The organism is Azoarcus taiwanensis, from assembly GCF_012910885.1.
In the GTDB taxonomy this organism is placed as follows: domain Bacteria; phylum Pseudomonadota; class Gammaproteobacteria; order Burkholderiales; family Rhodocyclaceae; genus Azoarcus_F; species Azoarcus_F taiwanensis.
Genome location: NZ_WTVM01000015.1, coordinates 1 through 45,805, shown reverse-complemented (window position 1 = coordinate 45,805; position 45,805 = coordinate 1). Strand labels below are relative to the sequence as shown.

The window sequence follows — 45,805 nt, the reverse complement described above, 5'->3', positions numbered from 1 at the left end:
AGACATCGATGCTTGCCGAAACGCTCGACCAGCCAGTCTCGGCCACCCCAACGTGCTGCACGAAACATGATGAAGGAGCCGATCAGGCTTCCGATCAATGCAAGCACGAGGCCCAACCAGAATCCGAACGCCACGCCGCCCAGCACATAAAACACGAGCCGTGGCATGCCGATGGTCATCAAGCCCGCGGTGATGAGCACGAACCATGCCGCGGCCTTGCCGCCGCCACCAGCGAGCAGTGTCCGGTCCATATCGGTGAGGGCGTCGAGCGCCTCACCGATCGGCGTGTAGTGGATGATCAGGAATACGACAAGCGCGACGCCGACGATGGCGATGAGCTTTCTCGAGCTTGCCGCAGCGACCGCAGGCAGCGCTCGCTCGAGCGACTCCTCGTCCGGCCCGTCGTCCTCTGCTTGGCGCTCGAGCTCTTGGCTCATCAGCGGTTTCCGGCCATCCGGTCTCCCGGCACGGCGCGCTTCAGATACCAGCGCACCCCGAAACAATCCCGGATGCCTCGCCAAAGGCGATTACCAACGCCGTACTTGGACACACCACGCAAGCGCTCGCGATGGTTCACCGGCTGCTCGACAACCTTGTAGCCTTGGCCACGCAGCAAGGTCGGCAGAAAGCGGTGCATGCCGTTGAATACTGGCACTTCGGCAAGCGCCGTACGCCGCACCACCCGAATACCGCAACCGCTGTCGGAGACCTTGTCGCCGGTCACCCAGTCACGAAAACCGTTGGCGACGCGGGAGGAAACCTTGCGCACGAAGTTGTCCCGACGCTTCGCCCGCACACCGGTCACGCAATCCACGCGCTCGCGCATCGCGCGCGCCAGCATTGCAGGGAGGTCAGCCGGATCGTTCTGGCCGTCGCCGTCCAGCGTGGCGACCCACTCGCCGCGCGCGACCTTGAAGCCGCTCGCCACCGCTGCACTCTGGCCGCAATTCCGCCGGTGAAAGACCGGACAGGAGACTGCGGATGCCGTCTGGCGCAAGACGTCAGCAGTGCCATCGGTGCTGGCGTCATCCACCAGGATGAGCTCGCAGTCGCCATCGATGCGCTCGAATGCCAGCAGGATCTCCTCGGCCAGCGGACGAACGTTGTCCTCTTCATTGAAGACCGGTACCACGACCGATAGGAGGATGTCGGCGCCGCAGTCCGGCATGCGGCTGGTCACGGGAGTTCCGGAATCTGATCGAGTCATGGCGAGAACGAATGGCGGCGCCGAGTCGGCCACACGCACAAAGCAGGCAAACGCGTATTATAGGGCGTGGCGATGGCGCTCGGGGCGCAACGGCCGCCCATTCTGCGCCGACGTCCCTATCCGCACCCCCTCCACCCCTCGGCTCATGCTCGTTTCGCCCATGTCCCTATTCGAAGAACATCCGCTGCGCAGAACGCTCAACGACGAAGTCCATGCGCGGCCGCCGGTAGCCCTGCAACCGCCGGAGCGAGTGGCCTACCTGGCCTTTCTGCACGAGAACGGCAGCGCGGACGGTGAGATCGCGCACCTCCGCCTCCTGGCTCAACAGCTTGGACTGGCCGAACCCTTCGACGAGGCGGTCCATCTGATGATCGAGGCGCCGGAATTCCGCCTCAAGTGGGAGCGCCACAGTGAGTTCTCGAGTTATGCCTTCTTTCGGCGAGACGAAGCCACCTCACTTTCGGAGAACGACGCACTTCTGTCCGTGCCGACGACCTGGCGCAAGGCGATTCCCGGCCGCCTGATCGTTGCGAGCCAGGTCGAAGCCCGCAAGGCAGACGATGAGGCGGCGCAGGCGATGCTGGCGCATCTCTCCACCGATGCCGCCAGCCAGATCGTGTCCCGCATCAGCGACGGTGCGGGATGGGTTCTTACCGATTTTCATCTGCATGATGGTTTCTCCCGCTTCACACTACTCGACGTGTCACTCACACCTCGACAGGCCGGACGCACGGTGCAACGCCTGCTGGAGATCGAAACCTACCGCACGATGGCGTTGCTCGCGTTTCCGGTTGCCAAGGAAGTCGGTCGCCTGGTGTCGCAGGCCGAGACTGAACTCGCCGATCTCATGGACAGCATCGGCGAAGCCCGCAGTTCCGAGGATGAACGAAAGGTGCTGGGTCGCCTGACCCGGCTTGCGGCAGACGTCGAGCGCTCGGTGGCACGCACGACGTATCGCTTCGGCGCCGCAGCCGCCTACTACCGTCTGGTGCGCCAGCGCATCGACGAATTGCGTGAGTTGCGGGTGGCCGGCTTCTCGCCGATCCGCGAGTTCATGGAGCGCAGGCTCGCACCGGCCATGTCCACCTGCGAAACCATGTCCCGCCGGCAGGAGGAGCTCTCGGGGCGGATCGCCCGCAATTCGCAGCTTCTGAGAACCCGGGTGGATATCGAGCTCGAGCGACAGAATCAGGCGTTGCTGGAACAGATGAACCGGCGCGCCAAGCTCCAGCTCCGCCTGCAGGAGACGGTGGAGGGCCTCTCCATCGTCGCGATCACCTACTACGGCTCGCAACTGGTAAATTACCTCGCCAAGGGCGCGAAGGACTGGATAACCCCGCTCACCCCGGAGCTGGTCACGGCTGCATCCATCCCTGTCATAGCGGGCCTGGTATTCATCGGCCTGCGCCGCATGCGCCGCGCGGTCGCGGCGGAGGCTCAGGGGATCGAGCACTGAGTTTGGTCAAGCCCTCACCATTGGCACGGCACGGCGCAGCGAGGCGGTGCCGGTTGACGGCCGTGAGGCGACTTTGCCTGAGCGCATGCCGCTGTTGGCGAGCGTAGCGGCCGCGATTCCCGCTGTCTGAGCGCGCAGCGCGAGTTCGGGAATCGCAGCGAAGAGAGGCTTACAGCGGCAGCGCGAATGGCATCGGAGCCGAACGACCGACAGCCGGCACCGGCTCGCGTGTTTGGCGAGAAGCGATCAATCCGGACCCCGTCTCCAACGTATAATCCGGTTTAGTTCAATTTCCTCCGGATCCGCGCCCGTGACCCAGCCCCTCTTCGAATCATCGATCACCAGCCTGCAACTGCTCGGTCGCGGAAAGGTCCGCGACATCTACGCCATCGATGACGACAAGCTTCTCATCGTCACAAGCGACCGTCTTTCTGCCTTCGACGTGATCCTGCCGGATCCGATTCCCGACAAGGGCCGCGTACTGACCGCGCTCGCCAACTTCTGGTTCGCTCGCCTCGGCCATGTCGTGCCCAACCAACTCACCGGCATCGACCCCGAGTCCGTGGTCGCCCCCAATGAGCGCGAACAGGTTCGCGGCCGCGCCCTGGTAGTCAAGCGTCTCAAACCACTACCGATCGAGGCGGTGGTGAGGGGTTACGTGATCGGCTCAGGCTGGAAGGACTACCTGGAAACCGGCGCGATCTGCGGCATCGCCCTGCCCGCCGGCCTCGCGCAGGCGGCACGCCTCCCGGCGCCGATCTTCACCCCGGCAAGCAAGGCCGAGGTCGGCGATCACGACGAAAACATCTCCTTCGAGCAGGCACAGGCGCGATGCGCCGCGGTGCTGAACGACGCCCTGGCCGGCACCGGCACCGATGGCGCGACCCTGGCCTCGCAGGCTCGCGACGTCGCGATCGCGCTTTACACCGAAGCCGCCGACTACGCCCGCGGACGAGGCATCATCATCGCCGACACCAAGTTCGAGTTCGGGGTCGACGACAAGGGCACGCTACACCTCATCGACGAGGCGCTCACCCCGGATTCCTCACGCTTCTGGCCGGCGGACAGCTACCGCGAGGGGATCAGCCCTCCGAGCTTCGACAAGCAGTACGTTCGCGACTACCTGGAAACCCTGGACTGGAACAAGAAAGCCCCCGGTCCGAAACTGCCGTCGGAAGTCATCGCACACACCGCAAGCAAGTACCGCGAGGCCTATGAGAAACTGACCGGCCTCGCGCTCGACTGAAATCGATCCCGCAGCACCGCCGACCGCGATGCGGTCGGCGTCCGCGTCCGGAACTTGAGGCGCACACAAACAGACGAGGTGGCGACAACGAGCGCCCCCGGGAGGAGAAGAGCATGAGCAAGGCCTCGGACGGCCGAATGATCGCACTCGCGGTCGTAATCGCGGCATACGTCCTGTCGTTTTTCCATCGTTTCGCACCGGCTGGCATCGCGGGCGATCTCGCGTCAACCTTCCAGACCAGCGCAGCCTCGCTCGGCGTGCTGGCCGCGACTTACTTCTATGTCTACACCATCATGCAGGTACCCACCGGCGTGCTGGTCGACACCCTGGGACCCAGACGCATTCTGGTCGGCGGCAGCCTGATCGCTGCAGTCGGCAGTCTGCTCTTCGGCCTTGCCCCCGACCTGACCATCGCGATGATCGGCCGCACGCTGATCGGCCTCGGCGTGTCGGTGGTCTTCATCGCGATGCTCAAGCTCATCGCACTGTGGTTCGACGAACGCCGCTTCGCCACCCTGGTCGGCTTGTCGATGCTCATCGGCAATGCGGGCTCTGTACTCGCCGGCACCCCGCTCGCAGCCGCTGCGTCGGCAGTGTCCTGGCGCTCAGTCTTCGTCGCGGTCGCGGTGGTGTCGCTGCTGATCGCACTGGCCAGCTGGCTGCTCATCCGCGACGAAAAGCAGGGCCCCGCGGGCACTCGCGGCTTCGACCGGACAGCCGTGATGGGGGCGCTGCTAGGGGTCTTGCGTAATCGCGCAACCTGGCCTCCGGTGGTGGTCAACTTCGGTCTTACCGGCAGCTTCTTCACTTTCGGCGGCCTGTGGCTGACACCGTACCTGACGACCATCCATGGCATGAGTTCGGTCACTGCAGCAGGCCATCTGTCGCTCTATTTCGCAGGCTTCGCGATAGGCTGTCTGGCTGTGGGTTCGCTGTCCGACCGCATCGGCCGACGCAAGCCCGTACTCTTCGGCAGTGGTCTCGTGGTGTGCGGATTCTGGGTGCTGTTGTTGTCGGCAATCAGCCTGCCGCCGGCGCTCAGTCATGCGCTGTTCGCACTCATGGGTGTGGCGACCGCCGGCTTTGTGTTGACCTGGGCCTGCGCCAAGGAGGTGAATCCTGCCCACTTGTCAGGCATGAGCACCAGCGTGACCAACATGGGCGGCTTCCTCGCCGGCGCGCTCATCCAGCCGGCCGTTGGAATGGTGATGGACCTCGGCTGGGATGGCACCGTGATCGATGGGGTACGCCAGTACAGCGAGCAAACCTTTCTGCTCGGCATCAGTCTGATCGCGGCGCTTGCACTACTCGGCACGATTGCGAGCCTGTTCGTTCGTGAGACCGGCTGCCGCAACATCTGGCAAGCTGAGGAGAAATGATCTATTGATACAAATGAGAACCATCAGCGGCTAAGCCACTCAAAATGGATGTGAGCAAGCTCTCGTAGCCACTCAGAACAGACTGCCAAGCCCCAGGCGGCGCTTCCTGGCCGCAAGTTGCAAAGGAGACCATCATGGATCATTCAATGCACAAGCTTGACCGCCACTTCAATCTTCCCCGGGTGCGCGAAGTCGACCATGCCCGACCGTTTCATTGGCTGCAGATGGGCTGGAACGATCTGCGCGAGCACGGTTTCGCCAGCATCGCATACGGGGTCTTCTTCGCCGCGATTGGATACCTCATTCTCGCCTTCGCAGCACCAAGACCCTACTTGGTGACCGCGTCGATCTCGGGCTTCTTCCTCGTCGGCCCGATCCTCGCCGCCGGCCTCTACGAAATCTCGCGTCGATCGGCAGCAGGCCAACCAGCCGGGCTGCGCGACTCATTGCGTGGCATCGCTGGCAACTATGAATCGCTGCTGTCCATCGGCATCTTCCTCGCCATCGTGATGCTCGGCTGGGAGCGTGTTTCGGCGGTGCTGTTCGCGCTGCTGTTCACCGGTGAAATAGCCGAGCTTGGCGGCTTCATGCGCACCGTGCTGTTTTCTGGCGAACACTTGGGCTTCGCCGCCATATACCTGCTCGCCGGCTTCCTGTTCGCGGGTCTGGTGTTTTGCGCAACCGTGATTTCGGTGCCGATGCTGATGGACCGGGACACCGACATGGTCACTGCGATGATGACAAGCCTGCGGGCAGTGAGCCTCAACCTCCGAGCCATGGCCCTGTGGGCGGCGCTGATCGTCTTGCTCATCGGTATCGGCTTCGCAACGATGATGGTGGGGCTGGTATTGTTGCTCCCCCTGCTCGGCCATGCGACCTGGCATGCTTACCGGGATCTGGTCGAGTGAGTGCGAATAGCTGCTGACATCGGGAACGATAGCCCGAACGCATCGCAAACGAGAATACAATAATCTGAGTCGGACTGCCGGCCTGAGGCCGGCAGTCCGCGTTTATGCCTGGAGACATCGCCTGATGAACAACCCGCTTCTCGAATTCGACGCCCTCCCCGACTTCGATACCATCCGTCCTGAGCATGTCGAGCCTGCAATCAGCCAGCTCATCGACGAAAACCGGACGCTGATCAACAGCCTGCTGGCCGACCCCGCGGCACCGACCTGGGACGACTTCGTGGTGCCGATGACCGTGGCGGGCGAACGCCTTGGCCGCGCTTGGGGCATAGTGGGCCACATGCACAGTGTCATGGACGTCCCCGAATGGCGCGACGCCTACAACCAGATGCTGCCCGCTATCTCCAGCTTCTACGCCGAGGTGGGGCAAAACCTCGCCCTGTACAAGAAGTACAAGGCCTTGCACGACGGTCCCGAGTTCGCCACGCTCAACCCGGTACGCCAGCGCATTCTCGAGCACGAACTTCGCGACTTCCGGCTTGCTGGTGCAGAACTGCCCGATGAGCTCAAGCCCCGCTTCAAGGCCATCCAGGAGGAATTCTCCTCGCTCGCCGCGAAGTTCTCCGAGAACCTGCTGGACGCCACGAACGCGCATGCCGAATGGATCGAGGACGAGGCAATGCTCACCGGCATACCGGATGACGTGCTTGACGCGGCTCGGACCGCTGCCGAGAAGGCTGGTCGCAGCGGCTGGAAGTTCACCCTGCAGATGCCGAGTTACCTTCCCGTGATGCAGTATGCTGAAGACCGCGCGTTGCGGGCCCGCATGTACCGTGCCTACGCGACCCGGGCTTCCGAGTTCGGCCCGGACGAACTGGACAACGGACCGCTGATCGGCCGCATTCTCGCTCTGCGCGAGGAAGAGGCAAGAATGCTCGGCTACGGGAATTTCGCCGAAGTCTCGCTAGTGGCGAAAATGGCCGAGTCGCCTCAGGAGGTGCTCACCTTTCTGCGTGACCTTGCCGCACGGGCCAAGCCTTTTGCGGAGCGCGATCTTGACGAATTGCAGCGCTTCGCACGCGAGTCCCTTGGTCTGGCCGAGTTGGAGCCTTGGGACGTGGCCTATGCCTCGGAGAAGCTGCGCCAGGCGCGTTACGCGTTCTCGGAACAGGAGGTCAAACAGTACTTCCCCGAACCCAAGGTCATCGACGGCTTGTTCGGCGTGATCCGCAGGCTCTACGGCGTCGACATCCTCCCCGAGGACGCCCCACGCTGGGACCCGAGCGCCCGTTTCTTCCGCATAGAACGCAACGGCGATCTGGTCGGTCATTTCTACATCGATCTTCATGCCCGCGAAACCAAGCGCGGCGGCGCCTGGATGGACTCCGCACGCAGCCGGCAACTCACCGCCCGCGGGGTGCAGACGCCGATTGCCTATCTGGTGTGCAACTTCTCCGGCCCTTCGGGCAACAAGCCGGCCACCTTCACCCATGACGACGTCCAGACCCTGTTCCACGAGTGCGGCCACGGACTGCACCACCTGCTGACCCAGGTCGACGAGCTGGCGCTGTCGGGTATCCATGGCGTCGAGTGGGACGCGGTCGAGCTGCCGAGCCAGTTCATGGAGAATTTCTGCTGGGAGTGGGACGTGCTCCAGGGCATGACCGCCCATGTCGACTCCGGCGAACCCTTGCCGCGTGAGCTGTTCGACAAGATGATCGCGGCGCGCAACTTCCAGAGCGGCATGCAGACGGTGCGCCAGCTCGAGTTCGCCATGTTCGACCTGCGCCTGCACAGTGAGATCGATGCCAGCGCCGGGCCTGTGTCTGTGGATCGCGTGCTCGCCCTGATCGATGAAGTGCGTCGGGAAATCGCAGTAATCACCCCGCCGGCCTGGCATCGCTTCCCGCACAGCTTCTCGCACATTTTCGCCGGGGGCTATGCTGCCGGCTACTACAGCTACAAGTGGGCCGAGGTGTTGTCGGCTGACGCTTTCGAGGCCTTCGAGGAGGCAGGCGCCGGCAAAGGATCGCTACTCGACCCGGTCACCGGTGAGCGTTTCTGGCGTGAAATTCTGGCGGTCGGCGGCAGCCGTCCGGCCATCGAGTCATTCAAGGCATTCAGGGGGCGCGAACCCAGGGTCGACGCACTCCTGCGTCACAGTGGTATGATCGAAGCATGATTCTGCCTCGGTTCGCGATTGCCTGTTGCCTGCTTGTCGCCTGTGCTCACGTGGCAGCACAGGGCGTTTATCGTTGGACCGACGAGCGCGGGCAGACAGTCTTCTCTGATCGCCCGCCCCCCGCCATCGAGGATGCCGAACGGGTGCGGGTGTTTGCGGGTCGGCCCGAGCCGGTGCCCACCTACAGCGTCCGGATCGCCGCTGAACGATACCCGGTGGTGCTTTATACCGGTCTTGACTGTGGCGCCCCCTGCGATTCTGCGATGCAACTGCTGCGGGGTCGCGGCGTTCCATTCGAGGAACGAATGGTCAGCACTGAAACCGAGTTTTCGGTTTTCCGGGAGCGCTTTGAAGGTTCGGACGTCGTGCCCGCTGCAACCGTGGGCAATCGCACGCTGATAGGGTTCGAACCCGGCGCATGGAACCGGCTACTGGACAACGCCGGCTACCCGAGGACGCCGCTACCACCACGGTAGAGATCCAGGCGCCCATCCCATCAAGGGACGATCACTCGCCGAACCTCATGACCCTCCGCCCTGGCGGCGCTTTGCCAGCCCGCCCTCGATCGTGGTCAAGCGGGCGCCTGACAGTGCGCTCTCTCGCTGCAGGAGAAGGTCGAAATCATCCGCAGGCACGGGCCGGGAAAAGAGATAGCCCTGTGCGTAGTCGCAACCGATCTGACACAGAATGTCGCGTTGCGCCTCACTTTCGACGCCCTCTGCAATGACCTTGAAGCCAAGCTTGTGGGCCATGACAATGATGGCCTCGGCAAGCACAAGATCACTCGCGTCGGCTTCGAGGTTGCGAATAAAGGACTTGTCAATCTTGAGATAGTCGATATCGAAACGCTTGAGGTAAGCCAAGGAAGAGTACCCGGTCCCGAAGTCATCGATCGCAACCTGGACGCCGGCGTCCCGAAGGCGCAGCAGTGTGTCGTTGATGTTGCTGGCAGGGTCGACCAACACACCTTCTGTAATCTCGATCGCGACACCTTCCCCCGCAAGGCCGCTCAAGGCGAGTTGCTCGACCACGTCCATGCCCTCCCGCGTAGCCGCGAGCAGTTCGAGCGGAGACTTGTTGATGCTGACCTGGAAGCGGTGATCGTAACGCGCACGCCAGATTCTCAGCCGTTCGGTCGCCTCACGAAACACCCAGGCTCCGATTTCATGGATAAGTCCGCTTTCTTCGGCCAGCGGCACGAACTGTGCCGGGTCCACCATGTCACCGCACGGGCGCTGCCATCGGAGCAACGCTTCGGCCTTTCGGATCCGACCATCGGCCAGATCGACGATTGGTTGATAATGAAGACTGAACTGATTGTGCGAGACCGCGTGGCGCAGATCCTTCAGCATTCGGGCGCGGTGCAGCGCTGCTTCCTGCATCCCCCGTGTGAAGAAGCTGAATCGATTGCGCCCCCCCTGCTTGGCGGCATACATCGCCTGCTCCGCGTGGCCGAGTAAGGCCTCAGCGTCTGTCGCATCGTCGGGGAAGACCGAGATTCCGATGCTGGCCGACACGAAGACCTCTTCATCACCGAGCTTGAAGGGGCGATTGAACGACGAGATGATCTCCTCGCAGATCCGGCCAATGACCGTGACCGAGGGAAGTTCTCCCATGGCGATCGCAAACTCGTCCGCGGCGAGTCTCGCTACGGTATCCGAGTCCCGCAGGCATGCCCGGAGCCGCCGCGCCGCCTCGACCAGCAGAATGTCACCATGGCGATGACCAAGGGTTTCGTTCACGGCCTTGAAGCGATCGAGATCGACCACGAAGACCGCCACCTGATGCCTGTCACGCCGGGCAGACTTGATCGCGTGCAGCAACCGATCGACAAACAGACGGCGGTTCGGCATGCCCGTGAGCGAATCGTAGTTGGCCTGTGACCATATGAGCGCATCAGCCTCTTTCTTCTCGGTCATGTCGGAAAGCAGAATGACTCTTCGGGAGACCCTGCCGTCATCACCTCCGATGCTGTCTATGGTCACCCATGCGGGGAAAGCCCCACCATCCAGTCTTCTGCATTCCAGTTCTCCTTGCCAACGTCCGTTGGCAAGCACAGCCGATCGAAGCGCTTTAGCGGCCTGATCGTTACCGACGTCGAACACGAGCGCTTCCGCAAGGCTGCCGATGATCGCCTCGCTTGTCCAACCCGTGTGCTCCGAGAAAGCCGCATTGACCGCAAGGACCCGGCCTCTTGCGTCGGTCACGATCATTGCTTCGCTCGAATTCTGATAGACCAGGGCCGCAAGACGGGTGGTCTCGCTTGCCCGACCTCGCTCGATCGCAATCGAAGCCAGTCTCGACATGTTCTCCACCCACTCGAGCTCTTCTTCGTCCGGTTTGTGCGGTTGAGCATGAAAGACAGCCAGTACGCCCAGCACCGAACCGTCGGTGGCCACCACTGGCTCGGACCAGCAAGCGGCCAGGCCAAAGTGCATGACGGCCTGACGCCCCGAAACCCAATCGGGATGACCCGATAGATCCTCAGCGATGAACCTCCGTTTCTCAAAGGCGGCGACACCGCAGGGCCCCATGTCCGCCCCCGGGCGCAAGTCGTCAAGCGCCTGCCGATACTCCTCGGGCAGACTGGGTGCCGCGCCGACACGCAAGCACCGGCCGCCGTCGTCAAGCAGCAGAATGCCGACTCGGCTGGCTGGTCGCTCCTCCTCGGCCTCGCGTACGACCCGCTCCAGCACCTGCTTCAAGGGCGCGCCGCTCGCAACGAGCTCGAGTACGGCGCTTCGAGCTGTCTCCCGGCGCTGCAAGCACTGTCTGACGTAACGTTCTCTCAGCATATCGTTCAGATTGCCGTAGAAGCGGGCCGAAGTAGGCAACAACATCAGAATGAACAGGGCAAGCATGACCGTCATCGGTGTCGCGAGCTCTTGCGCAGAGCCCGCGAAACGATACAGCAGAGGCAAGGTTGCCAGCACGATGAAACCGGCGACCGAAAGGATATGTGCCGACATCGTCGCCACAGCTCCAGCGCACAAACCGGCGATCACAAAGGCAAGCATCGCTTGGTGCGCAACGCTCTGTTCAACGAACAACAGATAAGCACCAGCTCCCCATGCCACCCCGGCGAGCAACGCACCGAAGAGCGACAGCCGTTCCCAAGGCAGGGAGTGCTCCGGCTGTGGCATGATCTTCCGATAGGCGAGCGCAAGGACGATGCGCGCAAGATTGACCAGACTCACGACGCCAAGCCAGAAGAGCAACACTCGGGATTCGACAACGCCCCAATGGGTCGAAGCAAGAAACCCCGCCAGCACGAGCGATACGAGCATCGTGAAGGGGAGCGCGCTCAGCACCACCCCAGCACGATGCGCGCGAATCAAAACCTCGGCTGGCGCGTCACTGCGTCCGACATTGTGCATACCACCCTCTCCCTGCTCCGCAACAAGAGTCATCACCCTTTGATCCCGAGAGCATAAACCGCCCCTCCGGAGTTTAGGCAATGCTTTTCTCATAACATAGCGACATAATTCACGCTTGAAGTAATTCAGATCAGTTCGCCATCCGCCATGTGAAACATCGAGCTCGAGAGACAGGGAATGCGGTTCCGCGAAAGTGCCGGCGAAATTTCGTATCATGTCCAGTACCAACAACGCGCAGCACTCGCACTCACGTCACTCGGTGCCACTCTGGCGCCTGAGATCAAACGCATTCGCAGATCATGAAAATCGCCACCTGGAACGTTAATTCCCTGAAGGTCCGCCTGCCTCATGTCACAGAGTGGCTCGCAACGAATCGTCCGGATGCGCTGTGTCTGCAGGAACTGAAGCTGGAGGACAAGGCATTTCCTGAGGCAGAACTAGAGGCCGTCGGCTATCGATCGGTCTTCAACGGCCAGAAAACCTACAACGGCGTCGCGATCTTGAGCCCGCATGCAATGACGGACATCGTCCGCGACATTCCTGGCTTCGACGACGTACAAAGACGCATCATCGCCGCCACAATCGGTGACGTCCGGATCGTGTGCGGTTACTTCCCGAATGGTCAGGCGGTCGGCTCGGAAAAATTCGCCTACAAGATGCGCTGGCTTGAAGCGCTGACAGTCTGGCTAAGGGAAGAGATGAAGTCCCACCCGCGCCTCGTCCTGACCGGTGACTTCAACGTCGCGCCGCAGCCGCGTGACGCCCATCCTGACTGGAAGGATGAGATTCATGTCTCCGAACCGGAACGGGAAGCTTTCCGCGCACTCGAGCAACTCGGACTCGAAGACGTCTTCCGACGTTTCGACCAGGACGACGCCAGCTATTCCTGGTGGGACTACCGTATGGGCGCGTTCAGGCGCAACTTTGGACTACGCATCGATCACGTCCTTGCCACTAAGGCCCTGGCCGAACGTTGCAGTGCCTGCATCATCGACAAGGCACCGCGTCGACTCGAACGCCCCTCTGATCATGCCCCGGTCGTAGCCCAATTCGATCTCTAGAGCACCCCCGCTTGTCATGGATGCCCTACCAACACTGACCACCCTGTACCCGAGCCTCGACAATCTGCCACCGGCCGCACGGGACAGACTGAAGCTGTCCGGCATGGAAGTGAGACTGGCTGAGGGCGACATGGTGTTCGACGAACTGCAGTCGTGCAAGGGTTTCCCCTTCGTGCTCGAAGGCTGCATTCGCGTCGTAAAGCCGGCCCCCAATGGCCGAGAGTTGCCGCTCTACCGCGTCGCTTCAGGAGAGACCTGCATTCTGTCGACCGCATGCCTGCTCGGCGCCCATCCATACAATGCACGCGGGGTGGCCGAGAGCGACTGCCGCATACTGCTGCTCCCGACGACAGTGTTCGAATCCATGCTGGCAGAACCTGTTTTTCGTGGTTTCGTCTTTCACCTTTTCGCCGAACGCATTGCGGATCTCATCGAACTGATCGACGAGGTGGCGTTCAAACGTTTGGACCAGCGTCTGGCCGGCGTGCTGCTCGGCAAGGGAAGCTGCCTTCGAGTCACGCACCAGCAGCTCGCGGACGAACTCGGCAGCGGCCGCGAAATCGTAAGCCGATTGCTCAAGGGATTCTCGGAACAGAGGCTGGTGCGGCTGGGCCGTGAACAGATCGATATTCTGGACCCTGCCGGTCTACGCACTCTGGCTAGCGCAATCCGAAGCTGAACGCGGCCATCTCCTTCCACGGCCGCGGATTGCAATCGATACGCGGCATGGCGCCTGTGTATCCAAGGTCACAGACTGACTGACACCGGTCTGGTGGAATGTGTACGCACGATTGCCCCATTCCGCAAAGGAGAACACCATGACCAAGAACGTCGGTTCCATCGACAAGATCATTCGCATCGTCGCAGGCCTCGTCCTGATCGCACTCGCCATTCTCGGCATCGGCGCGCCGTGGACCTGGATCGGCATCGTGCCGCTCGCGACCGGCCTGATGGGCTGGTGCCCGGCCTACACGCTGATCGGCGCAAACACCTGCCCGACCAAGAAGGGTTGAGGCGCTAAAGCGCTCCGCGGGCACTGACGTGGTTGGCGATTCGTACGAAATCGCCGACCGTCAGTCGCTCGCCGCGCAAGCCGGAGTCGATGCCGAGTGCCAGGAAATCGGCCTCGGCCATGAACTCGCGCAAGGTGTTCCGCAGGGTTTTTCTGCGTTGTCCGAAAGCTGCGGCAACCACGCGCTCCAGCAGGGCTTCGTCGGTCGCATTCAGCGCCTCGGGCGGCAGCGGCACCAAACGGACGATGCTCGACATGACCTTGGGTGCCGGCGTGAAAGCGCCAGGCGACACGTCGAACAGCCTGCCGACCCTGAAACGGTACTGCAGCATGACCGACAAGCGCCCGTAGTCCGCGGTTGCCGGCTCGGCCACGATTCGCATCACGACTTCCTTCTGCAACATGAAGGTCATGTCGCGGATCCGGTCGGCGAATGCGGCCAGGTGGAACAACAGCGGCGTCGAGATGTTGTAGGGCAGATTGCCGACGACACGCAGCGGCGCGGCCAAGGTGGCGAAATCAAACTTGAGTGCGTCGCCCTCGTGGATGGTCAACTGTTCCGACCCGAAGCGCATGGCAAGCCGCGCGATGAGATCCCTGTCGATCTCGACCACATGCAGGTGTTCGAGCCGCGCGAGCAGGGGTTCGGTCATCGCACCCAGCCCAGGGCCGATCTCGACCATGTTGTCGTCCGACGCCGGGCGAATCGCATCGACGATGCGGCGAACGGTGTTCGGATCGGTCAGGAAATTCTGGCCGAAACGCTTTCGCGCACGATGCTCCATCAACGCCTGATCTCCCGAGCCTTGCCCGCCATGGCGATCGCCAGCTCCAGCGCAGCATGCAGGCTACCCGGATCTGCCTTACCCGTTCCGGCCAGGTCCAGCGCAGTACCATGATCAACAGATGTGCGGATGATCGGCAGGCCGAGAGTCACGTTCACCCCACCGCCAAAACTCGCATGTTTGAGTACCGGCAGCCCCTGATCGTGATACATCGCCAACACCGCGTCGGCACCGGCCAGTTTGTCAGGAACGAACAGGGTGTCGGCAGGTAGCGGCCCGACGAGGTCGAGACCCTCCGCCCGCAAGGCTTCGAGAACCGGCACAATGACATCGATCTCTTCACGCCCCATGTATCCACCTTCGCCGGCATGCGGATTGAGACCGGCGACGAGAATACGCGGTGAAGCGATGCCGAAGCGCTGCACAAGATCCCGGTGGAGTATCTCGATCGTCTCTCGCAGCAGTTCGCTTGTGAGCGCGGCAGGCACTGCGGACAGCGGCAAGTGAGTGGTTGCGAGCGCGACCCGCATGCCCCCACCCACGAGCATCATCACCACGCGCCGGGTCGCAGTCCGTTCGGCAAGATACTCGGTATGGCCGCTGAACACGATCCCGGCATCGTTGATGACACCCTTGTGTACCGGCGCGGTCACCATCGCCGCGAACCTGCCCGAAACACAACCGCCAATCGCTTCGTCCAGCGTGGCGAGCACATAGCCCGCGTTCGTCACATCGAGCCGGGAAGGATAAGACCTTGAAGCCAGCGGCACATGGTGAACTTCGAGCACGCCCTCGATGGGCGACGACTGCGGCTGGAACTCGACTACCGACACCTGCTCACCGATCGCTCCTGCTCGCTCACGAATCAAGGCCAGATCGCCGATCACTATCGGCCGCACCGGCCACCGGCGTCGAGCAAGCAGGACGCAGAGTTCAGGCCCGACACCCGCGGGCTCCCCGCTGGTGATCGCGATCAGCGGGCTAGGATGCGTCATTCAGAAATCCGTTTCGAGACGGTATTCCACAAAGGTCGAATCCCGTAGTTCGCGCAACCAGGCATCGTAGGCCTCTTCCGCCTTGCGCTCGCGCAACGCATTACGAGTCGCGGCCCGCATGCGCTCGTCCGACACATCCTGCACTCTGCGCTCCACGACTTCGATCAGGTGCCAACCGAAGGGCGAGCGCACGGGCTGCGAGATCTCGCCGGGCGCAAGCGCATCCATCGCTCGCTCGAACTCGGGCACCGTATCACCCGGGTAGATCCAGCCGAGATCGCCCCCGCGCGCAGCCGACAAGTCGTCCGAGTGAATCCGGGCCAGTTCTTCGAAACGCTCACTGCCCTGAACCATGCGCTCGCGCAAGCCGAGCAACCGTGCCTCGGCCTCGGCATCGGACAAAACTTCGGTGGTACGAATCAGGATGTGACGCGCCCGGGTCTGTTCCATTTCGTCCACGCCACCAGCGAGTTCGCCGCCACGCATCGCGACGAACTTGACAATATGCAACCCGGCGGGACTGCGCAGCACCGGCGATACTTCACCCGGCCGCAATGTGCGCACGGCATCGGCAAACAAGCCGGGCAACCTGTCGCGGCTGCGCCAGCCAAGGGCGCCGCCCTGCGTGGAATCGGGTGCATCGGAATAGGCAGCGGCGAGCTGGGCGAAGTCTTCGCCAGCGGCGTGACGTGAGAGCACCTCCTCCGCCCGCGCCATGTAACGGGCCAGATCAGCCTGCGACGGCGCCTCGGGCATGCGGATCAGCACATGAGCGACGAACAGTTCCTCACCGGAAAAAGCGTCCGGGTTGTTCGCGATGAAGTTGTCGATCTCCGCCTCGGTGACGACGATCTCGCTTTCAACCTCGCGCTCTCGCAGCCGGGTGATCGTCAGCTCGGTACGAATCTCCTGCCGGAAGCGCTCCCACGAGATGCCGTCCTCGATCAGCACCGACCGCAACTCCTCCTCGCTCAGGTTATTGTTGCGCGCAATCGAAGCGATGGCACGATCGACGGTGGCCTCGTCCATCCGCAGACCGGTTTCGGCAGCCAGCTGGAGCTGAGCGCGCTCGATGATCATGCGTTCGAGCACCTGTTCCTCGAGTACCTCGAGCGGCGGCGCTTCGATCCCGCGCTGCTGCAACTGACGGATCGCTGCCTGAACACGCTCGCGCAATTCCAGCGCAGTCACGACTTCGTTGTTGACCACCGCGACCACGCGATCGACCGGCACGGCGCGCTGCGCCATTACCTGAGCGGGGATGAGCAGGCATGCAGCGGCGAGGACGGCGGTGAGCTTGATGTAGGACAGAATGCGCATGTTTAGAATTGCCTGGATATCCGGTGGGCGGGGTCAGTCAGTACCGAAGTAGCGGTCCGACATGGGTTCGTTGATCTTGCCATAGCCCGGCACGCTGCGTGTCAACAGATTCACCGGGCTTGGTCCGATGCCGCCCAACCCGGTCAGCTCAAGCTGGAAGAACAAGGCGTTGGTCACGCGGTCCGGGTTGGTGGCGAAACGGTGAGCCGCGGTGCGGAAGGTCCAGCAACCACAGGTACTCAGGTACTCCACCCCAGCGACGGCCTCGGTTACCCGGTTCTCCTTGATTGAACGGGTAATGCGGCCGACGCCGTACCAGCGGTTACCGAGCGGCCATTGGGCCGAAAAGTCCACGTCCTTCAAGCCTTCTCGGCCATCAAGCAACTCTCTTGCGTACCGGTAGCCGACGTTCAACACCCGCCCGACCTCCGGGTTATAGCGCAAGGCAAAGTTGAAACGCTGGGTTTCGCCGTCAAAGGGATCGTAGCGCCACAGGCTGTCGACCGAAACTGCCTGAGTCACCCGACCGCTCACAGCCGCCAGCACATCGGTGCGGCGGCGAACGCGTGCATCCTCGACGGCTGGTTTGCCAAGTTCGTTCAACGTGACGCGTTGCTCGTCGAAGTAATACTTCTGCGCCAGTGTCGCGCGCAGGCGCTCAGCACCTGAACTCTGCTCGATGAAGCGTGTCGTTACCGCCACGGTGAGCTCATTCGCGTCACCGATGCGGTCCACACCCACATATCGATTCTCGGAGAACAGCTGGGCAAAACCAAAATCGAAACGCCCGGAGTCGAATATTGGAAGGTCCCGCTGCTCTCGATAAGGTACCCGCACGTAGAAAAGCCTCGGCTCGAGCGTCTGGCGATAGGACTGTCCCAAAAAGGCGGAGTCACGTTCAAAGAACATGCCGCTGTCGATCGAGAATACTGGAACTGTCCGGGTAATCGAGTCACGCCCGCCCACAAGCGAACGCCCGAGATCATAGCGAGTGTGATTAAGGCTCACACGCGGTGTGAGGAAATAACCGGCGGTTCGGATCGGAAGCGACAGCTGCGGTCGTAGATGCGTTCGCCGGCCTTCCGCGAACGCCGAATCCTTGTGTTTGAAATCAACGTATTCGCCACTGAAACCGAACGCCAACCCGGCAGGAAGATCAGCCCTGTAGGCTGACAGCAACAATTGGGGCAACCTGCGATAGGGGCCGAATCCGTCGAGGGTCTGATACCCTTCCAGAAGGCCTTGGACCGACCACCAGTCCCCCTGATAACTCATCCGCCCCTGACGGAGCAGATTGACCCGGGAGGCTACCGCGATTCTTGAACTGAGATCCTCGAAATAATCATCGTCAGACACCCAGTTGTAGTCCAGGCTGGCCCGCAACCGCCTTGTAATGCGGTGGTCGTGCTGAATTGCTCCCAAGGATCGCGACTCACCTGTCACCCGATCCTTGGGCAGCCACTCGCCTCGAATCTCGCCACTGTAGTTCTGCGACAGATAGCGGTACTCGCCACCGAGTTGCAGCCCGCGCCGCCCCATCAGGCGCGGCGTGATGGTTGCGTCGTAGTTCGGGGCGATGTTCCAGTAGTAGGGCACCGCGAGGTCGAAGCCAGTCTTGTTCGACACCCCGATCGTCGGCACCAAAAAGCCCGACTGCCGCTGCTCCGCCAGAGGGAACGACATGCGCGGCCACCACAGGATGGGAGTGTCCTTGAACACCAGCGTGGCACCACGGGCGACCCCGACCTCGCGATCATAGTCGAGCTCAAGATCTGCGGCGCGGATGAACCAATCGGGGTCCTCCGGCTCGCAGGTAGTCCAGGTGGCGTTGACCATCCGGTACCGGTTCTCGCCCTCAAAATACACGACGTCCGCACCACCGGTGCCGACGATGGTTCGCGGCGCAACGCCTGGCCGCGCCTGCGACTGCCGCGAGAACACATATCGCGGCCGATCGAGCTCCCCCACCCACTCGTGAACGATGAGGCGGGCCCAATCCCCAATCAGCCAGTCATCCTCCTGACTGAGTCGAACATTACCGTCGGCAGTCGCTTCATCGGTGAGTTCGTTGTAGATCACCCGGTCTGCGGTCAGCACCCGTGAATCCCGCACCAGTTCGGCTTCACCCTCGGCGACCAGCTCCACTGCTCGCACACCGACGATGCGCAAGGCGCTGACCTGGGTAGCCCCTCGCTCCAAGGGGGAAGCAGCTACCGGTGATCGGGGGGCAGGCGCCGTCTCACTCATGGTTACGGGGTCATCCCCGACACCGGCTGCTTCCGCGCTTTGCGAGCGCGGCGCGGCCACTTGGCCGGCGGTGTCCGTCACGGTTGCACCGCCGACAGGTGAAGCAGTCGCTGCGCCTTGCCGCGGTTCAACGGCTGGGAGGACAGAGCTTGGGCGAACCTCAACCGGAACATCAACCACGCGCTCGACCGACGGTTCGACTGCAGGTGTCTGCGGCACCAATCTGGGGGCCGGGCTGCGAATCAGGTCGGGAGACACCGAAAGTGGCGCCAATCCGCCGGCGAGGGAAACCCCGCTCAACATGAGCAACCACGGCATCAATGCCAACCGTGTGTTCAATCGCTTTGCACGCAAGCCCCGTCCCTCGCTCGGTTCGAAAACAGTCTCGCCCCGACACATGGCGGCGGAGGCGGATTTGGTAAACTGCTGAATTTTACACCAAGGGTCGCCAGCTGTTGGAGGCGTCGCGGCGAGGCGCGAAGCAATCGATCGACCGGCGTTCGAGGCTATGGCGTGCTTCGCCTGCAGCTCAACTGCAAACTCTGACTGGCGAACACGGAAACCCACCAATCGATAGATCGCAGGACGCATCCTGCGGGGTTCGGGTGCGCCGGATACGCCAACTCGATCACCGCACAGGTCACCCACGTATGCAACAAGGAAACACCCGGGAGCCAGAATTGGACAGAAACGCACAGCTACGCAAGTGGCTCGACCAAGCCCTGAAAGGCGCGGCCTTCGAATTGAGCCCTGCATCATCGGATGCCAGCTTCAGGCGCTACTTCCGCGTCGCCCCCGAAGGCTCGGGCGATACGTTCATCGTCATGGACGCGCCCCCGTCGCACGAGGACTGTCGGCCATGGCTGAAGGTCGCAGAGCTGTTCGGCGCGGCCGGCGTGCATGTACCCGAAATAGTGGAAGCCGACTTGGACAAAGGCTTCATCCTGATGTCCGACCTCGGCAGCAAGACGTATCTGGACGCACTCGATGCGGACAACGCCCACAACCTTTATGCCGAAGCACTCGGCAGCCTGATCGCCATCCAGCGGGCGAGCCACGCCAACGCACTGCCTGAATATTCGCGAGAACTGCTGTTGCGCGAAATGCGATTGTTCGACGAGTGGTTCGTTGCCCGGCACAAGGGGATCGCGCTCGACGAATCGCAGAAACAGACCCTCGAGACCGCATATGAGCGGATCCTCGCGGTCAATCTCGCTGAACCCAGGGTCTTCGTCCATCGCGACTACCACTCACGCAATCTGATGGTCTGCGAGGCAGGCCGCAACCCGGGCATCGTGGACTTCCAGGACGCGGTGTTCGGCCCGATCAGCTACGACCTGGTTTCGCTGCTCAAGGATGCCTACATCCACTGGGACGAGGAGTTCACCCTCGACCTGCTGGTGCGCTACTGGGATATCGCACGCCGGTTCGGACTTCCGGTGCGCGCCGACTTCGCTGACTTTCAGCGCGACTTCGACTGGATGGGCGTCCAGCGTCACCTCAAGGTGCTCGGCATCTTCGCCCGCCTCCATCATCGCGACGGCAAGGACGGCTATCTCAAGGACATGCCCCTGGTCATGGACTACCTGCGTCGCAGTTGCGCACGCTACGGCGAACTCAAGCCGCTGCTGCGCCTGCTCGACGTCATCGAGCCCGGTACCATCGGCGTCGGCTATACGTTCTGATGAGAACGATGATTCTCGCGGCCGGGCGGGGCGAGCGCATGCGCCCGCTCACCGACACCTGCCCAAAGCCGCTGCTCGTCGCAGGCGGCAAGCCGCTCATCGGCCATCATCTCGAGCGGCTCGCAGAAGCCGGACTGCGTGATGTCGTCATCAACCACGCCCACCTGGGCCGGATGCTCGAAGACGCGCTGGGTGACGGCAGCCGTTTCGGCGTGAGCATCCGCTACTCGGCCGAGGAAGCGGCACTGGAAACCGCTGGCGGCATTCGTCAAGCACAAGAGCTGCTCGGCGACGATGTCTTTCTCGTCATCAACGGCGACGTGTTCTGTGACTTCGATATCGGCGCTTTCGCCAATCAGGCCCGGCACCTGACGTCCGGAGACTCCCTCGCGCACCTCATGCTGGTCACCAACCCGCCCCACCATTCCGCTGGAGATTTCACGCTCAAAGGCGGGCGCGTCAGCGAGGCTCCGGAGAACCGTCTGACCTATGCCGGCATCGGACTCTTCCACCCCGACCTTTTTTCCGGCCTCGTCATCGGCGAACGCGCAGCACTCGGCCCGCTGCTGCGCATGGCGATGGCGCGAGGCAGGGTCTCCGGCGAGCGCCATGATGGCTACTGGATTGACGTCGGCACCCCGGAACGACTCGCCGAACTCGACAGCCACCTCAAGAAGAGCCAGAACCCTGGCGCGCAGCGCGAGTCGAAAGCCGACACCCGGTTTCACGGATAATATGCCCCCATGAACGCCTCCATCGACCGCCTGATTCCCGATATCGCTCCCTATCTTGCCCGCCGCCAGCGTCTCATCGCCAGGATGAACGCCGCCGGCGGCGGCATTGCGGTGCTGCCGACCGCAGTCGAACAACATCGCAACCGCGACACGCACTACCCCTACCGCTTCGACAGTTACTTCCACTACCTGACCGGCTTCGGCGAACCCGAGGCCGTCGTGGTCATCATTGCAGGCGAAACACCGCGCTCGATTCTCTTCTGCCGAGAGAAGAACGAGGAGCGCGAGATCTGGGACGGCTTTCGCTTCGGTCCCGACGCGGCGCGCGAAACCTTCGGCTTCGACGAAGCCTGGACGATTGGCGACCTGGACCTGCGTCTGCCCGAACTCCTCGCCGAGCAGCCGGTGCTGTGGTGCAGCGTCGGCTACGATCGGGATTGGGACGAGCGGGTCACCCGCGCGCTCAACGCAGTGCGCGCCAATGCCCGAGCCGGTGCGGTGCCGCCGCACAGCATCCGTGACGTGCGCGCAGAGCTCGACGAGATGCGACTCGTCAAGGATCAGGTCGAAATCAGCATCATGCGTCACGCCGCAAGAATTTCGGCCGAGGCGCACATCCGCGCGATGCAACGTACCCGGCCCGGCATGTTCGAATATGAGATTGAAGCCGAACTGCTCCACACCTTCCGCCGCCGCGGATCGGAAGCGCCGGCCTACTCCTCCATCGTCGCCAGCGGCCCGAATGCCTGCGTACTGCACTACGTCAGCAACGATCGACGCATGAACGACGGCGACCTGCTGCTCATCGACGCCGGCTGCGAACTCAACGGCTACGCCTCCGACATCACCCGAACCTTCCCGGTGAACGGGCGCTTTTCCACCGCCCAGCGTCAGATCTATGAGGTCGTTCTCGCCGCACAGGTCGCAGCACGCGCAGCGATTCGCCCCGGCGAGCACTGGAACACCCCACACGAGGCCGCGGTCGAGGTCATCACCCAGGGGCTCATCGACCTCAAGCTCATTCGCGGCCCGCTCGACACCGCAATCGAAGAAGGCCGCTACCGGCGTTTCTACATGCACCGTACCGGCCACTGGCTGGGCCGCGACGTCCATGACGCCGGCGAGTACAAGAAAGCGGGCGAGTGGCGCCTGTTCGAACCGGGCATGATGCTCACCGTCGAGCCGGGTTGCTACATCCGTCCGGCGCCGGACATCCCGGAAGCCTACTGGAACATCGGCATCCGCATCGAGGACGACGCACTCGTTTCCGCAGAAGGCTGCGATTTCATCACCGACGACGTACCCCGCGGCGCCGACGAGATCGAGCGCTTGATGCGGGATGGTGAGCATGCACACGCATGATCTGCTCATCGTCGGTGCAGGGCCGGTTGGGCTGGCGCTGGCCTGCGCACTGCGAGACAGCGGACTGGACATCGTACTGGTCGATGCACGCAGCGCGCAGGCCAGTGCCGCCGACCCGCGCGTGCTCGCGCTCGCCCACGGCACTCGGCTGACCCTGCAGAATCTCGGCGCCTGGCAAGGCCTTGAGACCACCCCGATACGCAGTATTCACGTATCACAGCAAGGCGGCTTCGGGCGCACGCTGATCCGGGCATCCGACCACGGACTGGACGCGCTGGGGCATGTCGGTTCGGCCGGCGCGCTGGCAAGTCGACTCGGCGAGATCGCCGCGCGCTCCCGGCTGGAAGTACGCGAATTCACGCGGGTCAAGTCCCTTGCGGCACACGAAGACCATGTCGAAGCCAGCCTCGAACATGCTTCGGACGGTCCATCGAGCCTTCGCGCCCGACTCGTGGCCTGCGCCGAAGGCGGGCTCGCCAACCCGGATGCCGACATCGTCGAACGTGACTACCGGCAACAGGCGGTCATCGCCCATGTCGACTGCCCGAACGGGCATGAGTATCGCGCCTACGAACGTTTTACGCGCGAAGGGCCTGTCGCCCTTTTGCCGCACGGCAGGGGTTTCGCGCTGGTGCATGTGCTCTCACCGGAAAGCGCCGAAGCCATGCTGCAGCTGGACGACGATGAATACCGCCACCGCCTGCAGCCGCTCATCGGCGGGCGGGTGGCGCTCGGCAAGGTTTCCGACCGCCTGTGTTATCCGCTTGGTCTGCGCTACCGGAAGGAAACCACTGGGCAGCGCACCGTCTGGCTTGGCAACGCGGCACAGACGCTACATCCGGTCGCCGGGCAGGGCTTCAATCTCGCGCTGCGCGATGTGCATGCCCTCGCCAGCGTCCTGCAAGCCCATCCGGGAGATCCCGGCGACCAGAACACGTTGCTGACCTTCGCCAACCAGCGCAAGCTTGATCGCCAGAGCACGATCTTCTTCACCGACTCACTGGTACGCCTGTTCAGCAACGACAACCCGCTGCTCAGGCACGCACGCGGTGCGGGTCTGTTTGCGCTCGACGTCTGTCCGCCACTGCGGGATTTCGTCGCCCGGCGCATGATGTTCGGCGCTCGCGCCTGGCCCTGAGCCATTGGCGAAACGCACCGTTCGCACCGCGTCCGGTGACCGCAAGGCCGGAACACCGCCGGTTTATGGGTTAGAATTGCGGTTTACCCTGAAACCGCCTCCGAATCATGCAGTTTGCCGGCTTTACCCTGCGTAATAATCTTTTCGTCGCCCCGATGGCCGGGGTGACCGATCGCCCCTTTCGCCAACTGTGCAAGAAGATGGGCGCCGGCGTCGCGGTCTCGGAGATGGTGACTTCCAATTCGCTGCTCTATGGCAGCGCCAAGACCCAGCGCAGAGCCAATCACGACGGTGAGGTCGATCCGATATCGGTGCAGATTGCCGGCGCCGACCCGGCGATGATGGCCGAGGCAGCGCGATACAACGCCGATCGTGGTGCCCAGATCATCGACATCAATATGGGCTGTCCGGCCAAGAAAGTCTGCAACGTCATGGCGGGCTCCGCGTTGATGCAGGACGAACCGCTGGTCACCCGCATCCTCGAGGCGGTGGTTACCGCAGTGCCGAACACCCCGGTCACGCTCAAATTCCGCACCGGCTGGAACCGCGAGAACCGCAACGCGCCGACGATCGCACGCATTGCCGAAGAAAGCGGCATCCGCGCGATCGCGATCCACGGCCGCACCCGTGCAGACCAATACACCGGCGACGCCGAGTACGACACCATTGCTCATGTAAAAACGCTGGTGCGTATCCCGGTCATCGCCAACGGTGATATCACCACCCCGCAGAAAGCCAAACAGGTGCTTGATTACACGGGCGCCGACGGCGTCATGATCGGTCGCGCCGCACAGGGGCGCCCCTGGATTTTTCGCGAGATCGAGCATTACCTCGCCACCGGCGAGCTGCTCGCACCGCCACTGGTCACCGAGATCCACCGTGTCTGTCGTGAGCACCTCGCCGACCTCTATGATTTCTACGGCGAGGAAACGGGCGTCAAGATCGCCCGCAAGCACATCTCCTGGTACACGAAAGGGCTGGTCGGTTCGGCGGCATTCCGACGCATGATGAACCAGCTCGGCGACATCCGCGACCAGCTTGACGCGGTGGATGGCTTCTTCGGTGCACTCGCCGAGCACGACAGCCACCTGCGCTACGAGGACGATTTCCCCCAGGAGCTTGCAGCATGAGTTGCGCGAACGACATTGCCGACTGCGTCACCCGCACGCTCGACCAGTACTTTCGCGACCTCGACGGCGAAAAGCCCGCCGCGGTGTACGACATGATGATGCGTACCGTCGAGCGCCCAATGCTCGAGTTCGTGCTGCGCCAGGCCAACGGTAACCAGACGGTGGCCGCCCAGATCCTGGGCATCAACCGCAACACCTTGCGACGCAAGCTCAGCGACCATCAGTTGCTCTGAAACGGCATTCACCGCTGGCACGCTTCGCCGGCCGCCGTCTCAACCACCCGCTCTCAAAACCATCCCCAGCACGACAAACATGAAAGTCACCCAGGCCCTGATCAGTGTTTCCGACAAACGCGGCGTGCTCGAATTCGCACAAGCCCTCCAGGAGTTGGGCGTCAAGCTCCTGTCCACCGGAGGCACCGCTGCGCTGCTGCGCAAGGCGGGCATGGACGTCACCGACGTATCCGACCACACCGGCTTTCCGGAGATGCTCGACGGCCGCGTGAAGACCCTGCACCCGAAGGTGCACGGCGGCATTCTTGCGCGGCGCGATCTGCCCGAGCACATGGACACCATCGCAGCCCACGACATCTCGCGCATCGACCTGGTGGTGGTCAACCTCTACCCCTTTGCCCAAACCATCGCCAGGCACGACTGTACGCTGGAAGAAGCAATCGAAAACATCGACATCGGCGGCCCCACGATGGTCCGCGCGGCCGCCAAGAACCATGGCGACGAAGCGGGCGGTGTCGGCATCGTCACCGACCCGGACGACTACGAGGGCATCCTCGGTGAGTTGCGTGACAACGAAGGCGCGCTGTCGGCGAAGACCCGGTTCTCGCTGGCGGTCAAGGCCTTCACCCACACCGCTCGATACGACAGCGCAATCTCCAACTATCTGACGGCCCTGACCGACGACGGCGGCCGGCAGGCTTTCCCGGAGCGATTTCATATCGCCCTCGACAAGGTCCAGGACCTGCGCTACGGCGAAAACCCTCACCAGAGCGCAGCCTTCTACCGCGAACCGGGCGCTGCCGAGGGAGGAATCGCGGGCTACCGCCAGCTCCAGGGCAAGGAACTGTCATACAACAACATCGCCGACTCGGATGCCGCGTGGGAATGCGTCAAAGCGTTCGACACCACCGCCTGTGTCATCGTCAAACACGCCAATCCCTGTGGCGTGGCCCTCGGCGACAGCCCGGCGGCTGCCTATCGCAAGGCTTTTGCCACCGACCCGACGTCGGCCTTCGGCGGCATCATCGCTTTCAACTGCGAGGTCGATCGCGAAGCCGCCGAGGCGGTGTCGGCACAATTCCTCGAAGTGCTCATCGCGCCTGCCTATTCCGACGAAGCACTTGCCCTGCTCGCCGCCAAGCAGAACGTGCGCGTGCTGACCTGCTCGCCGGGTCGCTCCGGCGGCGCGCTGGACTTCAAGCGGGTCGCAGGTGGTCTGCTGGTGCAAAGTGCCGATGATGCAACAGTCGCCGTAGCCGATCTCAAGATCGTCACCCGTCGCCAGCCGACCCCGACCGAACTCGCGGATCTGATGTTCGCCTGGCGGGTCGCCAAATACGTCAAGTCGAACGCCATCGTTTATTGCCGCGACGGCATGACCGTCGGCGTCGGAGCCGGCCAGATGAGCCGGGTCGACTCCGCCCGCATCGCGGCAATCAAGGCAGGCAATGCCGGTCTCGAGATCAAGGGTACGGTCGTCGCATCGGACGCCTTCTTCCCGTTCCGTGACGGTCTCGACGTGCTCGCCCAGGCCGGCGCGACTGCGGTCATCCAGCCGGGCGGCTCGATGCGCGACGCGGAGGTGATCGCCGCTGCGGACGAGCAGGATATCGCCATGGTGTTCACCGGCTTCCGCCACTTCCGCCACTGAAGCCGCACGCTTCCCGACTGCCTACCCACGCAAGACAATCGACATGAAAGTACTCGTTATCGGATCCGGAGGCCGCGAACACGCGCTGGCCTGGAAGCTTGCCCAGTCGCCAAAGGTTACCCGGGTATTGGTCGCCCCGGGTAATGCCGGCACCGCACGCGAACCACTGCTCGAAAACGTACCGGTCACGGACATCGCCGAGTTGGTCGAGCTCGCCCGCCGCGAGGGCGTGCAATATACCGTCGTCGGCCCGGAAGCGCCGCTCGCCGCCGGTGTGGTCGACGCCTTCCGCGAGGCGGACCTGCCAATCTTCGGTCCGACCCGCGCAGCGGCGCAGCTCGAGAGTTCCAAGGATTTCGCCAAGCAGTTCCTGGTCCGGCACAAGATTCCGACGGCACGCTATCAGACCTTCTCCGACGCCGCTGCAGCGCATGCCTACATCGATGCGGAAGGCGCACCCATCGTCATCAAGGCCGACGGCCTGGCTGCAGGCAAAGGGGTCGTCGTGGCGATGACCGTCGATGAAGCGCACGCGGCAATCGACATGATGCTGCTCGACAACAGGATGGGCGACGCCGGCGCCCGTGTCGTCATCGAAGAATTCATGCGCGGCGAAGAGGCGAGCTTCATCGTCATGGCCGACGGCCGGAACGCCCTCGCCTTGGCAACCAGCCAGGACCACAAGCGACTCCGCGATGGCGACGCAGGGCCAAACACTGGCGGCATGGGTGCGTACTCGCCCGCTCCGGTGGTCACGCCGGAGGTTCACGCGCGGGTCATGCGCGAAGTCATCAACCCGGCACTGGCTGGGATGAGTGCCGAGGGCATGCCCTATACCGGCTTCCTGTATGCAGGGCTGATGATCGACGACGCCGGGCAGCCGCGTGTGGTCGAGTTCAACTGCCGCATGGGCGACCCGGAAACCCAGCCGATCATGATGCGCCTCAAGTCCGACCTGTCCGACCTCATCGAGGCCGCGATCGCCGGGCGGCTTGATGAGGTCGAGGCCGAGTGGGACCGGCGGGTCGCGCTTGGTGTCGTGCTCGCCGCCGCCGGCTATCCGGAATCTCCGCGCAAGGGGGATCGCATCACTGGCCTGCCCACCGCCGCATCCGAAGACAGCCATGTCTTCCACGCGGGCACCGCCCAGTCGGGCGAGGACATCGTCACTGCAGGCGGCCGCGTTCTGTGCGTGACCGCGCTCGGCGACAACGTCCGGACCGCGCAGAAATGCGCATACGACCTGGTGGACGCGATCATGTTCGAAGGTCGGCAGTATCGCCGCGACATCGGTTTCCGAGCAGTCGCCCGCAAGCCCTGACCGACACACAGTGAAAGCCCCTCACAAGCTGCATTGACACGATGAGTATCGATACCCAAGCCGTCAAGGCCTACCTTCTGAACCTTCAGCGCGCCATCGTCGAACGCTTCGAGGCCTTCGATGGCAAGCCGTTTCATGAGGACGCCTGGGAACGCCCCGGAGGGGGCGGCGGGATCAGCCGCGTCATCGAGGAAGGCAACTTCTTCGAACGGGGTGGGGTGAATTTCTCGCATGTCTTTGGCAAGGCACTGCCGCCTTCGGCCAGCGCCCACCGTCCGGACCTTGCCGGCAAGGGCTTCGAGGCCATGGGCGTGTCACTTGTGTTCCATCCGCGCAATCCCTATTGTCCGACGGTCCACATGAACGTGCGTTTCTTCATCGCCGGCGCGGGCGAGGACAATCCGGTGTGGTGGTGTGGCGGCGGCATGGATCTCACACCCTACTACCCGTTCGAGGAAGACGTGCGTCACTTCCACGCTACCTGCCGCGACGCAGTGCTGCCCTTCGGTGGTCGCCCGGAGTACGAGCGGCTCAAGCGGTGGTGTGATGACTACTTCTTTCTCAAGCACCGCAATGAAGCGCGCGGCGTCGGTGGTTTGTTCTTCGACGATCTGGGCGCCGACGGCACTCGCGATTTCGAGCATTGCTTCGGTTTGATGCGAAGCGTCGGAGACGCCTTCGTGCCGGCCTATCTCCCGATCGCGGAGCGTCGCCGCGACACCCAGTATGGCGAGCGGGAGCGAGATTTTCAGGCTTACCGCCGTGGGCGGTACGTCGAATTCAACCTGGTCTTCGACCGGGGCACCTTGTTCGGCCTGCAATCTGGCGGTCGAACCGAATCGATCCTGATGTCGCTGCCACCCATCGTCAAGTGGCGCTACGACTGGGCGCCGGCTGCCGGCTCAGCAGAAGCGCGCCTGTACAGCGACTTTCTGACACCGCGCGACTGGGCATAAGGAATCGTAGCCCGCGTTCGCCACAGGGGCGGACGTTCGGAACAACTCGGTCAGAGCATGTGAGGCCGTCAAGCCTCGAGCGCAAGTTGGGCAGCACGCGCAAAATGTGCTTTCGCCTCCGCCGGATGCTCGGTGGCTTCGAAGAGCTGACCCAACGCGAGATGCGTTTCTGCACGCGCATCAAGCGCAAGTGAGCGCTCGAGATAGCTCTGCGCCTTGCCCCAGATCTGGGCGACCATGCACTGCTTGCCAAGCGCGAAAAGCAACCCGGGGTCATCCGGCTGGCGGTTCAGCCATTTCTCGGAGCGCGAGAGCGCGTCGCGTGCCTCTTCACCCTCACCGGAGCACAGCGCATAACGTCGGGCCAGCGCGCTGTCCCACTCACCATCAAGCAGCCGCTCAACGTCCTTGCGCGCCACCGCTCCCTTTCCGCCTTTAGCGAGAATCGGCAGCGCCTGGAACACCAACTCCCGATCGGCATGATCCGGTTTGCCGAGCTTGCGCCAATAATCGGCCAGAGGCTCCGGCTGATCAACCATGGACTCGAGGGTCGCCAGATGCGCAGCACGAACGAGTGCCCGCCCCTCCTCGGCCCCGATCGCCTTGTTGGCCAGCAACTGACGCACCAGGTCGGGTACAGCTTTCCAATCGCCGCGGGCGCGCGCAAGGTCGAGCTGCAAACGATTCGCCGCTACGCTCGAGTGGTCCCCCTTGCGCAGGGTGGCCAGTGCCTCTTCAGCCGCGTCCCAGGCGCCCTCTGCGGTCGCCAGTTCGGCTTCGGTCAACAAGGCGGCGGTCCGACCGCCCTCGGCGGACATAGCCTTGTCAATCCACTCCCGATACGCGCGGTCGTCACGCTGAGCATGGGCCGCCCGTGCCGCGAGCAAGGCTGCCTCGACCCCGGCATCGCCGGCGCCGTATGCGATCCGAGCCTGCTTGCCTGCATCAGCGAAACGCCCCTCGAAGAGTGCGCGCAAAGACTCGCGCGCTGAGCGCGCGGCCTTCTCCTGCCGGCGCCGGCTTCGATAAGCGCCCACTCGTCCAGGAAGATCCAGCGTGCGGCTCACCAGACGCATGAGGAAATAGAGCAGGAAGAAACCCACAACAAGCGCGACAACCGTCAGGTTCAATGAGGCCTGCAGACGCCACGGGGGAAGGACCACGAGCACGTAGCCTTCGTTGGCTCCGGCAAACATCGCCAGACCGGCGGCCACGGCGAACAGAGCAATAATCCAGATCAGGGCACGCATGGCAGATCTCCTCAGCGTGCCGCTTCGTCAGTGCCGGACTCTTCCGAGGACGGCGACTCGGCTTCGACGCCCCTGGCCTGCAACACGCGCAGCGCGGCAAAAGTGTCGGTCAGGGTTGGGAGCTCCGCCCGGATCGGGGTCGCGGCCAGTTCGCCAAGCTCGTCCAGCGTGCGTCGGACCTGGTCGCTACCGCCGTCGAAGTAGCGCTCCAGCCAGTCACGCGCACGCTCGATGTCGGTCACATAGGTACGGCCATCGCGCGCAAGAAGCGCCAGCCGCGCGGTGAGCAGACGAATCTTGACGTTCTCTCTCAGATAGTTGCTCTGCTCTGGGCCCAGCAACACTGGGTCTGCGTTGTCGAGGCGCTCGAGCCGAACCATGCCCTTGACCTCGCTCCAAATGTCGGCGCCCAGCGCGCGCAGGAAGCCGAGCGTTCGGCCCACCACATCGTCCTCCTCACGCGCACGCTCGATCTCGGCCTCACGCTCGGCGGCCAGCTCGGCCAGTTTGACCTCGAAGGCCAGCGGCAGGCTGTCGACGCGCTCGAGCACCAGCTCGAGACGCAGGGCGATACCCGATACATCAACTTGAGGATGTGCCTTGAGCGCTTCGATATCGCGCACCAATGCCCTGCGCAGAGGCTGCAGATGACCGAACTCCGGCGCCGCAAGCCGTGCTTCTGCGCCCTGCAGCGCGATCAAAGCCGCTTCGAAATTGCCGGCTAGCTGGAGTTGCTGGCCGGCAATCGTGATCGCCTGCTCGAGCTCAGCGAGCACCTGATCTCCACGCGAACGGGTGGACTCGCGATACAGCAACTCGAGCGTCGCTGCCTGACCTTCCATGGTGCCAACCTGGGATTCGAGTGCGCCAAAGCGCCCCTGAAGCGTACCCAGCCCTTCATTGTTCTGTCGCACCAGCGCCCTGACCTCGGCGATCGCGGTTTCACCGCCGGACAGGCGCTGCGCCACCTCCTGACGAATCTCGCCGGTCGCCAGGCGCAGCTCATAAACCTGCCAGCCGAGCACCGCCGCCGCAATCAACGCAACCAGAGCCAGAACGAGTGCAACCGGCCCGCTCTTGCCGGGCCGCTGCTCGGCCGGGGCTTGTGGCGGCTTGCCGCTACCACCGTCTTCGGCGGTTTTCGTCGGAGCATTCTTGTCGGCATCACTACCGGCTTTGGCCAATCCAGCGTCCTTGGCAACCGAACCGGCTTTCGACGCGCCAGCATCCGTCTTCGCTGGAATATCCTTCGGCGTCTTGTCGCCTGGCTGGGCTGCCGGGCCGCCCTTGACGGCATCGGGTTTGACGCCTTCCGTCTTGTCAGACGAGGCCTTCACAACCTCGGCGGCCTTCTCTGGATCCGTGGGTGTCGGCGGGCTGGGCTTGCTGTCCGGCGTAGGCCTGGCGTCAGGCGTCTGCGGAACGGCGTCTCCCTTGACTGGGTGCGCCTCCTTAGCCGCTGGCGATTGCGCCGGGCTGACTGCTGGCTTGCTCGCCGGCGCCGCGATCTCGTCCTTCTTGACGCTCTTTTCAGCGTCGGCACTCTTGTTCTTGGGCGACTCCATCTTCCCCCCGATCGAAGTCCGCGCCGCCTTGTCGGTGACCGGCGGCCTGGTCAGCGCTGGTTTCTGCCGTTTCATTATGCAAGTTTAACCCAGAAAAAGATGAGGACCGGCGTGCGAGAAACGCTGCAACCTGCCCCGGCAACGTCGATTCCGGCACCGCCGGCGTCATTTCCCACCGAAGAATGCTTCAAGCGCGAGCAGCAGGCCCGCATCCCCCGCGCCAGTCTCGATGACCTGCCTGAACCCGGCCTCACGGGCGAAACCGGCGATCCGCGGATGTGGCACGAAAACCGGAACCCGACTCAGACAATCCAGTCCTTGCTGTCCCAGCAGATCGGCGAAATTGCGCACACCCTCGCTGCTCGTAAGCGTGATCGCATCCAGATGCCCCAGCGCCGCCAGATCCGTAAGCACCGCAGGATCCGCATCTGGACAGTATCGGCGGTATGCGGTGACATGAACGACCTCGGCACCATTCGCCCGCAAATACTGGCCGAGCAGCTCTCGTCCACCATCGCCGCGGAAGATAACCACGCGTTTGCCTCGCACCGCCTCCGGAGAGAACGCCGGCAGCGCAATCACCGCCTCGGTGTCGAAGCCCGATTCCGGAGCGATCACATGATCGAATCCGTAGTCCGCTAGGGCGCGCGCGCTGCCAGCCCCCACGGTCGCCACCGCGACGCCCTCAGGCCAGCCGCGGCGCGCGAGAATTGCATCGAGCGCGAGCCTGACCGCATTCGGGCTGACGAAGAAAGCAAGGTCGAAATCCTGCAGGTCGCGACACGCGGCCTCTAGCCCGGCGGCATCCGCGGCGGGAGCGATCGCCAGGACCGGAAACAACACCGGTTCCGCACCGCGCGCGCGCAGGGCATCGCACATCGCCCCGGCCTGCTCGAGCGGGCGGGTGACGACCACATGGCGTCCGGAAAGCGACATGGTTGCGGGCTTGTGAGCTTCAGCCCAGCGCCGCGAGGATCTCGTCCGCGCCACGCTCGCGCAATTCGGCGGCCAGCGCGAGACCCAGTGCCTCGGCGTTCTCAGGGGCGCCTTCGCGCTCTACCCGCACGAAGCGGCTGCCGTCCGGCAAGGCTACGAACCCGCGCAACCAGAGCTTGCCCTCACGCATGATCGCGTAGGCACCAAGCGGCACCTCGCAACTGCCGCCCAGCGCCCGCGACACCGCACGTTCTGCGATCACACAGGCTGCCGTCTCGTTGTCATGCAGTGGCGCGAGCCAGGCCGCGATATCCTCGCGGGCGGAAAGGCACTCGATGCCCAGCGCACCCTGCCCAGCGGACGGCAACGACACCTCGGCCGGCATTTCGCTGCGAATCCGGTCGGAAAGACCGAGGCGTTTGAGGCCTGCCGCGGCAAGAATGATCGCGTCGTATTGCCCCTCATCGAGCTTGCGCAACCGGGTATCGAGGTTGCCACGCAGACTGGTCACTGCAAGATACGGGTAGTTTGCGTGGACCTGCGACTCCCGGCGCAGCGACGAAGTACCGACCACCGCGCCCGGCGGCATGTCGGCGAGGCTCTCGTAGCGGTTCGAAACGAAGGCATCCAGCGGGACCTCGCGCGCACTGATGCATGGCAGCGCGAACTCGTCCGCGAGCATCATCGGCACGTCTTTCATGGAGTGCACTGCAATGTCGGCGCGGCCGTCCAGTAGCGCGGTTTCCAGCTCCTTGACGAACAGACCCTTGCCGCCCACCTTGGCCAATGGGCGGTCGAGAATCTGGTCACCACGGGTAGTCATGCCGAGCAGCTCCACCTTGCAGGCAGGATACAATTTCTCCAGCCGCGCTTTGACATGCTCGGCCTGCCATAACGCCAGACGGCTTTCACGGGTTGCGATGACGATACGTTCGGGCTGCGCGGCTTGGGTTGTATTCACTTTTATTGACTCGTCGCTTGGAGATTCGATGAAGCGCCTGCTTTGGGGCAAATACGCCGGCTCGGCGTTTGGTCCGACACACTCCGCGCAGACAGGCGCCGCCCTGAATTTGGCCCGCATTCTATCATGGGGGCCATCTGCCCTTTTTGCGTCGCCCTTGCCCGCGAGCAAAGACCAGGCCGCGGAAACACATAAGATAGCCACCCCGTAGTCGCGCTGTTCCGACAGCGCGCAGCAATGATGCCTAACACAGAGGACGCCGGAAAATGATGCAGGACAAGGACGCCCCGCTTTTTGACGATATCCGCATGCTCGGTCGCCTGCTGGGCGACACGATCCGCGACCAGCAGGGCGCGGCGACCTTCGATCTCATAGAGCGGATTCGCCAGACCTCGGTGCGCTTCCGACGCGACGAGGACATCACCGCGCGAGCCGAGCTCGAAGCCCTGCTCGACGCCTTGTCGCGCGAGCAGACCATCCAGGTTGTGCGGGGCTTCAGCTATTTCTCGCATCTCGCAAACATCGCTGAGGACCAGCATCACATCCGGCGTGCACGCGTGCACAGCATCGCTGGCTCGAGCCCCCGCCCCGGAAGTCTGTCTCGCGCCCTGGACGATGCCTTTGCCGCCGGCTACGACGCCGCCGCGCTGCAGACCTTCTTCGACACCGCGCTGATCGCGCCGGTGCTGACTGCGCATCCGACCGAGGTGCAGCGCAAGAGCATCCTCAACTGTCAGGCCGAGATCGCCCGTCTGCTGGACACCCGCGACCGTGTCCAGCTCACGCCCGAAGAACTCGCCGACAACGACGAGGCTTTGCGGCGCGCAGTGCTCACGCTCTGGCAGACCCGGATGATGCGCCCCGCTCGCCTGTCGGTCATCGACGAGGTCAACAACGGCCTCTCCTACTACGGTTCGACCTTTCTGCGTCAGTTGCCGCGCATCTATGCAGCAGTCGAGGATAGCCTGTCGCAGGCCGCTGGCACCGCGAGTTCACCGGAGCTTGCGCCGTTCATCCGGGTCGGCAGCTGGATCGGAGGCGACCGGGACGGCAACCCCTTCGTCACCGCCGACATACTGGAGCGCACGCTGCGCATGCAGGCGACGGTCGCACTGGGCTTTTATCTCGACGAACTGCACGCGCTCGGTGCCAGCCTGTCGCTGGCCGTCGGCCTGATCAGCGTCTCGGAAGCACTCACGGCGCTGGCCGGCGATTCGCCCGACCACTCACCGCAGCGGAACGACGAACCCTATCGTCGGGCGATCAGCGGCATCTATGCGCGCCTCGCCGCAACCCATGAGGCCTTGCTCGGTTACGCGCCGACACGCCACGGCATAGGTGACGCGGCCCCTTACGACGGGCCGGACGAACTGGCCGCCGATCTCGACATCATTCACCGCTCGCTCACCGCCAACGGGTCGGTCGCACTCGCGCGTGGCCCGCTGCGTCACCTGCGGCGGGCTGTCGGGGTGTTCGGCTTCCATCTGGCGCCAATCGACTTGCGTCAGAACTCCGATGTCTTCGAGCGAGTCGTGGCCGAGCTGATCGCCACTGCCAGCCCGGAGGCCGACTACCTGGCACTGAACGAAGATGCGCGCATCGCGCTGCTACTGGAGGAGATCGCAACCGCCCGCCCTCTGGCGTCCCCGCACGTGCACTACTCGGACGAGACCGAGTCGGAGCTCGCGATCTTCCGTACCGCACGTTTGACTCACCAGCGTTTCGGCACCGGTGCGCTGCCCAACTTCATCATCTCCAAGACCGCGAGCGTCTCGGACCTGCTTGAGCTCGCGCTACTGCTCAAGGAGGCCGGCATTCTGCGACCGCGTGAAGCTGCGCTGGACGCCAACATCATCCCGCTCTTCGAAACCATCGAAGACCTCGAGGCTGCCCCGGCCGTCATGGATCGCTTGTTCTCGCTGCCGGGCTACATGTCGCTGCTCGCTTCGCGCGGCCACGCGCAGGAGGTGATGCTGGGCTATTCGGACAGCAACAAGGACGGCGGGTTTCTCACCTCCGGCTGGTCGCTGTACAAGGCCGAGCTCGGGCTGGTCGAGATCTTCGCCCGACACGGTATCCGTCTTCGCCTGTTCCATGGCCGAGGCGGATCGGTGGGCCGTGGCGGCGGGCCCAGCTACCAGGCGATTCTGGCGCAGCCAGGTGGTGCGGTACAGGGTCAGATCAGACTGACCGAACAGGGTGAGGTCATAGCAGCGAAATATGCCAACCCGGAGGTCGGCAGACGCAATCTCGAGGTACTGGTCGCAGCCACGCTCGAAGCCACCTTGCTCGCGGATCGCAGCGCGGCGCCCGACCCGGCCTTTCTCGAGACCATGCAGCGGCTGTCGGATGACGCCTTCGCGGCCTATCGCGGGCTGGTTTACGAGACCGACGGCTTCGAGCGCTATTTCTGGGAGTCGACCGTGATCTCGGAGATTGCCGAGCTCAACATCGGCTCGCGTCCGGCGTCCCGCAAGAAGAGCACCCGTATCGAGGATTTGCGCGCCATCCCGTGGGTATTCAGCTGGGCACAGTGCCGACTGATGCTGCCTGGCTGGTACGGTTTTGGCAGCGCGGTCAAACAGTGGCTGGACAGCCGGCCGGCCGACGGGCTCGAGCACCTGCAACGCATGCACCGCGAGTGGTCCTTCTTCGCCATGCTGCTGTCGAACATGGACATGGTACTGGCCAAATCCGATCTCGCGATCGCTTCGCGCTATGCCAAGCTGGTCAAGGACGAGGCCTTGCGGGAAGCAATCTTCGGTCGCATCCGCAGCGAATGGCAGGCCACGGTAGACGCCCTGCTGGCGATCACCGGCCAGGCCGAGCTGCTCGACGACAACCCGCTGCTCAAGCGCTCGATCCGCAACCGCTTTCCCTATCTCGACCCACTCAACCATGTGCAGGTCGAGCTGCTGCGCCGCCACCGCGAAACCCATGACGACGACCGCATCCGTCTCGGCATCCAGATCTCGATCAACGGTATCGCCGCTGGCCTGCGCAACAGCGGGTGAGCTTACAATTTCAACGCCTGCTTCACCGCCGGCCATTGCCGGCGGCTCACAGGCAGGCGCGTTGCGCAGTCTTTGAGCAGGACCACCCACTGTCCCTCACCATCGCGTTCCACGCCGACCACCGCATCGCGCGCGACCAGGCAGTTGCGATGCAGCCTCAGAAAGCGCTCGCCGAACTCCTCCTCGAGCTGCACCAGCGACTCATCCAGGAGATACTCCTGATCAACCGTGCCGGCTGTCACGTACTTGAGCTCGGCCCGCAGAAAACGCACCTCGGCGACTGGCACCAGCAAAATCCTGCCTCGCTCGACGACACTGAAATGCTTGCGCTCACGCGATGAAAGAGCAGCCAGCACCTCAGGACCCGCCGGCTTTGCTTTTCGCACCTTGTGCAGTGCGTCGGCAAGCCGGCTCGCCCTCACCGGTTTGAGCAGATAGTCCACCGCGGCCAACTCGAAAGCCTCTACAGCATACTGATCGTACGCGGTGGTGAAGATTACCGCCGGCGGCGCAGGCAGCCGCGCGACATGCCTGGCCAGCTCGACCCCATCCATGACCGGCATGCGCACATCGGCGAGCACGACGTCCGCAGGACGCACCTCGAGCAGACGCAGCGCCTCGACACCATTGCCCGCCAGCCCGACAAGCTCGTTAGGCTGTTCCTGCGCGATGTCGGCGAGCAAATCCCGCATGCGACTGCGCGCCGGACCCTCGTCATCGACGATCAACACCTTCAGCGCCTCGGTCACCGCTCGCCTCCCTTGCTCATCACGATTTCCGCTTGACCGGCAAGGTGATCACCACATGGTATCGCCCGCCATCGGCGTCGACCTCGAGCCGCGCCTCAAGGTCGTAGAACAGCATCAAACGCTCACGGATATTGTCGAGCGCCATGTGATTGCCGGCATGGTGACTTTGCGCATCGACCACGCGGTTCTCCACCTCGATGCGAAGCTGGCCACCGCTGGATGACACCCCAACCTTGACCGGCGCCACCTCGGCGGCAGGTTCCACTCCGTAATAGACTGCGTTCTCGAGCAGGGGCTGGAGCAACAGAGGCGGCACCAGCGCATCGTGTGGCGCATCGGCAGTCGCCCACTCGACGACGAGTCGCTCGCCGAGGCGCAAGCCCTCGATATCGATATAGCGCTCACACAAGGCGAGCTCATCGGACAGCGGCACCAGCTCGCGATTGTCCCGAATCAACGCCCGAAACAAATCGGCCAGCTCCTCGAGCGCACGCTCGGCACGCCGGGGATCACTACGGATCACGCCAAGCACTCCATTGAGCGCGTTGAACAGAAAGTGGGGCCGGATGCGGGCGGTCAGCGCCAGCAGGCGCGCCTCGGCCAGCGCAGGCGAGAAGCGCCGCGCACGCCAATCGAAATAGGCCAGCGTCACCGCGGCGGCGCCAACCGCCCACGCCGCCTCGCGAAAAAGCTGCTCAGCGTCGCCATGACCCAGCCACCAGCCAACGAGGAAGGCGACACCGACCACCACCGCACCGATGCCAGCCGCACCAGCGAGCGGACTCCGCTCACGCAGAACCGGTTGCAGCAAATAGAGGACGAGCACCGCCATGAAAAGGGGTAACTCCAGCCGGCCCGCCATCTCGACGATCGCCGCGGCAAGCCGGGAAAGGTCCGGTTCGGCGATCAACACGGTTAGCAGACCCATGAGGTTGACCAGGAGCAGAATGCGCAGCAGAACGCCGAGGTTGCGGAAATCCGGCAAACCCGGGCGTATCACGGTCGGCTGGGGCTTTTGCTTTATACTTTGGACCATTTTCGCTCACGCTGCCTCACACACCTGCATGCGGCTTGCACAACGACTCAGAATATCATGACATCCAACTCCACCTCCTCCTCCGACAAGGCTTGGTCCGGGCGTTTTTCCGAGCCGGTATCGGATCTCGTCAAGCGCTACACCGCTTCGGTCTTCTTCGACCAGCGCATGGCGATGCAGGACATTCGCGGCTCGATCGCGCATGCGAAGATGCTCGCGCGCCAGTCGATCATCAGCGAACAGGATTTCGCCGACATCGAGCGCGGCATGGCGCAGATCCGCGGCGAGATCGAGCGGGGCGAGTTTCCCTGGAACCTCGACGACGAAGACGTCCATCTCAACATCGAAAAGCGCCTCACCGCACTCGTCGGCGATGCAGGCAAGCGCATGCACACCGGCCGCAGCCGCAACGACCAGGTCGCGACCGACATCCGCCTGTGGCTGCGCGACGCCATCGACGACATCCTTGGCCTGCTGCGCCAATTCCAGATCAACCTGCTGTCGCTCGCCGAAACTCATGCCGACACACCGCTGCCAGGCTTCACCCATCTGCAGGTCGCGCAACCGGTCACCTTCGGCCATCACCTCATGGCCTACTACGAAATGACACGGCGCGACGCCGAGCGCTTCGCCGATGTGCGCAAGCGGGTCAACCGCCTGCCGCTGGGTAGCGCGGCACTGGCCGGCACGAGCTTCCCGATCGACCGTGAATTCGTTGCCCGCGAGCTCGGCTTCGACGAGATCTGCGCGAACTCGCTCGACGCGGTCAGCGACCGCGACTTCGCAATCGAGTTCTGCGCTGCCTCGTCATTGCTGATGATGCATCTGTCCCGCATGTCGGAAGAGCTCATCATGTGGATGAGCCCGCGCATCGGCTTCATCGATCTGGCTGACCGCTTCTGCACAGGCTCCAGCATCATGCCGCAGAAGAAGAACCCCGACGTACCGGAACTGGTGCGCGGCAAGACCGGCCGGGTCAACGGTAGTCTCATCGCGTTGCTGACGCTGATGAAAGGCCAGCCGCTGGCATACAACAAGGACAATCAGGAAGACAAGGAACCTCTGTTCGACACGGCGGACACCGTCATCGACACCTTGCGCATCTATGCCGACATGGTCACCGGCATCCGGGTCAAGCCCGAGGCAATGCGTGCAGCCCTCACCCAAGGTTTCGCCACTGCCACCGACCTGGCGGATTACCTGGTCAAGAAGGGCCTGCCCTTCCGTGACGCCCACGAAGCGGTCGCCCTCGCAGTGCGCGCCGCCGAGCAAAGCGGGCGAGACCTGCCGGATTTCTCGCTGGACGAACTGCGCGCCTTCTCGCCGCTGATCGGCGACGATGTCTTCGCAGTGCTTACCGTCGAGGGTTCGCTCGCGGCACGCAAACACCCTGGGGGCACCGCACCTGAACAGGTCAGGCAAGCGATCGCCTCTGCCCGGTCAAGACTGGGCTGAGGTAGAAGTCGGCCATGGGCGCGGTCCAGAAGATCGGCAAATACGAGATCAAGCGCCTGATCGGCGAGGGGGCCACGAGCATGGTCTACCTCGCCTGGGACCCCTTCGCACAGCGAGAGGTCGCTCTCAAGCAGTTGCATCCGGAGATGCTGCGCGACAAGGATCGCGGCCGCCTCTACCGCCACCTGCTGATGAACGAGGCCTCCCTCGCCGGCAAGCTGCACCACCCGCACATCGCCGCGATATATGACGCCTCGGTGCTCGACGACGAAGCCTACGTGGTCATGGAGTACGCGCCCGGCGGCACGCTCGAGGCCTTCACCACGCCGGACAGACTGCTGCCCTTCGAGCGACTCGTCGAGATCATCTTCAAATGCACGCGGGCGCTGGACTATGCGTTCCACCACGGCATCACGCACCGGGACATCAAACCGGCCAACATCCTTCTAGTCGACCCGGAAGGCCAGGACATCAAGCTGTCGGATTTCGGCGCTGCCTTTCACACCGCGAGCGACACCACGCAGGTCGCCGGCGTGGGTTCGCCAGCGTACATGTCGCCACAGCAGATCCGGGAGATGCCGGTCGATCAACGCACCGACATCTACTCGCTCGGCGTTGTCATGTACCAGCTGCTCACCGGCCGGCTGCCGTTCGAGGGTGAGACCAATTACAGCCTGCTTTACCGCATCGCCAACGAGCTGCCGCCACTCCCCTCCGAGGTTCGCCCCGACGTGCCGGTTGCACTCGACACCATCGTCCAGCGCGCCATGGAGAAGGAGATCGAGCACCGATACCAGGACTGGAGCGAGTTCTCGCACGATCTCGCCCAGGCGTTCCGCAACCGCAGCCTGATGGCCGACAGGCTGGCCATACCGGAAACTGAACGCTTCCAGACGCTGCGCGAACTCCACTTCTTCCGCGAGTTCAGCGACGTCGAGATATGGGAGATCATCAGCTTCTCGAAGTGGGACCGGGTCCAGCCCGGCACCTTGATCATGAAGGAAGGGGAAACCGGAGATCATTTCTGCTTTCTCGCCGAGGGCGAAGCCCGGGTCAAGAAACGCGGTAAACTGCTCAATCTGCTCAGCGCCGGCGATTGATTCGGCGAAATGGCCTTGTTCTCGGCCGGCGGCGGAGCTCGCTCGGCGTCGGTCGAGGCCTTCACTCCGGTCAACGTCGTGCGCATCAGCGCCCGCTCGTTGCAGCGCGCCTCCGACACCTGCCGCATGCACTTCTACAAGGCGTTTCTCGAAGTTCTGACCACGAGGCTATCGCTGGCCAACGCCAGAATCGCCAATGTCTGACCCGGATTGCCTTGCTGCCATCGAGGCCGCGATCCGCTCCGCGAGCGGCAACGCCTTCACGCTGGAGAGTGCCCGTCCGGTCTCCGGCGGCTGCATCAACCAGGCCATGGTCGTCGAAGGCGGGGGACTGAGCTACTTCGTCAAGCTCAACCGCGCGACGGCGGCCGACATGTTCACAGCTGAAGCCGACGGCCTGGCCGCAATCGCCGCTACGGGCACATTTCGCGTGCCGGCGGTGGTCGCCTCGGGCAAGAGCGACGACCGCGCCTTTCTGGTCCTTGAACACCTCGACCTGCGACCTCTGGCGTCGGCACAGGACGGCGAACGTTTCGCCGAAGCACTCGCCGCAATGCACACCGTCGAAGGCGAGCACTTCGGCTGGCCGCGAGACAATTACATTGGTAACAGCACGCAGCACAACACCGAAAGCGACAACTGGGCGCGCTTTTTTGCCTTGCAGCGCATCGCCCCCCAACTTGCGCTTGCGCGGAGCAAAGGCTACGAGGGCGAGCTGCAACGCCTCGGCCAACGCCTCATCGACCGCATCCCCGCGCTGTTCCTGGACTACCGACCGCACCCCTCACTACTGCATGGCGACCTCTGGCACGGCAACGCTGCGATGACCGCAGATGGCCAGGCTGCCCTATTCGACCCGGCAGTCCACCACGGCGATCGTGAATCGGATCTGGCAATGAGCGAACTCTTCGGGGGGTTTCCGGCGAGCTTCTATGCCACGTATCGCCGCGCTCTCCCGCTTGATCACGAATACGAGACACGCAAACATCTCTATGCGCTGTACCATGTCATGAATCACCTGAACATTTTCGGGCGCGGCTATCTCAGCGAAACTCTGCGATTATGTCGACGTCTCATGTAGCGTGTCACGCTGGACACAATGTGAGACTTGCTTGAATACGGGGCGGGATGAACACTGTCGGTATTTTTTACACCGCTGCAGGCTCGATGAATGAATGCAAGCCGATGCAGCCGAAACCGGCAGTTCAGATCGTTGATTTTACAGCGCATTATTTTGTTTCGGCATAAATCTTGCTTCGTTCGGATGACGACAGTACGACCCGGCCCAAGAAATGCGGCGTTGGCTGGTTTAGACAGCTGGGGATGATCGGCAACGAAGTCGGGCATATTGCATACAGGTTCTGGCATGAAACAAAACTCACCTGACGTTGAATCGAACAGCCCCGAGAACCGGGTTGCGCGGAGGCGTTTGCTGCAGGGCGCAGCCTCGTTGCCGCTGGTCATGAGCATAACCAGTCGGCCGGCATGGGCAGGCGGCAACCGTTGCTCCCCGTCTGCACTTGCGTCAGCGGACCTCTCGGGGCGCCATGACTTCGAGGGCTGCGGCAAGTCGGCTGGTTACTGGCGGAACAAGCAGCACCTCTGGCCGATGAACATATCCCCTAGCGACGATTTCGTGTCCATTTTTGGCGCCGTGCCCTACAACGGCAAGGTGCTTTATGAAGGCAGCAGCCTGGGGGAAGTCATACTGCTAAGCGGCAACAGTCCTGGTGGTGGCAACCTGATGAATCTTGGCCTGCCTCTGGTTGGCGCTTTCGTGAACGCCAACGCTTTCCCTCCCGATGATGGTCGGCCCGGGTTTCCATACACTGCGACCGAAATCGTCGATATGTACAGACAACTCGCAGACGTCAGCGCCATCGGCGGCGACGAGGCGGTAAGGAAAGCAGCCGAAGACCTGAAGGACACGCTGGACGCAGCCAACAACATGTATGATGGTCTCACCAACTGGCCTTGAACGTAGAACCTGAATATGTGATCGACGCCGAAAGGTTTGCCTGGCGTTCATGGGCTGGGGATGTAGTGATCTTCGACAGGCTGTCCGGCGACTCATGGATGATGGAGCGCCCCGCTGGCCGTATTCTAGAATTCATCGCGGAGCGGGGATCGCCGTCGTTTGCGACAAAGCGTGATTGTGCAGTGGAGCGCGCCTCCCTCTCGGCCGAGTCCGGACGTGAGGCCGATGAAGTCCTTGCAACACTGATTGAACTCGGCATTCTGATTCGTTTTGAAAATACGCGATCTGTCGATTGAAGGCATCGATGCACGCCTGAGGGCAGATGGCCTGCGTATCGAAACCGGCCCATTCATATTCAACATCGCCAGCCGAGCCAGAGGCGTCGCTGAGGCGCTCCATGCTCTGTACAGCGACTTCCGGACCTACCCGGCTGAAGGCTTTTCCGACTTTCATGTCAGCGTGCGCCTTGCAGGAGGCTTGCGTCGTCTGCTGCGGCCCCAGTCGATTTTTCAGCTGGACGGCATAACCCCTTTCAAACCTCTTCCGGGCGAGCAAGCCTTCGCGATGCTCGAGTGGGGAATGAACTGGTGCATCTACACGCACGCGCACCAGTACCTCATCATCCATGGCGCGGCTCTCGAGCGAAACGGTGAGGCACTTGTGCTACCTGCACCATCGGGATCGGGAAAAAGCACGCTGTGCGCGGCACTCATGAATCGTGGCTGGCGCCTGATGTCGGACGAGTTGATCCTGATCGACCCGAAGGACCTCAAGCTTCGCGCGCTCAGCCGCCCTGTCAGCCTCAAGAACCGCTCCATCGACGTGCTTCGCGACTTCGCGCCGGACGCTTACATCAGCACTCCGATTCGTAATACGTCGAAAGGCACGGTGGCACACATGAGACCTTCTCGGGACAGCACAGAACGCATTGGCGAACATGCTTCCCTACGCTGGGTCGTGTTTCCGCGGTTCGAGGAAAAGGCGCCACTCAGGCTGAACGCCATTGGCAAGGCAGAGATGTTCATGGCGCTCGCCGACAATGCGTTCAACTACACCGTGATGGGGGAACTCGGCTTCTCGGCACTGGCGAGCCTGGTCGATCAGGCGAGCGGCTTTCGCGCAGACTATGGCTCGCTTGAAGCAGTCATCACGGCTCTGAATGACACACTCGAGCCTGCACCATGAGCCAACGCGCGAATCTGCTCGTTACGAGCCTTCTTGAACCCGAGACGATTGAAAGCCTGAGGCTTGAATCATGGGATATTTTGATACGACAGGCCCGTTCGGCTCAGTTGCTCGTCCGCCTGGCCGCTCAATTGTCGGGAACAGGCCTGCTCGAGAAGGTCCCGGAGCACCCACGGCAACACCTGGTCGCCGTCCTCGCTTTGCATGCACACCAGCAGTTGGCGGTTCGCAGGGAGATCGAACACCTTCTTGACGCATTCGAGGGCCGCGGACTACGCCTTGTTCTCCTCAAAGGCGCGGCCTATGCAATCGCCGATCTACCGCCGGGTCGCGCCAGACTTTTCGCTGACATCGACTTGCTGGTGCCGAAGTCTCGTCTGCGAGACGCTGAACTCGCATTGATGTCACATGGCTGGTCTTCCGCCAATCACGACGCCTACGACCAACGCTACTACCGTGAATGGATGCATGAACTGCCCCCGCTCATGCATTTGACGAGAATGAGCACGATCGACGTGCACCACAATCTCGTCCCCAGCACCGCCCCGATTCACCCTGACGCCACACGTCTGCTTGACGATGCCGTACCCTGCCTCGGCAGGCCCGACATCTTTGTGCTCTCGCCCAACGACATGATCTTGCACAGCGCCGTGCACCTGTTTCATGACGGGGAGTTCGAGAATGCGCTTCGCGACCTTTTCGACATTCGCGATCTCGTAAGTCACTGGATGCAATCTGAGGGTAGCTGGATCTCGCTGGCGGAGCGCGCCCGCGAACTGGAACTGGAGCGCCCACTGGCTTACGCGCTCCGCTATCTGCAAAAACTGCTGCACACGCCTGTGCCCACGGAGCTCTCCGACTTCAAGATGCACACGGGTGCCGGCCTGAAGTGGAAGGTGCTCGACGCGATTTTCGAGCGGGGGTTGCGGCCACCGCATCCGAGCTGCAACGACCGGCTGAGCACATTCGCACGGTCGATCCTCTATGCGCGCGGACACGCCTTGCGAATGCCACTACCTCTTCTCGTTCCTCATTTGATGCGCAAGAGCTTGATCCGGTGGAATGGGCACCTCGAATAACGCGAGGTTTTCGTTGAATCCCGCCGCCAAACAATGACAGCGACCGAACTCGGTTCAATTTCTCCGGCAAATCACCGCTTTTCTCTGCGGTGTCGCCCCGTTTTCTCTTCGA

The 45,805-nt window shown here is 63.0% G+C and carries 40 protein-coding genes; 27 read left to right on the top strand and 13 right to left on the bottom strand.

Annotated features, from left to right (window positions below; translation table 11 throughout):
• Nucleotides 1-437: VTT domain-containing protein (locus tag GPA21_RS04145; RefSeq protein WP_168986951.1), on the bottom strand; the 437-nt coding region annotated here is incomplete at its 3' end.
• Nucleotides 437-1,180: a glycosyltransferase family 2 protein gene (locus tag GPA21_RS04140; RefSeq protein WP_211163411.1), complete on the bottom strand. Its 744-nt coding sequence runs from the start codon at nt 1,178-1,180 to the stop codon at nt 437-439. The genes GPA21_RS04140 and GPA21_RS04145, both read right to left, overlap by 1 nt.
• 187 nt (nt 1,181-1,367) lie before the next feature.
• Here GPA21_RS04140 and GPA21_RS04135 point away from each other — a divergent pair, with 187 nt between their 5' ends.
• The 6 genes from GPA21_RS04135 to GPA21_RS04110 all read left to right on the top strand — a co-directional run bounded on the left by GPA21_RS04135 (nt 1,368) and on the right by GPA21_RS04110 (nt 8,854).
• Nucleotides 1,368-2,663, top strand: a complete 1,296-nt coding sequence (locus GPA21_RS04135; RefSeq protein ID WP_168986950.1) for a DUF3422 family protein — start codon at nt 1,368-1,370, stop codon at nt 2,661-2,663.
• Between the two features lie 310 nt (nt 2,664-2,973).
• Nucleotides 2,974-3,909, top strand: coding sequence for a phosphoribosylaminoimidazolesuccinocarboxamide synthase (locus GPA21_RS04130; protein WP_168986949.1), 936 nt, complete (start codon nt 2,974-2,976; stop codon nt 3,907-3,909).
• Nucleotides 3,910-4,022: 113 nt separating this feature from the next.
• A complete protein-coding gene (locus GPA21_RS04125; protein WP_168986948.1) occupies nt 4,023-5,288 on the top strand; it encodes an MFS transporter in 1,266 nt (421 codons plus the stop codon).
• A gap of 134 nt (nt 5,289-5,422) precedes the next feature.
• Nucleotides 5,423-6,196, top strand: a complete 774-nt coding sequence (locus GPA21_RS04120) for a DUF2189 domain-containing protein (protein WP_168986947.1) — start codon at nt 5,423-5,425, stop codon at nt 6,194-6,196.
• A gap of 124 nt (nt 6,197-6,320) precedes the next feature.
• A complete protein-coding gene (locus GPA21_RS04115) occupies nt 6,321-8,378 on the top strand; it encodes a M3 family metallopeptidase (RefSeq protein ID WP_168986946.1) in 2,058 nt (685 codons plus the stop codon).
• Nucleotides 8,375-8,854, top strand: coding sequence for a glutaredoxin family protein (locus GPA21_RS04110; protein WP_168986945.1), 480 nt, complete (start codon nt 8,375-8,377; stop codon nt 8,852-8,854). Before GPA21_RS04115 ends, GPA21_RS04110 begins: the two co-directional genes overlap by 4 nt.
• Nucleotides 8,855-8,899: 45 nt before the next feature.
• Here the strand turns inward: GPA21_RS04110 and GPA21_RS04105 are convergent, their stop codons facing one another.
• Nucleotides 8,900-11,788: a putative bifunctional diguanylate cyclase/phosphodiesterase gene (locus tag GPA21_RS04105; RefSeq protein ID WP_168986944.1), complete on the bottom strand. Its 2,889-nt coding sequence runs from the start codon at nt 11,786-11,788 to the stop codon at nt 8,900-8,902.
• Between the two features lie 266 nt (nt 11,789-12,054).
• Between GPA21_RS04105 and xth the strand changes: the two genes are divergently transcribed.
• The 3 genes from xth (at nt 12,055) to GPA21_RS04090 (ending at nt 13,829) form a co-directional block, all read left to right on the top strand.
• A complete protein-coding gene (xth, locus tag GPA21_RS04100; RefSeq protein WP_168986943.1) occupies nt 12,055-12,816 on the top strand; it encodes an exodeoxyribonuclease III in 762 nt (253 codons plus the stop codon).
• A gap of 16 nt (nt 12,817-12,832) precedes the next feature.
• On the top strand, nt 12,833-13,495 hold the full coding sequence (locus GPA21_RS04095; RefSeq protein ID WP_168986942.1) for a Crp/Fnr family transcriptional regulator: 663 nt from the start codon (nt 12,833-12,835) through the stop codon (nt 13,493-13,495).
• 139 nt (nt 13,496-13,634) lie between these two features.
• A complete protein-coding gene (locus GPA21_RS04090) occupies nt 13,635-13,829 on the top strand; it encodes a YgaP family membrane protein (RefSeq protein ID WP_168986941.1) in 195 nt (64 codons plus the stop codon).
• Between the two features lie 4 nt (nt 13,830-13,833).
• Here GPA21_RS04090 and rsmA read toward each other — a convergent pair whose 3' ends face one another.
• The 4 genes from rsmA to GPA21_RS04070 are packed head-to-tail and all read right to left on the bottom strand — an operon-like array spanning nt 13,834 to nt 19,127.
• On the bottom strand, nt 13,834-14,613 hold the full coding sequence (gene rsmA / locus GPA21_RS04085) for a 16S rRNA (adenine(1518)-N(6)/adenine(1519)-N(6))-dimethyltransferase RsmA (protein ID WP_168986940.1): 780 nt from the start codon (nt 14,611-14,613) through the stop codon (nt 13,834-13,836).
• Nucleotides 14,613-15,608 carry a 4-hydroxythreonine-4-phosphate dehydrogenase PdxA gene (pdxA, locus tag GPA21_RS04080; protein WP_168986939.1) on the bottom strand — a complete coding sequence of 332 codons (996 nt, stop codon included), beginning with the start codon at nt 15,606-15,608 and terminating at the stop codon, nt 14,613-14,615. The genes rsmA and pdxA overlap by 1 nt, the downstream gene beginning before the upstream one ends.
• Nucleotides 15,609-16,928: a peptidylprolyl isomerase gene (locus GPA21_RS04075; protein ID WP_168986938.1), complete on the bottom strand. Its 1,320-nt coding sequence runs from the start codon at nt 16,926-16,928 to the stop codon at nt 15,609-15,611.
• A gap of 33 nt (nt 16,929-16,961) precedes the next feature.
• Complete coding sequence (locus GPA21_RS04070; protein WP_246261746.1) at nt 16,962-19,127, bottom strand: LPS-assembly protein LptD; 2,166 nt, start codon at nt 19,125-19,127, stop codon at nt 16,962-16,964.
• A 728-nt stretch (nt 19,128-19,855) separates the two neighbouring features.
• Here GPA21_RS04070 and GPA21_RS04065 point away from each other — a divergent pair.
• The 9 genes from GPA21_RS04065 to hemF all read left to right on the top strand — a co-directional run bounded on the left by GPA21_RS04065 (nt 19,856) and on the right by hemF (nt 29,385).
• The gene (locus GPA21_RS04065; protein WP_168986937.1) at nt 19,856-20,860 is read left to right on the top strand and encodes an aminoglycoside phosphotransferase family protein; all 1,005 of its coding nucleotides are present in this window, start codon (nt 19,856-19,858) and stop codon (nt 20,858-20,860) included.
• A gap of 8 nt (nt 20,861-20,868) precedes the next feature.
• A complete protein-coding gene (murU, locus tag GPA21_RS04060) occupies nt 20,869-21,594 on the top strand; it encodes an N-acetylmuramate alpha-1-phosphate uridylyltransferase MurU (protein WP_168986952.1) in 726 nt (241 codons plus the stop codon).
• A 9-nt stretch (nt 21,595-21,603) separates the two neighbouring features.
• Nucleotides 21,604-22,956, top strand: a complete 1,353-nt coding sequence (locus tag GPA21_RS04055) for an aminopeptidase P N-terminal domain-containing protein (protein ID WP_168986936.1) — start codon at nt 21,604-21,606, stop codon at nt 22,954-22,956.
• Nucleotides 22,943-24,094, top strand: coding sequence for an FAD-dependent monooxygenase (locus tag GPA21_RS04050; protein ID WP_168986935.1), 1,152 nt, complete (start codon nt 22,943-22,945; stop codon nt 24,092-24,094). The genes GPA21_RS04055 and GPA21_RS04050 overlap by 14 nt, the downstream gene beginning before the upstream one ends.
• A 107-nt stretch (nt 24,095-24,201) precedes the next feature.
• Complete coding sequence (gene dusB, locus GPA21_RS04045) at nt 24,202-25,224, top strand: tRNA dihydrouridine synthase DusB (RefSeq protein WP_168986934.1); 1,023 nt, start codon at nt 24,202-24,204, stop codon at nt 25,222-25,224.
• Nucleotides 25,221-25,457: a helix-turn-helix domain-containing protein gene (locus GPA21_RS04040; RefSeq protein WP_168986933.1), complete on the top strand. Its 237-nt coding sequence runs from the start codon at nt 25,221-25,223 to the stop codon at nt 25,455-25,457. The genes dusB and GPA21_RS04040 overlap by 4 nt, the downstream gene beginning before the upstream one ends.
• A gap of 79 nt (nt 25,458-25,536) precedes the next feature.
• Nucleotides 25,537-27,108 (top strand): bifunctional phosphoribosylaminoimidazolecarboxamide formyltransferase/IMP cyclohydrolase, encoded by a 1,572-nt coding sequence (purH, locus tag GPA21_RS04035; RefSeq protein WP_168986932.1) that lies wholly within the window; start codon nt 25,537-25,539, stop codon nt 27,106-27,108.
• 43 nt (nt 27,109-27,151) lie between these two features.
• Entirely contained in the window at nt 27,152-28,429 is a 1,278-nt protein-coding gene (purD, locus tag GPA21_RS04030; protein WP_168986931.1) for a phosphoribosylamine--glycine ligase, read from the top strand.
• Nucleotides 28,430-28,470: 41 nt separating this feature from the next.
• Nucleotides 28,471-29,385 carry an oxygen-dependent coproporphyrinogen oxidase gene (gene hemF, locus GPA21_RS04025; RefSeq protein ID WP_168986930.1) on the top strand — a complete coding sequence of 305 codons (915 nt, stop codon included), beginning with the start codon at nt 28,471-28,473 and terminating at the stop codon, nt 29,383-29,385.
• Nucleotides 29,386-29,453: 68 nt separating this feature from the next.
• Here the strand turns inward: hemF and GPA21_RS04020 are convergent, their stop codons facing one another.
• The 4 genes from GPA21_RS04020 to hemC all read right to left on the bottom strand — a co-directional run bounded on the left by GPA21_RS04020 (nt 29,454) and on the right by hemC (nt 34,097).
• Nucleotides 29,454-30,635: a heme biosynthesis HemY N-terminal domain-containing protein gene (locus tag GPA21_RS04020; protein WP_168986929.1), complete on the bottom strand. Its 1,182-nt coding sequence runs from the start codon at nt 30,633-30,635 to the stop codon at nt 29,454-29,456.
• 11 nt (nt 30,636-30,646) lie between these two features.
• Nucleotides 30,647-32,275, bottom strand: a complete 1,629-nt coding sequence (locus GPA21_RS04015) for a uroporphyrinogen-III C-methyltransferase (RefSeq protein ID WP_168986928.1) — start codon at nt 32,273-32,275, stop codon at nt 30,647-30,649.
• 90 nt (nt 32,276-32,365) lie between these two features.
• A complete protein-coding gene (locus GPA21_RS04010) occupies nt 32,366-33,136 on the bottom strand; it encodes a uroporphyrinogen-III synthase (protein WP_168986927.1) in 771 nt (256 codons plus the stop codon).
• Nucleotides 33,137-33,155: 19 nt separating this feature from the next.
• On the bottom strand, nt 33,156-34,097 hold the full coding sequence (hemC, locus tag GPA21_RS04005) for a hydroxymethylbilane synthase (RefSeq protein ID WP_339379809.1): 942 nt from the start codon (nt 34,095-34,097) through the stop codon (nt 33,156-33,158).
• A gap of 266 nt (nt 34,098-34,363) precedes the next feature.
• Here hemC and ppc point away from each other — a divergent pair, with 266 nt between their 5' ends.
• Complete coding sequence (ppc, locus tag GPA21_RS04000; RefSeq protein WP_168986925.1) at nt 34,364-37,111, top strand: phosphoenolpyruvate carboxylase; 2,748 nt, start codon at nt 34,364-34,366, stop codon at nt 37,109-37,111.
• A gap of 2 nt (nt 37,112-37,113) precedes the next feature.
• On the opposite strand, the gene GPA21_RS03995 is transcribed toward ppc, so the two are convergent.
• Both GPA21_RS03995 and GPA21_RS03990 read right to left on the bottom strand, forming a co-directional pair.
• Nucleotides 37,114-37,860, bottom strand: coding sequence for a response regulator (locus GPA21_RS03995; protein ID WP_168986924.1), 747 nt, complete (start codon nt 37,858-37,860; stop codon nt 37,114-37,116).
• A 19-nt stretch (nt 37,861-37,879) separates the two neighbouring features.
• Nucleotides 37,880-38,896 (bottom strand): sensor histidine kinase, encoded by a 1,017-nt coding sequence (locus tag GPA21_RS03990; RefSeq protein WP_168986923.1) that lies wholly within the window; start codon nt 38,894-38,896, stop codon nt 37,880-37,882.
• A gap of 57 nt (nt 38,897-38,953) precedes the next feature.
• On the opposite strand from GPA21_RS03990, the gene argH reads away from it, so the two are divergent.
• From argH to GPA21_RS03955, 8 genes are all read left to right on the top strand, one after another.
• A complete protein-coding gene (argH, locus tag GPA21_RS03985) occupies nt 38,954-40,351 on the top strand; it encodes an argininosuccinate lyase (RefSeq protein ID WP_168986922.1) in 1,398 nt (465 codons plus the stop codon).
• A gap of 14 nt (nt 40,352-40,365) precedes the next feature.
• Nucleotides 40,366-41,451, top strand: coding sequence for a protein kinase domain-containing protein (locus GPA21_RS03980; RefSeq protein ID WP_339379808.1), 1,086 nt, complete (start codon nt 40,366-40,368; stop codon nt 41,449-41,451).
• A 9-nt stretch (nt 41,452-41,460) separates the two neighbouring features.
• Nucleotides 41,461-41,655: a cyclic nucleotide-binding domain-containing protein gene (locus GPA21_RS21240; protein WP_339379807.1), complete on the top strand. Its 195-nt coding sequence runs from the start codon at nt 41,461-41,463 to the stop codon at nt 41,653-41,655.
• The gene (locus GPA21_RS03975) at nt 41,648-42,532 is read left to right on the top strand and encodes a fructosamine kinase family protein (protein ID WP_168986921.1); all 885 of its coding nucleotides are present in this window, start codon (nt 41,648-41,650) and stop codon (nt 42,530-42,532) included. Before GPA21_RS21240 ends, GPA21_RS03975 begins: the two co-directional genes overlap by 8 nt.
• A gap of 285 nt (nt 42,533-42,817) precedes the next feature.
• Complete coding sequence (locus GPA21_RS03970; protein ID WP_168986920.1) at nt 42,818-43,429, top strand: hypothetical protein; 612 nt, start codon at nt 42,818-42,820, stop codon at nt 43,427-43,429.
• Nucleotides 43,426-43,725 carry an HPr-rel-A system PqqD family peptide chaperone gene (locus tag GPA21_RS03965; protein WP_168986919.1) on the top strand — a complete coding sequence of 100 codons (300 nt, stop codon included), beginning with the start codon at nt 43,426-43,428 and terminating at the stop codon, nt 43,723-43,725. Before GPA21_RS03970 ends, GPA21_RS03965 begins: the two co-directional genes overlap by 4 nt.
• Nucleotides 43,700-44,614: an HprK-related kinase A gene (locus tag GPA21_RS03960; RefSeq protein WP_168986918.1), complete on the top strand. Its 915-nt coding sequence runs from the start codon at nt 43,700-43,702 to the stop codon at nt 44,612-44,614. Before GPA21_RS03965 ends, GPA21_RS03960 begins: the two co-directional genes overlap by 26 nt.
• On the top strand, nt 44,611-45,693 hold the full coding sequence (locus tag GPA21_RS03955; protein WP_168986917.1) for a nucleotidyltransferase domain-containing protein: 1,083 nt from the start codon (nt 44,611-44,613) through the stop codon (nt 45,691-45,693). The genes GPA21_RS03960 and GPA21_RS03955 overlap by 4 nt, the downstream gene beginning before the upstream one ends.
• Nucleotides 45,694-45,805 lie beyond the last annotated feature (112 nt).

Bases quoted from the DNA above. Each gene is read 5' to 3' on its own strand.
- GPA21_RS04135 (WP_168986950.1), top strand. From the start codon at position 1,368: ATGTCCCTATTCGAAGAACATCCGCTGCGCAGAACGCTCAACGACGAA.
- GPA21_RS04125 (WP_168986948.1), top strand. From the start codon at position 4,023: ATGAGCAAGGCCTCGGACGGCCGAATGATCGCACTCGCGGTCGTAATC.
- GPA21_RS04120 (WP_168986947.1), top strand. From the start codon at position 5,423: ATGGATCATTCAATGCACAAGCTTGACCGCCACTTCAATCTTCCCCGG.
- GPA21_RS04115 (WP_168986946.1), top strand. From the start codon at position 6,321: ATGAACAACCCGCTTCTCGAATTCGACGCCCTCCCCGACTTCGATACC.
- GPA21_RS04110 (WP_168986945.1), top strand. From the start codon at position 8,375: ATGATTCTGCCTCGGTTCGCGATTGCCTGTTGCCTGCTTGTCGCCTGT.
- GPA21_RS04105 (WP_168986944.1), bottom strand. From the start codon at position 11,788: ATGACTCTTGTTGCGGAGCAGGGAGAGGGTGGTATGCACAATGTCGGA.
- xth (WP_168986943.1), top strand. From the start codon at position 12,055: ATGAAAATCGCCACCTGGAACGTTAATTCCCTGAAGGTCCGCCTGCCT.
- GPA21_RS04095 (WP_168986942.1), top strand. From the start codon at position 12,833: ATGGATGCCCTACCAACACTGACCACCCTGTACCCGAGCCTCGACAAT.
- GPA21_RS04090 (WP_168986941.1), top strand. From the start codon at position 13,635: ATGACCAAGAACGTCGGTTCCATCGACAAGATCATTCGCATCGTCGCA.
- rsmA (WP_168986940.1), bottom strand. From the start codon at position 14,613: ATGGAGCATCGTGCGCGAAAGCGTTTCGGCCAGAATTTCCTGACCGAT.
- pdxA (WP_168986939.1), bottom strand. From the start codon at position 15,608: ATGACGCATCCTAGCCCGCTGATCGCGATCACCAGCGGGGAGCCCGCG.
- GPA21_RS04075 (WP_168986938.1), bottom strand. From the start codon at position 16,928: ATGCGCATTCTGTCCTACATCAAGCTCACCGCCGTCCTCGCCGCTGCA.
- murU (WP_168986952.1), top strand. From the start codon at position 20,869: ATGATTCTCGCGGCCGGGCGGGGCGAGCGCATGCGCCCGCTCACCGAC.
- GPA21_RS04055 (WP_168986936.1), top strand. From the start codon at position 21,604: ATGAACGCCTCCATCGACCGCCTGATTCCCGATATCGCTCCCTATCTT.
- GPA21_RS04050 (WP_168986935.1), top strand. From the start codon at position 22,943: ATGCACACGCATGATCTGCTCATCGTCGGTGCAGGGCCGGTTGGGCTG.
- dusB (WP_168986934.1), top strand. From the start codon at position 24,202: ATGCAGTTTGCCGGCTTTACCCTGCGTAATAATCTTTTCGTCGCCCCG.
- GPA21_RS04040 (WP_168986933.1), top strand. From the start codon at position 25,221: ATGAGTTGCGCGAACGACATTGCCGACTGCGTCACCCGCACGCTCGAC.
- purH (WP_168986932.1), top strand. From the start codon at position 25,537: ATGAAAGTCACCCAGGCCCTGATCAGTGTTTCCGACAAACGCGGCGTG.
- purD (WP_168986931.1), top strand. From the start codon at position 27,152: ATGAAAGTACTCGTTATCGGATCCGGAGGCCGCGAACACGCGCTGGCC.
- hemF (WP_168986930.1), top strand. From the start codon at position 28,471: ATGAGTATCGATACCCAAGCCGTCAAGGCCTACCTTCTGAACCTTCAG.
- GPA21_RS04020 (WP_168986929.1), bottom strand. From the start codon at position 30,635: ATGCGTGCCCTGATCTGGATTATTGCTCTGTTCGCCGTGGCCGCCGGT.
- GPA21_RS04015 (WP_168986928.1), bottom strand. From the start codon at position 32,275: ATGAAACGGCAGAAACCAGCGCTGACCAGGCCGCCGGTCACCGACAAG.
- GPA21_RS04010 (WP_168986927.1), bottom strand. From the start codon at position 33,136: ATGTCGCTTTCCGGACGCCATGTGGTCGTCACCCGCCCGCTCGAGCAG.
- ppc (WP_168986925.1), top strand. From the start codon at position 34,364: ATGATGCAGGACAAGGACGCCCCGCTTTTTGACGATATCCGCATGCTC.
- GPA21_RS03990 (WP_168986923.1), bottom strand. From the start codon at position 38,896: ATGGTCCAAAGTATAAAGCAAAAGCCCCAGCCGACCGTGATACGCCCG.
- argH (WP_168986922.1), top strand. From the start codon at position 38,954: ATGACATCCAACTCCACCTCCTCCTCCGACAAGGCTTGGTCCGGGCGT.
- GPA21_RS03980 (WP_339379808.1), top strand. From the start codon at position 40,366: ATGGGCGCGGTCCAGAAGATCGGCAAATACGAGATCAAGCGCCTGATC.
- GPA21_RS21240 (WP_339379807.1), top strand. From the start codon at position 41,461: ATGGCCTTGTTCTCGGCCGGCGGCGGAGCTCGCTCGGCGTCGGTCGAG.
- GPA21_RS03975 (WP_168986921.1), top strand. From the start codon at position 41,648: ATGTCTGACCCGGATTGCCTTGCTGCCATCGAGGCCGCGATCCGCTCC.
- GPA21_RS03970 (WP_168986920.1), top strand. From the start codon at position 42,818: ATGAAACAAAACTCACCTGACGTTGAATCGAACAGCCCCGAGAACCGG.
- GPA21_RS03955 (WP_168986917.1), top strand. From the start codon at position 44,611: ATGAGCCAACGCGCGAATCTGCTCGTTACGAGCCTTCTTGAACCCGAG.